We start from the raw sequence: 57,671 nt of genomic DNA, 5'->3' as shown, positions 1-57,671 counted from the left end.
TGAGTCGATCGACCGCCTACGCTGCCATCGAAAAGACAGCCAGACGGGTGTCACGCCCGGCAGCACCGCGTCGGAGCCAGCCACTGCCGCCGACCTGAATCGCGACGTACTGCTTCTCGGTTTCTGGATCGTACCAGCTCATCGGACTGCTGGCGATCGAGGCCTCGCCGAGATCGTACTCCCAGAGGCGCTCGCCGTCTTCGCCGTCGTAGGCGATGAAGTTGCCGTTCTGAGTACCGGTGAAGACAACGCCGGTTTCGGTTGTCATCATGCCGCCCCAGATGTAGGCATCCGATTCGATCCAATCACGCCAGACACGTTCGCCTGTCTCCGGATTGATCGCGATGATGGCGCTGATCTTTCCGTTGTAGTCGTCGGGGACAGCTTCGGTTTGGTCCTCTAAGATACCGCCCCAGTATTTTTTGCCCTCTTCGTACTCTTCGAATCGCCACCAGGCTTCCTGGGGCGAGTTGTTCATCTTGAAGTACGCGAGTCCGGTCTCGGGGTTGTAGGCTGGCGGCTGCCAGTCGTTGCCACCCATCGCACCGGGCATGAACGGCATACGGCGGCCTTCGTCGATGTGCGGGATCATCCGGTACATGTTCAGCTGCTGGACGCCGGGTTCGCTCCGCTCTAAGAGCTCACCAGTTTCGGCATCCATCGTGTAGACCCAGCCCGTCTTCCCCGCGGAAACGACAACGTCGGTCGTCTTGTTACGATGTTCGATTTCGAAGTCGCGGATGAGGATTCGCGGTGCCGCGGAGTCGTAGTCCCAGACGTCGTGTGCGACTTCTTGGTATGTCCACATCCGCTCACCAGTGTCCATATCGAGCGTGAGCGTCCCACAACTATTCCGGTTCGGACCCGGGCGAACCGAGCCGTCGAAGTCCGGACCTGGGTTGCCGATCGGCAGGTGTAGCCGTCGGTTCTCGACGTCGACCGTCGCGTTCATCCAGTTCGTTGCACAGGACTGATTAATGCTGTCGCCGACCCACTCTTCTTCGGGCGAGGTCCACGTGTGCCACAGCTCCTCGCCGGTTTCCGTGTCCAGAGCCGTGTGGAACCCACGAACGCCGTACTCACCACCGGCACTACCCGTAAAGAGCATCCCATCGAACACGATCGGTGCCCACGTTGCCGAGTACCCTTCTTCGTGATCTGCGGTGGACGTATACCACTCTTCTTCGCCCGTATAGCGGTCGAGTGCGACGACGCCCGAGTCGAGCGTCGTCATAAATACTTTGTCGCCGTGGACGGCGACGCCCCGGTTGTTGTCGTCACAGCACAGTACGACATCCGAGGGGACGGCATACGTGTAGCTCCAGAGGACCTCGCCCTCCCGAGCGTCGATGGCCTTCACGTGGTTCGGCCCGTTCGACTGGTACATAATCGGCGGATCGCCGGGGATGATCAGCGGTGTCCCCTCCATGCTCGAGCCAGCACCGACGTCGAGTATATACTCTACCTCGAGGTCAGCGACGTTGTCGGGCGTAATGACGTCCGCCGTCGTCCGTCGGTGCTGTTCGTAGTTCCCACCGTAGTTGAGCCACGCTTCGGGATTGTCGCCCGACTCGAGGATCATCTCGTCTGTGACATCGAACTCCTCGATTCGCTCGATGTCGTGCTGGTGGGTGACTGATTTGTCGGGCGACCCGAGTACCCGATATCCTTGATCCGTTTCTCGAACAACCGTATCCTTTGCGGCCTGTACGGCCCTGTCTTCTTCGATTGACATTGTGAATTACCTCGCTTTCGGTGGTGCTCGCATTTCTTCTGTGATCCAGAACATGTGCTTGCAGATCTCCTCTTGGTTGACGATCATGATCGCCGTACTCGCGGAGATTGCTGCTGTCAGTTGTGCGTCCGTCAGTTTGTCGCCTGCTGCGACCTCGAGTGCTGCTTTTGCCATCAGATACAGGCCACCGAGCATTGTTTTGATATCCCAGTAGCCGTTGTCCAGAATCTCGTCGGTAATGAGAATCCGATTGTGCCAGAGATGAATATCGAGTGCATTAATCCAGAGCAAGACCCCACCCGTCGCGCGCTTGTGGAGTGGTGGAACGTGCTCAACGCCGAACTCGACGCCATCCGGAATCTCCTTCGCTGGGACCCACCGAGCGAGTCGCGTGTCGTTGTTGACAACGTCCATAACGAGTGCGAGTCGTTCGCGCTCGTCGAAGCCGAGCGCATCGAGTTCCGTGGACAGTACGTCTGATCCGATCAGTTCGTGGGCTGTCCCCTCGATGTGCTCCGGTGTGAATCGCGGGAGGTTCGCTTCGAGGCTCTCGAAGAAGCCGACATCTACGAGATGATCGTAAACTTTCCACCCAGGCTCAACGAGCTCTCGATAGAGTGCTTCTGGCTCTTTATCGCCGTCTGGAATCCCTTGTTCGCGAACATCGGGCAGTCGCTCGAGTTGGGTTGAGAGGTTTTCTAACTCCGTTGTAAGCAACTCGGCATCGAGTTTCCCCGAAAGGTCACCCCGGATTGATTCGCCCATGGAGGCGAACTCGGGGTCGGTTGTCCCGTCGATTGACTCGCGTAATCGCTCGAATGTCAACCGATCTCCGTCACGTACTCGGTCGACACCGAGTGTGCGGGCCAGTTGCCGCTGTTCTTCGGTCGTAATCTGAGTGGTTGTCATGCGTGGATCCGGCGTGGCACATGTTCTCATCGGCCACCCCATGCGTGTGGCCAACGTTCCCGTGTATATTACTTATTATATTAATATTATATATACAGGACGGAAGCATTTGCCGTAAATTACGTTGACATGAATCGGCGGCTGGAATCGAGTTCTGAGTTGAGCACAACTCGAGAACAATCAATCGAATGAGATAAATGAACGACAAGTACGAGGCTTCGAACCGATGCTGACTCGCCCTCAGATTTCGATTCGATATCGACGACTGCACACCCTCAAGACCGTGATGTATCTCCCCAATCGGGTTGCTCCCAAGGGACTCGAGGTTGAGTTGGTCGAACGCGACCGACAGTCGGTGGATATCAAGTATGTTCTCACCGGAGAGACGCTGACCGGCGATTACGAGACCGATCCGTATCCTATCTGCAAGTGGGAGGGTCTGACGGACGTGAGGTAATAGTCGACGGTCGGCCGTCTCACCAACCAGACGTACCACCTCGAAGCGTCCGACTCCAGTCGAGGTATAAAGGTTAGTACGAATGATTTATATGTGGCTTTGTGGACAGTCGGTAACGGTGGTAGTGTGACACATACACATACGCGTCGCGGGGTACTCGCAATTGGTACCGGAATCGGTGTCTCGGGATGTCTCGGAATGATCGAAGACGACACCGACTCGACCGATGGGGTGCTAGAGTCTGTGACGTTGTTACTCAACTGGAACATGAGCGGTCTCCACGTTCCCTACGTCGCCGCTCGAGAGAACGGGTTTTACGAGGAGGAAGGGATCACGGATGTCGAACTCGAGAGCGGAGACGGCTCAGACTTCGCGGCAAACCAAGCTGGTCTTGGCAATGTCGAGTTCGCTATCTCGAGCACCGATCAGATCCTCACAGTCAACAGTGAGGAGCTATCGCCACTCGCTGTCGGTGTTATGATGCAACGAAATCCGAACGTTGTCTTTGCTGATCGCGATCAGTTCGGCGACCTTTCCGATCCGGAACAGCTTGAGGGCGCCACAGTCGGCAGCGGCCCGGGAATGGTACGGACGATGACCGAGGCGTACCTTGACCACCACGGCGTGCTCGACAGTGTTGACTACGTCGATGCAGGCTTCGACACCGTCCAGCAGCTGCTCAGCGGCGAGATCGACGCCGCTGGCGGCGTGTTCAGCGACGTCGTCGACGCAGAGTATCAGGGCGGAGCGATCGACGTTCTCGAGATCCAAGAGGCAGTCCCCTCCTATGGCCACCTCGTCGCAACCGACGAATCGTTTGCTGAAGAGCACCCAGACACAGTCCGCGCTTTCCTTCGGGCAACTGCCAGAGGGTCCGTCTGGGCAGCAGAGAACCCCGACGAGGCCGTGGATGCACTCATAGACGTCCAACCGGAACTCGACGAGGTGCGAGCAAATCAGGCCGACAAGTGGGAGCAGATGTACGAGCGCTACATGTACTCCGAAACGGTAGAGACCGAGGGTTGGGGAGCGAGCGCGTCGGAACCGTGGGAGGAAACGCACGAGACACTCGCTGCTGCCGACACCATCGAGAACGACGTTGATCCGAACGATGTGTGGACGAACGAGTACCTCGATACCGACAGTGAGTACGTCTCGGAGTACGCGGCGTTAACCGAGTCATACCGATGAGCAAGCAGCTCGCGCGTCTTCCGAGACGGATGCAGACGGAGCGACAAACGGAATCGAATCCCGATGTCTCGATCTGAACGATCGACGTTCGACGGGAGCGATGACCGACACGAGCGCCACGATCGCAGCCGCCGGCTCGAGGTGCAATCGATCGGCCGCGGATCCGTCGACAGTCCCACCGACGTCGCTCGATGGCTCGCTGGAGCAGTGGGTCCACCGGCGGTGGTGCTCGCGGCGTTGCTCTTGGTGTGGCAAGCTGCCGTCGTCTACTACGGGCTCCCGTCGATCATCCTTCCATCGCCGGGTGAAGTCGGCACGGCGCTCGTCGAAACGTACCCGACGTTGCTCAACGACGCCGCCATCACGGGCGTAACCGCTGCCATCGGACTCGTCGTCGGCAGCGTCATCGGTGCCGTCATCGCTTTCGCAATGATCCACTCTCGAACGGTGACGAACACCGTGCTACCGTACGTCGTCGCGCTTCGAATTGCCCCGCTAATCGCCATTGCACCGCTGCTGTTCCTCTGGTTTGGCCGCGGTATCCCCGCTCGCACCCTTGTAGTCGTCACACTGACCATCTTTCCGATCACAATCGCGACCCTCGACGGACTCCGACAAACCCCCGAGGCGTACCTCGAGTTGCTGAAGACGGTCGACGCCTCGAGAACCGCCGCGTTTCTTCACGTGCGTGTTCCAGCCGCCGCGCCGAGCGTCTTCGCCGGGCTGAAAATCGCCGCGACGTTGAGTGTCATCGGTGCCATCGTCGCCGAGTTTGTCACGCTCAACGCTGGCCTCGGCTACCGGATGTTCGAGACGTCCGCGTACCTCCGAACAGCCGAGACGTACGCTGCTCTCGTTGTCCTCTCGCTTCTTGGACTCATTTTCTACCTTGTTCCGGTCGCGATCGAACGCGCCTGCTGGCACTCTTAAAAGCAAAATACGACGGACGCAGGTGCGGAATCAGGATCCAGTCAACCGGAACCAACATCCTCGAGGTCGAGCCAGCCGTCGACGCCACGCTGCGTGAGGACAACTGCACCGTACAGCAACAATCCCTCGAGCAACAGTACGAGCAACGCGGCGAGCATGATGTCCGGACGGACGTTCTCTGATCCCATGAGGATGAGAAACCCCAACCCGTTATCCGCGACGACCCACTCCGCGACGACCGCGCCGACGACGGCGAGCGTCACCGACTGCTTGAGCCCCGCGAAAACGTCGGGAATCGCGTAGGGAACGTCCACGTACAGAATTCGCTCGATCGGGCCGGCGTTGACCGACTGCAGCAGTTCGTGGTGTGTCGCCGGCGCTCGATTGAGGCCTGCCGCCGTGTTCAACACGAGCGGAAAGAACGTGATGAGCGCGATGAAAACGATCGCCGTCGCCATTCCCGTACCGAGATAGATGAGCAACAGCGGCGCAATCGCGAGTTTCGGTAGTACTCGCACCGTGACGAGATACGGGTAGATGGCCCGCCGAAACCATGGCACGTAGGCGATGAAGACCGCGAGGATGATCCCGGACGCGATACCGATCGACCCACCGTAAATGACCTTCTCGAGCGTATACCAGGCGTTTGCGAGGTACAGTTGCGGGTTGCCGATCAATCGCGCGACGACAGCGTCGGGCGGGGGCAACATGAACGACGGCACGTCAGTCATAACCGTGATTGCCCACCAGCAGGCGACGCCGACACAGAGTGCGATCGCCGGGTAGATCGCGTCAGTCGCAGCGATGCGGATCCGTCTATTCATTCGTCGTAACTCTCGTGTAACGTCTGCCGAACGGTCGCAACCTGCTCTTGGAACGCTCGAGAGCCGAATACCTCGGTGTCGCGCGGGTCGGGTAAATCGATATCGAACGTCGCCTCGATCCGTCCAGGCTCGTCTCGCATCACGACGCACCGGTTTCCGAGAAAGACTGCCTCGGGAACGCTGTGGGTGACAAACACGATCGTCTTCTGCTCCCGCCGCCAGAGTGATCGGATTTCGACGCCGAGTTCGTCACGTGTAATCTCGTCTAGTTCCCCGAACGGTTCATCCATCAACAGCACGTCCGCGCCAAGGTGGAGTGCGCGAGCGATCGCGACCCGCTGTTTCATGCCGCCCGAAAGTGCGCTCGGCCGAGCATCTTCGAATCCCTCGAGTCCCATCGAGTCGAGCAACGCGCGTGCTTCTTTACGGTTCGGTGACTCGTTTGCCATCTTTCGGAGGAAGACGACGTTCTCAAGCGCGCTCTTCCATGGAAACAGTGTCTGTTGTTGAAAGACGAATCCGATATCCCCCGCCTTCTGTGCAGCTGCTGGTCGTTGATCGTCGATTTGGATACGACCGGCTGTCGGCTTCTGGAGTCCACCGACTGCGCGAAGTAAGGTCGTCTTCCCGCATCCGGACGGCCCGACGATCGTGACGAACTCGCCACGTTCGATATGCAGATTGATATCCGTAACCGCAGTGAAGTCATCGAACGTAACTGTGAGATTCTCGAGTTCAATCATCCTTCGTCCGTGAGTAGCTGTCCCTGTTCGAGTGCCGTGTGAAGTCGGGTCCACGTTCGCTCACGTTGCCACCCCCAGCCGTGTTCGCGCGTTTCGTCGCTGTCGCCGAACTCGGCCGTCGCCCGTTCGAACGTCTCTCGAACGCGTTCCGGATCGTCGCTTCCCAGTTCGGCTATTCGAGTCGCCGCCGGTTCTGGGTCGTGGCTCGCAGCTGCCCATCCACCGGTAGTGGCGGCGAGGAACGCGTTGAGTGCCGACCAACGCTCTCGAAGCATCCGTTCGTGAACGACGATTGTCGGCCCGTAGATCGGGAAATGATCCGTGACCAGTAGCGTATCGACTGTCTTCCCCAGCTGCTCGAGGTGGCGCGGATCGGTAATCGACCCCGTAACGACGTCGGCACTCCCCGTTAACAGAGCGTCTCGTTCTTCGCCGACCGTCTCGTCAATCTCGATGTCGTCTTCGAGGGTCGTCTGTGAGATGAACAGGCGACCGAGGATCCCCGTCTCGGAGTTCGGCGGCATACCGATCCGTCTGCCCCGGAGTTGATTGACGCTCTGAAGCTCCTCCTCAAATACGTCTCGCACGGAGTAGAGCACCGTCATCGCCCGCTGGTAGAGAACCGCGATCGGCACGATCGGCGCCCCTGATGCCCTGGCTCGAAGGACCGTCGCGGCTCCCGCAACTGCAACGTCCGCCTCGTCCGAACGCACTCTATTGAGCGCACGCAGGGACCCCTTGCAATGGTTGAGTTCGACGTCGACACCATACTCGTCGTCCCATGACGCTTCTATCGCCGTGTAAAGCGGCACATGGAGCCCGTTTGGGTGCCAGTTCAACGCGACCGTCAGATCGTACCCTTCTGTCTGCGCTGTGGCTGCGTCTAGGTCTGTCGATCCATCGGAAAAAATCTCTGCTGCCCGCTCGAGGAGCGTCGTCGCGTGGCTCTCGTAGACACGCCGGCGACTCGAGGCGAGGTCGCCTGTTGGATGCCACGCTGACGGTGGCCGTCCCTGTGTATCGGTGCTGACTGTCGTTCGCTCGACCAATCCGTTGTCCTCAAGTCGTGCAATCGCGTCGCTGATTGGCGACCGACTTAGCCCCGTTCCAACCTGCAGTTGGACCATCGTCGCGGGATCACGCTCGTCCTCGCGTTTGGCTCGTAAGAGGAGGTACGCGAGGACCTGCGCAGACGTTCGTCCCAGTCCGACGGCGAGATCTGCGACGACGGTCTGGTCATCGTCGTCGAGCACCCAGAACGTTCGCGAGTCCATTCATGCCAACACATAACGTAGCTCGATATAAGGATATCCCCGTTTCAGTCTCTGTTATACGCGGAGCAGGCGTAATACCACGTCCTTCAGGGGCATGGCGAGAGCGAAGCTCTCGCTGCAACCGAAAAGCTTCGCTTTTCGAGGACGTGGATACGCGCCGTCACTTGGAGATCCACGTAATGAACTAAATCCGAGATTTTACTGTGAACATTCAAGTAGGTAGGAAACATAGTAGATGGTGGAATCAGGCTGGAACAGAGCGATTCCCGCCGGTCCGACGATGGCGGCCTGCCCGCCCCAAGCAATCAGATCGTTCGAGAATCTTCGATTCTCGTGATGACGAAAATCTTCGATTTTCGAACCACAGTAATCGGAACCAGTCCGGTGAACAGTCGATTCCTATAATGAACCGATGCTGTGCCCGACTGCTTGAAAGCACCACAGAAAGTAACTCCAAGTCCGTCGATATCTGCCGGACTCCCCGTGGCAAAAACAACACCGGGAGTCCGAATACGACAGAGGATAGGAGTACCGGGGGCTTGGCACTCCCAGCAGTCCCACCCGCTCCAGTCCGTGGACCTCATACGGATTCTCACCGTCTCGAGGTCCGGTGGAACTGCAAACCTGAAATCTCCAACGCTCAGGATTCCTCCGTCTTCAGGCCGAGGAGGATGTCAAGCTGACGACCGCTGCGAGGAGCTTTATACGTTGAACAGGCGCAATACCACGGCCTTGTCCTCTTCGTGCGCGTGATCAGCGGTACTCGGTCGCTCCGTGATCGACTCGTGACGGGCGCACCTTCCCGTGTGCTTCGAGTTCGTGGGCATTGATCCGTCGCTGTAGGTCGGCACTCGAACCAACGACGAAATACGTTTCACAGACTGCACATTTGTCGACGAAGAGTTCTGGATCAGTCATAGTGATGAATGAGTAGGGACAGTGTTGGGCTAGTTGAACAGCGAAACGAGTACGATAGTGTTCGCCGTGATTGCAGATCTCAACAGCTGTACTCGATAGTCCCTGAGAAAAACACCTACTGCTGCACATGTGTCCCAGTTTTATACAGCAGGTAGCAAGCCCTTGTGAACGGGAAGGCCACAAAAGAGCGCGGAGAGGTGTCGTACGGTCTGCTGTACGTCATTCCCAGAGCGACCGCGAACCCGCGTTCGGTCGCTCCGGTACACAGTTACAGCAAACCGTATCATCGTGATTGTTGTCGTCTCATATCGGTGAGCAACGAAACGGGTGTGTTGCTCACCGGTACATAGTTACAACAGTCACTATCAGTCGTCGCCAGAGGCTGTGGCACCACTATCGCCGGCGGAAACGCCGGTCCCTGGTCCGACCTCGATATCGAGTGCCTCGAGTTTCTCGTCGGGAACGACACCGTCAACCCAGCCGCGGTGCTCGTAGTACTCGTCTTTCATTTCCTCGAGTTCGCAGTACTCGCCCTCGCTTGCGCCCTGACCGGGCGTTCCACCCTCCTCTAGGAAGACCTCGGGCAGCGAGTCGTCGTCGCCGTCGAAGCCCACGAGGTTGTTGTAGTATCGCTCTAAGTTGTAGACTCGTTCGCCCGCCTCGAGCAGTTCCTCTTCGGAGACGTCGAAGCCGGTCATGCCGTTGTACTGGAGGACATACTCCTCGATGCCTTCAGCGAAGGCGTTGAACTTGCAGATGTCGAAGCTGTCGCTGATCGCGTGGAGGTCCTGGAACTCGGCGGTAAGTTCGCCTTTGCCCTCCCACTCGTACGGATCGACTTTCTCGGGAATGCCCAGAATCTCGGCAGCAGGGGTATACCCGCGCAGGTGGCAGGCGCCGCGGTTCGAGGTGGCGTAGCCGATCCCCATGCCCTTCATACAGCGTGGGTCGTAGGCGGCGATCGCCTGTCCCTTCACGTCGAGGCGGCACTCGTGTGCGCCCACGGCGTCTGCGAACCGTGCCTGCCCGCGTGCAAGGAGGTCGGCAAACTCATCGTCACGGTGAGCAATTCGCTCGATCATCGAGATCATCTCGTCTGCGTCACCCCAGTCGATCCCAGCGTCTGACTCCGTCCCACGAGCAGACGGGTCTTGTCCACCGACATCGTCGATGTCATCGAGATATCCCTTCTCGGTCGCGTCCATCGCCATCGCCAGAATGTTGCCCGCTTCGATGGTGTCGATACCGACGTCGTTACACCGATCGATCATGACGGCGATCTTGTCACGATCGTCGTTCAGGGAGTTTGTTCCGAGTGCCCAGGCGGACTCGTACTCAAAGCTCTCCATGCGAACGTTCATTTCTTCGCCCTTGTGCATCACGTCGACTTCGACTTCCTTCTTGCACGCGACCGGGCAGGAGTGACAGGTTGGCTCGTCGACGAGGATATTCTCACGGACGTTCTCGCCGCTAATTCGCTCGGCATCAATCGCTGCCTCGCCACCTTCTTCTGCCTCGTTGTACGCATTACCAGAGGTGTAACGGCCGTTCTTTGTTGGGTGGCCGTCCATCTCCTCGGTGATGTTCATCAGGACGTTCGTCCCGTACATCGATAGCCCGCCCTCGTTGGGTGCGGTAACATCGGATTCCGTGATTGCCTTCATGGCCTGCTGGTGGCCCTCCTTGAACGTCTCTTGGTCCGCAGGCTGGGGCATCTTCGTCGAGGATTTGATGACGACGGCTTTGAGATTCTTCGACCCCATCACACACCCCGTCCCGCCACGACCCGACGCACGATCGTCCTCGTTAATGATGCAGGCGTACCGAACCTCGTTCTCGCCGCCTGGACCGATCGCCATCGTCGAAAGGTTCTTGCCGTAGGACCCGTCGACTTCCTCCTCGATCGTGTCTCGCGTCTCGTGGATGCCACTTCCCCAGAGATGGGAGGCGTCCCGGAGCTCGAGTTCTCCATCCTCGATATAGGCATAGACAGGGTCGTCGGCTTGCCCTTCGAAAGCGAGTCCATCGAAGCCAGCCCATTTGAGGCGGGCGCCCGACCAGCCGCCGTGGTGGCTGTCGGTGACGGTGCCGGTCAGCGGCGACTTCGTGCAGACAGCGATCCGGCCACTCATCGTGGTCTGTGTCCCGGTGAGCGGGCCGTTCATAAAGACCAGCGGGTTATCTGGTCCGAGCGGATCGACGTTCGGTCCGTTGTCGAAGACGTATTTTACGCCGAGTCCGCGCGCACCGATATACTTGCGCGCGTCGTCAGGATCGATACCCTCGTAGTGCACGTCTCCCTCGGAGAGGTCGACACGTGCGACGTGGTCGTGAAACCCACCGATATCGGTCATGGTAACACTCCGTCTCACGTTCTATGTGATTAGTGTTAACTCTTATCACGATTCAGACAGTGGTTATATATTTGACCATAGTGGTTTCCAACTCATACAACTGAGGGGCTAAACACGCCGTTTCGTACTACGACGAAGATTTTTGCCAGGGTATGTGGTACTAGTCATCAAATATCTATGAGACCACTCCGCACAGGAATGCTGTCTATCCGGCAGCCGGAATACACAGGTGACAATCGGTGTCTGCCGTGTACGGTTGTGAACGTCGGTATCGCGGCTGGTGTGGCAATCGGTATTAGTCTCATCACAGCCGGATGGATTGGTGTCGTTGCATTCCTCGGTTTTCTCGTGGTAATCACTCTCCGCGGGTATCTCGTTCCCGGAACGCCACGACTCACTGAACGGTATTTCCCGTCTTCGCTGCTCCGATTGTTCGGCAAAGAGCCCGTTTCGGATCACTCTCTCGAGATGCCAACAGACGATGATCCGTGGCACATTCTGGTGGCCGCCGGCGTTGCCGATCGATCACCCGAAGATGAACTCGTTATTACCGACGAGTTTCAGGAGGCACTCCATCGAGAGACGAACCGACGCTCGGGGACGCCGAGTGTCGACGATGTCGCAACAATTGTCGACACCACAGCGATCGATCCCCAGGGGACGCGGGCATTTTCGATCGACGGAAGCCGGCTTCTACGCTGGGACTCTAGTGCTGCACTTCTCGCCGATGTCGCAGCCGCATCGATTCTTCAGGAATGGGTTGAGTGGTCCACACTCGAGCGTGATGATCGACTGGATGCTCTCCAGCGCATTCGGCTGTTGCTCGAGCAATGCCCGTCCTGTGGTGGGGCCATCGACCGACATCATGATCGTGTCGATCCGTGCTGTCAACCTCCGCATATTTCGATGTGGACGAGTTGTCGGGAGTGTGGGGCCCCCATTGGAGATATAACGGTTCCTGAATCTAAAGCGGATCCGTGGACCGTACCGCTATCGCGTGATGAAGACGTGTCGACCATCTCTGACTCACACCAGTAGCGGAAGCGATAGTACCAATTGAAACGATTTGCACACCGGTCAAACTGTCCGCGGTTCTCGCTCGATCCCTCGCTCCCGTCGTGCGATCGAGTGTGCACTGACGGTCAGTGGATACTATACTTCGCGGACGTGCCACCCAGATCTGACTACTCGTTGCGTGTACGTTTGTTCAATGTATTCGTGTACATGAATCCATAGGATTATTTCCTCGACTATGGTCGATCCCGTGCATGTCCATAGGTAACAGGTCACGTCGAACATACCTTCGGACGGTTGGCTGTGTGATCGGTGGGGCAGTACTCAGCGGCTGTCTGGGTGACGAAGACGACGTCCTCGGCGACCCCGAATATGTCGAGGATCGACCGGATCCTGGCGGTGTGTCGATGGACGAACTGCCGGATCTGAGCGGCGAACTCACCGTTTACTCGAGTCGGAGTCAGACGCGGATCGGTGAACTGCTCGACTACATTGACGACGAGTACGACGAGCTGACACTCGAGGTTAGATACGACGATACGGCCGATCTGATCAGTACGATCGAGACGGAAGCCGAGACGCCGGCCGACGTGTTCTACGGGAGCGAGTCACAGTCGATGACACATCTCAAAGAGGAGGGATACACCATTGAACTCCCTGACGACGTCCTCGAAATGGTCGATACTGGGTCCGTCGATCCGGACGGCCACTGGACGGGCTTTACGCGACGGTTTCGGGCGGTTGCGTACAACGATAGCGTCTTCGACGAGGAAGACCTTCCAGACGACATTTTCGCATACGCCGAGGACGAGCGATTCGAGGACAACATCATGTGGCCGCCTGATCAGGGATCGTTTCAGGCGTTCGTAACTGCCATGCGGCTGTTTCACGGCGAAGACGAAACTCGAGAGTGGATCCGAGCGATGGTCGACGACCAGAACATCGAGACGTCACCCGGCGGCGATAGCGCGCTGGCACAGGCCGTCGGCGACGGCGAAGTCGGTGTCGGGCTGACGAACCATTACGTCGTGCGCGACCACGGCGGCGACGACCTCGAGTTGACCTTCACGAGCGACGATGCCGGGGCGATGTACAACGTCACTGGCGGCACGGTCATGGACGCAAGCGACGATCAGGAGACCGCTGCTGATTTCGTCGCCCACCTGCTTTCGGCGGAGGCCCAAGAGTACTTCGCGACGACGACGTGGGAGTACCCCACTACCGACGGCGTCGACCCGCTTGAGGGGCTCCCAGACACGGACGAGTTCGAACCGCCCGAAATCGATCTCAACAACCTCTCGGATCTCGATCCAACGCTCGAGTTGCTTCGGGAGGAAGAGATACTGTAGCGCGTGTGGAGATTCCGTACCCAATCCCGGCCGACAGTCGTCGGGCTTCAACGACTGATTCGCGCACGCTCCAATAGACACCCATGACGACGACAGATCCGTTCGACTTCGAGGGACACTCCAGCGGAGAGCTACGCTCATCGCCGGCGGACACCGAAACCAAGACGGATCGCCGCGATGGATCGACGCTGCCACTCGGACTGACGCTTCTGGCTGGTGCCATCGCCGCAATCGTCGTCGTCCCGATTCTGTGGATCGCCGTCGTGGCGTTTAGCGTGGATTTCGATCGACTCAACTCGATCCTGTTTCGATCGCGTACGCTCGAAATTCTGGCAAACACGATCGCGCTCGTTGGTGTCGTGACGACGCTCTCGGTACTGATCGGCGTCCCGCTTGCGGTTCTGACCACGCTCACGGATCTTCCGTTCAAGCGGTTCTGGATGGGAGCGCTTGCACTCCCGCTCGTCGTCCCAAGTTTCACCGGGGCCTTCGCTTTCATTTCGGTCTGGGGACCGCAGGGGCTTATCCAGTCAGTGCTCGAACCGTTTGGTGTCACCTCGCTTCCCGAACTGTACGGGTTCTGGGGAACCGTCTTCGTTCTCACACTGTACAACTATCCGTTCGTCTACATTACAACAATCGCCGGACTGCGGGCGTTCGATAAAACGTACCTCGACGCCGCTCGCTCTCTCGAGAATAATCTCCGTGGGGTGTTCACGCAGGTGGTCTTTCCGATGGCTAAGCCGGCGATTGCAGCTGGAGCGTTACTGACAGCGCTTGAAACCGCAGGCGACTTCGGCGTTCCAGCGATGTTACGGTTCGATGTCCTCACACGTCAGATCTACATCGAGTACAACGCGTTGGCACACGATTACGCCGCAATGTTGTCGCTGCAACTCGTGGCGATCACGCTGCTAATTCTCGCACTCGAGTCACAGGTGCGCAGCCACGAGCGAATCCATGGCGACGCACGCGGCGAGTCCCGATCGTACACGCTCCGACTCGGCCGGTGGAAATGGCCAGCGCTCACGGTGTGTTCCAGTGTTGTCCTCCTCAGTGTCGTGCTGCCCGTCGGCTTCCTGACGTGGTGGCTCGTTCGGGGTCCGGACGTCTACGTTGGCTCGCTCGCGTTCCAGTGGGAGTATGCAGTCAACTCGATGTACGCCTCGGCGCTGGCAGCCGCCATTGCCGCACTGTTTGCCCTTCCGGTCGCGTACCTTGCTGCTAGATATCGGTCGGCTATCTCTGGTCTCCTCGAGCGGGCAACCTACGTCGGCTTTGCGATTCCGGGCGTGGTCATCGGATTGAGCCTCGTCTTCTTCGGCTCGAGGTACGTTCCGTCGGTCTACCAGACCGTCCCGTTGCTCGTGTTCGCGTACGTCGTGCTCTACTTGCCGTTGGCCGTCGGCTCGGTACGAACGTCGATCCTATACGTTAATCCGCGAGTGATCGAGGCTGCTAGATCGCTCGGATCGACGCCAGTCGACGCGTTTCGACGAGTCACCTTCCCGTTGATGATTCCAGGAGTCGTTGCCGGCGCGGCGCTTGTGTTCTTACATGGTATGAAAGAACTGCCAGCGACGTTGCTTCTCCGTCCAGCTGATTTCGAGACGCTCGCGACGTTTATCTGGACTGCCGAACGGAACGCCTATTATGGATATGCGGCGATTCCAGCGCTCGTCCTCATTATTTTGTCCGGATTCACACTTGTTGCGGTACTCTCCGAGGATGATTACGAGTACTGGTCGAAATTTCACTCGATCATCTGGTCGCTTTTTCGAGCGGACGATGATAGCGGCGCGGACGATGAGACCGGTGGCGGGGCGACTGCCAACCTCCGAAGCGATGGGATTCGCTCGCTTGATCAATCACGAGATGACGAGTTTGCCGACGCTGAGACCGTGCTCACGCTCGAGCGCGTAACGAAGGCGTATGACGACGACGTCGCGATCGATGGGCTTTCACTCTCGGTCCAGCAGGGTGAACTGGTTACGCTTCTCGGTCCATCCGGCTGTGGAAAGACGACGACGTTGCGGTTGATCGCCGGCTTCGAGCGCCCCGACACAGGAACGGTTCGCATTCGTGGACAACCCGTCGCAGATGACAACGTGTTCGTCCCCTCCGAGGACCGAGATGTCGGGATCGTCTTTCAGGACTTCGCGCTGTTCCCGCACAAAACTGTCGAAGCGAATATCGCCTTCGGACTGGACGATTCGACAGCCGACGAGACAGAGGAGATCGTCACCGACTTGCTTGACCTCGTCGGACTGCGTCAGTATCGGGAGAGCTATCCCCACGAACTTTCCGGGGGGCAGAAACAACGCGTCGCACTCGCCCGCTCACTCGCGCCCGAACCCGACGTCTTACTGCTCGACGAACCGCTCTCGAACCTCGACGCCGGGCTACGAATCCGGATGCGGGAAACGATTACGTCCATCCTCAAGGCGGTCGATGTAACCGCTGTCTGGGTCACCCACGATCAGGCAGAAGCGCTTTCAGTCGGCGATCGAACGGCGATCCTGAACGCAGGGATGCTCGAGCAGGTCGATCAGCCACGACAGGTGTTCATGGAGCCCAACTCGAGAATGGTCGCGGAGTTTCTTGGTCGAACGAGCTACCTCACCGGCCACCTTGTCGATGGACACGTCGATACCCCAGTTGGACGACTCGATCGAGACCGGGTCTCGGGTCTGGATCGAATTCAGTCGGAAACCATCGACATCCTCGTGCGACCGGACGATATCACGACCACGCCGACAACGACCGCAAACGCCGCCGGTCGGATCGTGACCCGGCAGTTCACAGGAACGATGGTCCGGTACCGAATTGCACTCGAGAACGGCGACGTCATCTGGAGTAGACACGACCATGAGGAGTGGTACGAAGTCGACACACCAGTTTCAGTGTCAATTAATGCAACTCATTCTCTTCCCGTGTTCGATCACTCTAGGTCGGATGAAGGCTAGCGTTGACATCCTCCACGCCGTAAACGACGTGGGGAATATCAAAAACCTTTCAGTTCAGATCGTGACAGATAGAACTGTCAACTGACAGTAACGCCTGCAACACTCAGAGGATGAAGTCAGCAGACAGAAGTTCCAATCACTCGGCCGGCTCGGTCCCCGTCACGGGTTAGTGGAGAACGCGCCAAGTGTGGAATTGAGATAGTGTCGTACCTGCAGGCCTGTGCGGAACCGGGCAAGTATGTCTGACTGATGGGTTGGGCATGCGAGTATAGCCAGCCCACCGCCCCCAACTTGGATGATCGGCTGTTGTGGCTTGTGCGGTGCGTGGCGACAACTCGGACAGTGAATTCCGCCGGCCGGGCGGTGGTTGAGAAGTTCGGCACGACCTTCGGTAGCGAGGCCACAGAGAGAACAGAACTCTTCGAGGTGGTTGTCACACCCGACGAGTGGAATCGTAAATTGATCAAGGAGCAGAAATGAGATGCTTTCTCTTCCCGGTGACTGTAAAGCAGACTCACAAGCAGTGCATTGGATTGAGTGATCCCTGTTGGGGGAATCTGCCGGTGACTGGAGAGTATCTCCCTTGTCCATAATCAAGGCACACTTCCGATTGGTGGGCCAGGCCGGTAAGTTGCGGGGATGATGTTCATGTCATTCTGCTGAAAATGCCTCGCTCGAGCTCAGTTGACGTCGATGATTTTGACTTCGAACGTCAGCGTTTCGCCGGCGAGACGAGGTTGAAGATTGGCACAGATATTAGCGTCAATACGGCTTAGCGCCCTAAATCCAACGCTAAACAGTCTTCTTGGAAAGTAAGCTACTGATCGGTGGCCAACTCATACTGTGAGATCAGCCCGTCGCAGGAGTTGGGCGTTGATGGCGACGATGACCGTACTCGCCGACATCAGAACGGCCCCGAGCGCTGGCGAAAGTAGAACGCCGATCGGGGCCAACACGCCAGCTGCGAGCGGCAGCGCGAACACGTTGTAGCCGGCCGCCCACACGAGGTTCTCCTGCATCTTCCGGTAGCTCTTCCGGCTCAACTGCACGAGGTGTGTGACGTCTCGCGGATCGTTCTCCACGAGGACGACATCAGCGGATTCCACGGCGACGTCGGTACCCGAGCCGATGGCGATTCCGACGTCGGAACGCGTCAGTGCGGGCGCGTCGTTCACCCCGTCGCCAACCATCGCTACCAGTTTACCCTGGTCTTGGAGTTCGACGATTTTCTTGTCCTTGTCTTCTGGAAGGACTTCGGCGAAGTACGTGTCGATGTCGAGTTCCTCGGAGACGGCGCGGGCGACGTCTTCCGTATCGCCGGTGAGCATCGCAACCTCAACGTCCATCTCGTGGAGCGCATCGATCGCCTCGAAACTCTCGTCGCGGATCACGTCCGCGAGCGTGACTGCGCCCACGGCCTCGCCGTTTCGAAGCAGGTAGACGACTCCCTGGCCGCGTTCCCCAGCCTCGTCTGCGAACGCTTTGAGGTCGGCGTCCGGTTCAACATCAAGGTAGCGTAGCAGGTTGGGTCCACCGACGTGGACCGTCTCGCCGTCTCGCACGCTATCCCCGTCTACGCCGGGAGTCGCCGCCGCTTCGACTTCAACGGTCGCGCGGACCCCGCGGCCTTCGAGCGCCTCGAACTCTTGCACACCTGGTACGGAAAGCCCTCGTTCATCGGCCTCCTCACGGATCGCCTCCGCAATCATGTGTTCGGAGTCGCCTTCGGCAGCAGCCATCACTGCCAGTAACTCGTCTTCATCCCAGTCGTCAGTCGTGGCCACATCGACGACCCCCTGTTCCCCTTTCGTGAGGGTCCCCGTCTTGTCGAAGACGATCGTATCGAGGTTTCGCGCTTCCTCCATGGCGATCCGATCACGGATAAGCATCCCGTTGCGCGCTGCCATCGTCGTGTTGATGGCGACGACCAGTGGAACGGCAAGTCCCAGTGCGTGTGGACAGGCGATCACGAGTACGGTGACGACCCGTTCCACAACTGTCAATCCGAACCCGACAGCGACGGTCCACCCGACGGCAGTGACAGCCGCCACCGCAATCGCAGCGTAGAACAGCCAGCCCGCCGCTCGATCGGCAAGCACCTGCGTCCGTGATTTACTCTGCTGGGCCTCCTCGACCAGTCGCATGATGCCCGAAAGCGTCGTCTCCTCGCCCGTCGCGGTCACGCGCACCCGGAGGCTGCCGTCGCGGTTAGTCGTCCCGCCGATCACTTCGTCGCCAGGTTCCTTCTTGACTGGTCGGGACTCGCCGGTAATCATCGCCTCGGTGACGTTCGACTCGCCCTCCTTGACGACGCCATCGGCGGGAACGTTCGCACCCGGTCGCACGAGCACGAGGTCGTCTTCAGTGAGTTCGTCAACGCGGACTTCTTCGGTCTCACCGTTCTCGGTGATCCGTTCGGCTGTGTCCGGCATCAGTTCGGCTAACTCGTCGAGCGCGCCCGAGGCGCGCCGGACGCTGCGCATCTCGATCCAGTGGCCGAGTAAGAAGATGACGACCAACGTAACAAGTTCCCAGAAGAACGGTTCGCCGATCCCGAAAGCGACCGCAGCGACGCTGTAGACGAACGCGACGGTGATCGCCAGCGAGATCAACAGCATCATCCCTGGTTCGCGGTTCCGCGCCTCGACTGCGCCCATCCGGAGGAACGGAATTCCACCGTAGAGGAAGACGATCGTACCGAGAACTGGTCCGACGAACTCGCTGCCGGGGAACGTCACGGCCACGTAGCCGAACCAGTCCTGGAGCATCGGGCTGTAGTATAGTACCGGAAGAGAGAGCACGAGGCAGACGAAAAAGCGCTGCTTGAACATCTCTTCATGACCGGCGTGATCGACGTGCGCCTCGTGGTCAGCGTGATCTTCGTGTGCGTGATCGGACGGCTCGTGAGCGTGTTCTGTGTGCTCTCCCTCTTGGTGTTCGTGCCGATCCGGCGGCTCTTCGGGACTTTCGGTCCGTTCAGTGGTCAATCCACAGATTCGGCAGCAGGGACAATCACGGTCGGTGGGCTTTTCGTCCCGTGTTTGCTCTTCGTGGACGTGATGCGAATTAGGTGTATCCTCGGGATCGTATTGTGACATGGGTAATGCCTCCGTTGCAGCCGTTCCCCAGATTCGTCGAGTCTTTCACCGAAGAGACGCCCGTGAGGAACGAACGGCGGGATTCGGTGATGGCCGCTGTTCTTGTTGTTCGTCACACAGGATCCTAATTATCGGGTGTGTTATCCTCTTGAATGGTCAGAAATACCTCCGAACGAGACCAAGTTGGAGGTTACAAATCAACAATCCCAGTCGTCTCGCCACCCCTCCATCAGTTCAATCTCTTCCTGCTGGGCGTCGATAATATCATCCGCAAGGTCGGCAATGCGCTCGGATTCACCTTCGTCCAAGATGTGTTCGGACATTGCGACGGCACCTTCGTGGTGACGGATCATGTGTTCGGCGAACAGGCAGTCGAACTCCTCGTTTTCGGCGCGACGGAGTTCCCGCCTATCGTCGTGGGTCATCATGTGCTCTCGCGGCATCATCTCCTCCATCTCGTCGGGGTGCATTCCGTTGCCCATCTCATCATCGTGCATCCCGTCACCCATGTCATCGTCGTGCATCTCGTCATCGTTATCGTGCATCCCGTCACCCATCCCGTTGCCGCGCATCATCTCTCCCATCTCGTGGGGCATCATGCTCCCCACCTCATCACAACCGGCGACGCCGGCATCATCGAGCAATTCACACATGAGATCGATCTCGGCTTCTTGCTCCTCAATTATCTCGGTTCGGAGATCGAGTAATTCTTCTCGATCGGTTCGCGCCGGGATGAGTTCGGCCATCTGGATCGCCCCCTCGTGATGTGGAATCATCATCCGGACGAACATGATGTCCACGGCGTTGAATTCGGTGTCTTCGTCCTCATCCCCGTCATCCTGTCTCCCTGTGGCCACGTAGCCCGCGAATCCGGCCGTGCTCGCCGCTCCAGTCGCACAGAGCATCTGACGTCGTGTTGGATTAGCCGCCATAGTACTATGATCTCACCCATCTATCTGATAAAATGCGGACTGGAATACGCAACCTTTTGCCGTGCTTGGCTATTTTCGGTAGGTGAAACTACCGAAATTCGAGTCCACAGTACCTGAATTCGGACAAAACGCGAACAGCGGACCCAGTTCGACTGTCGAGCGGATTGGTCTTTGTACCCCGAGACTTCTGCGTGCAAGGAAACGAACGTACCGGAAGACACAGTGCTCTGTGACTACGTGAAGTACCACGGGTCGGGTGACCCGTGGCGTCCGTGTCTACCCTTGGACAGGACCAACGGTGTTTAATTCCTCTCGCGCTTGCCTTCCGGCTCGCGTCGACTTCCGCTGTCGATGAACACCCGAAGCCAATACGACTCCATGAGAGTCGGCCGCTTCACACAGGCTCGATACACGCCGGCTGATCGAGACGAGGCACTCGAGATTAGCCGCGAGGCGGCCACCGGTTACAGAACATCGACGTTCTTGTTTGGCAAAGAAACTGGTGCGTTCGCACCTCAAGAACAGGTCACGTCGTAAACCACAATATCCCAACGGCGGTCGGGAATCCCACGACGTCAGTCGTGTGGAGGATGTCAACGGCAGCAGAGCATCTCGTATGACTGGAGCCAGTTCAGTGAACAGACGAAAGTCACGCTTGAGGCTGCTGCACGGGGAATACTCTTGGAAGCCCAGGATTAGAGCCTCATCACCGATGTACTGCATCCACCACGACCCGGTGAGAACAACATCGGGAAAATCGAGAACTAGTCCGTACGCGACCATGGCAACAAGATCGGTCAACTCGGTCGTCGCCACGGCTTCGACCTCGCAAGGGGTCGTCCGAAGCTGTATTACAGATATCTGTAACAGATACTCGTTACAGATTCACTCAAACTTATCGATAATCAATATATTGGTCAGAAAGAGCCAGATGACAACTGTTCGACTAAGGTAGGCAGTACTGTTCAGTACTGATTTTGGACCTTATCGATCTTGCACTGGACACAGAGATCGTCAGCGAAGCACGAGACACTGTCGTACGGACAGTCGTATTCCTCTACGTGAACGGACTGTCGGCGTTTTTCCTGCCGCCAAACGCTTTCCCAATCGTCAATATTCATATCGGCAGACGTGAACACGACGTCACCATCTCGGTCCACGATTTTCGCTACCGTCACCGAGTATTGATTTTCTTTGACGACGTCAATCGCACCCTCGTATGAGTTACAACTGAGTTCCTCCGTTCCAGATTTGTCATTTAAAAGCCGAACTCGGATCGATCCGTCGTATTCTTCCGTTGGATCCAGCCCAGAAGTCATGGTGCATAGTCTCGGAATAGTGGTTAAAAATTTGGGATACGAACACACCTCTGGGTGATCTCGATGACGGCGTTACCTCTCGAGACGGCAGCATTCAATCGGCACTGCGCTGCTCCGGGTACCAGCCACTCTATTCCGACATATTGTGGAGAAACGACCGCAGACTTTCGAGGATTTCTGGCCGTTCGTCGACAATCGATTCCAGCTCTCGATGTACTTGGGTGTGACAATCTGTACAGAGTGTGATGAGATTGTCCGGATGGTCGGGACCGCCGGCTGCCCGTGGGATAATGTGGTGAACGTTGTAATTCGGTCCTGTTTCGTCCGTTGATGAGACGGCAGCTCCACACCGCTGGCACGTATACTCGTCGCGGTCGAGAACTGTTTGTCGAGTCGAATTCGTACGCTGTTGTGAGTCACCGAGTTTCTCTCCGTGGACGATGGTATGGTGTGCTCGCATCGCGACAGTGTTTGCAAAATCATCGCGGCCACACGATGGACACGCCGGTGCGTCGCCAGCAAACGCCGAAGCGTCAGAGCCAACGAGGCTTTCTCCGTGGGCAATCGTGTGATGAGCTTTCATATCGACCTCACGGTCGAAATCATCTCTCCCGCACGTCGGACACTCGTGTCCCCCCATACCTCGAACTGCGCCACACTCGCTCTTGATGATTTTCTCAGCGTTACTGATCAATTCCGAATACAGGCGTACGACGGATAACGAGTAGCGAGTTCCGCGGTAATCCAGCCGTCTGTCGATCACCCGTCGGACAGCGAATCCGGCGCGCATGGAAGATAGTGATGCTGGCACCACTGGCAGTGGTCGCCAGTAGCATACTCGGCAAACGAGAACTCGGCAATTTGATTCATCTCAGCCGTAACATCCTCTTTGACGGCTGTGAGTTCTGACTTGGTGAACGAGCGTGTTTCGACCTTCGGCCCAATATTGCCGACATACGCGTACCTTGCGTGCGTTACTGGCTTGTCGTACAGATCACGACACGCCAGCAGGTAGATCGGGAGTTGCTTGTCGTCCTCGAGGTCGCGGTGTCGCTCGGTTGCTTTGTAGTCGATAACGAATAATTCCTCGTCCGGCGTTCGATACACGGCATCAATGAAGCCAACGAGTTCGTGCTCGTCGATGGCGATCGGCTTGTACAGCTTATTAACGAGTACGACGCAAGGGATCTCGTCTCGAAATACGTGTCCGGTGTTCGGGGAGGGGGTTGGACCCATCCGTCACCGATGGCGGGGGACGCAGACTTCGAAAGCGATTACGAAAACGCAGAAAGGAGGGCGGATAAGAGGTGCGTTCCGGCGCGTTCGGGCCTTAGAATGGAATCAGTACGTGGCCTACGCCATCGTCGGTGTTATCATCTTATTTCTACTATCGGAATTCTCGCTGGTGTTTCGCTCCTCGATCCGATCGTGAATCTACTCGCAGTAGTATGGTTCCTCCTCCTTGTCACGATACCAATCGCATGGTATCTCGATATGCGCCGTATCCAGTCTCAGTCAGAGTGGGAACCGACGGCGTGGCTCTATCTCTTCGGGGGTGTCATACTCCCGTTTGTTGCATTTCCACTCTACTATTATCGACGGTGGAAACGAGTTGGATTGTGACTTCTCTTGCTGCTATTGAACTATTAGCCACTGTGTGGCTTCCTCTCATTTCTCGAGTGGCGTCTCGTTTCTATAGACCATCTGCATCGGAAGCCCGGTCGCATCGGTCGGTGGATCCGATGGTAACCGCCGGAACTCCTCATGCGAGGCGCATGCAGTGAGAGCGAGAGCGAACGCATCTAACACGTCGTCGAGACCGACCCTGTACTCCAAACTTCGAAGTTCTCGAGCGATCGTTCGCCAGTCACCGGTCTCGTATTCAGGAACGGACTCCAGTGTGGACAATCGTTCCTCAATGCCGGCAGCAGTATGTTTGCTGTGCTCAAGGGGGTTCCCGTTAAAAGCACGAAAGCAGACCTCGGGGTGGCCCTCAATGAGTATATCCGAATCACCGTCACTCTGGAGTAGGTCCGCGACGTCGACAATCCCCTCTGAGATGCTGGCTGCTTGTTGTGTCAACCCTTTTCCAGTGAGGGAGTTGTTCTTCGCACTCACCTCAGTATACTCCGCCCCTTCCGACGCTAACCTCGCGGCTTCACGTGCTGGTGCTGTGAACACTGAGGATGATCGAGATCCGATCACGGTTCTGGCAAGATCATCACACCGTCGAGAGATTTCCCCGTCCTCTTCGACACATGGACACGAATCCGATTCGAGAGATTCACAGAGTCCGATCGGGACATCAACGACAATACGCTGCGCCGATTCGCCATGCTGTTCCCAAATCTCACGGATCTCCTCGAACACGGCAACTGAAGGTGTATTCTTCCCCTCAGAATACACAATTGCGACCCACACACCGGACGACCAATCAACACCAACATACTGTGACTTCATCTTTGATACGTCATTCTCACTAGCTAACTTCTATCTATGGTCCATCGCTCCATATTATTACCGTGAGTTGATTTGGGTCTTCTACTGACCCCCTTTCGTATGACAGCGGGGCGTAAGGTCACCCATGATCTCCAGTAAAGCTCTGTCGACCTCACGGAAAGACACAAGAAGAAAGAGGAGATATTCTACTTCGCTTACACTAAATCCTCTTCGATCATTTCAGTTCATTTCCACGGGTTTGGGACGAGGTCGGCCTGCACCTCGGCGCCGACCTCGATTCGGCAGTCGGAGCGGGGTTTAGCTATGCAGAGGAGCACGTAGCCCGCCCGTCGGTGCCGGGGTTTCAGCCCGTTCGCTCGCTCGACGTGGACGAGGTCGCCATCCAGGAGACGCCCGGTGCAGGTGGCGCAGGCGCCGTACAGACAGCCGTAGGGGACGCCGAGGCCTTCGCGCTCGGTGGCGTCGATGACCGTCTCCCCCTCGGCCACCTCAACGGTCGCCTCCTGGCCGTCGCGCCACTCGAGGGTGACTCGATGCATCTATTGCCAGATGTCGCTGGTGCAGTCGCCGCCGGGCCAGCGAATCTCGTGGGCGCGGGCCGGGCCACCCGGGGCGTCGCCGAAGTCGACGAGGAAGTCCTCGTCGAGTTCCATCCGTCCCTCGTCGGGATAGACGTCCGCCTTCATCATCAGCGACCCCTTCTCACCGATTTCGGGGTAGAACTGGTTGTCCCACGAGGAGAACAGGGACGTCGTCCAGTAGATGCGCTTGCCGTCGCGGGAGAGCTGGAGCATCTGGGGCGCGCCACGGATTTCAGTGCCCTGAATCTCCTGTCGGTCGGCGAAGTTACCACCGGCCCAGATCTGATCGACCAGCCGAGGGTTGCCGAAGTCGCTCACATCGTACATCCGCATGTCGCCGTGCAGCCAGTTCGAGAAGAACAGGTACTGGTCGTCCAGCGAGAGGACGATGTCTGTCACGAGACCGGGGACGGGCATGTCCCAGTCGGGATGCTCGCGGGACTCGATGTCGATTACCTTCTCCCATTCCCACACGCCGTCGCTCTCCTCCCAGAAGCGGAGGATGTTCGAGGAGAGCCCTGCACCGACGTAGCCCTGGGTCTCCTCGGGATCGTGCGGCATGCGAATCTCCAGCGGAATCTGCCCCTCCTCGCCGAAGTTCAGGGCCTGCTGGTGTTCCTTGTTCTCCCAGTCCCAGATGTGGATACTGTCGCCGTACTTACCCTCCTCGACGTCGTCGAGATCGAAGCCGGGATAGTAAGTCTTCGGCGCGGCCCACTCTGTCGAGATCATCACGTTGTGACGGGGCTGGTACCAGTAGTCGTAGTTCATCTCCATGTCGCCGCGGTCGGCTTCCCATTGGCCGTCGATGGAGAAGTCGCTCTGGTCCAACTGGAGGAAGCCACCGGGAAGTTCGCCGTTTGCGTCCCCGAGCATACTGATGACGACCTTCCCACCGGGGACACAGTGAACCGTGTGCGGCGCAGACAGATCGTATTCGAAGATCTCCTCGGGTTCGATGACCTTCTCGATCTCCATATTACGCGGGTCCTCGGCGTCGAGGATGTGTATGCGAGAGGACCGCTGTCCGGGGACGATGAGGTGATCGCGCATCAGTCCCTCGGCGTGACACGATGACGAACAGGAGTTCCAGCCGAAGTGATGGAGTTCGTCGCCCTTGTTCGGCATCTCGACGGTGTCGACCAGTTCGCTGTACGTGTCCGATTCGGGGTCGAGGTCGACGACACCGATGAAGTCGGAGCCATCAACGTCCATCCCAACACGGAGCGCGACGACGAATGCCGTCTTCTCGCGCTCCGACTCGGTCCGCATCGCCGCGGGCGTCGGATAGCCCGGTCCCTCTACCTCGTGGTGTTCGTGTCCGTGCTTCTCGGCCGTGCTGCTGGGTTCGTCAGTGCTCATGCGAGACAGTGACACCCACATGACGACCATGAATAATAATTAAGTTGTCGAGCGACAACTCGTATCGGTTGCTCGACCTTAGGGAAACCTTATGCGCTGGCCGATGTACTCCCCGGGTGTGTTCGTGGTGTCCCACGACGACCAGGAGGGTGCCTGATGCGTGAGTTCACGTTCGATATCGTGTATGAGACGGGTTCCGATCCGGTGATGGACGTGTTCATCGAGCATCCGACACTCGTCGCCAAGGCGTTACACGGCTGTGTAACCGAGGACCGCTTCTGGCGCATCGAGCGGCTGATCGGTCCGACGGCGGCGCTCGATGCAGTCGAACGACTCCGTCTTGACGAGACGGTACAAACGGCGTCAGTGACCGAAGCGGACTGTTCGGCCGTGCGGTACCACGACGTGCTGGAACGCTCGGACGACGAGCGGGTGATCTACACCCACGTCGAGGACGCCGAGGACGGCGAATCCGTTCAGACGCTCGCCGGTCGGTATCTCCCCCACGGATCACTCTACTGCACCTCGCGTCGGGAGAACCGTCACAGCTGGCGCATCTTCATGAAGTCCGACGAGAATGTGGGCCTGTTGTACGACGCTCTCGACGCGAATCTGCGGGCGGGACTTGCTTTTCGTATGGGTCACCTCCGCAACGCCGAGGGGTGGGGACACAACTCCTTAGGGTCGGTAGTCCTCCCCCCGGACCAGCGGACAGCGATGCGCGCGGCCCTCGATCACGGCTACTACCGGACGCCGCGAGAGATCACGTTGGACGACCTGGCTGGAGAGCTCGACGTGCCACGGTCGACGCTCTCCTATCGATTGCGTCGGGCGGAAGAACGGCTCGTGTCGGGGTATCTCGGCGAGACCGACTAGCTACTCGTTTAGCCAGGGCTCGTCGATCCGCTCGTAATCCTGGAGTTCGTCCCCGAGAAAAAAGAGGTCGATCTCCCGTTCGTTTGCGCCCTCGCCCTCGTGGTCGGGTATGATGCCCTGCGCTACATCGCGGCAAAGTCTTCACCGGAGTCAGGAAGGTACTCAATGATACTCCGATGGGCACCGAATTCGCTAATAATCGTTTGTAGCGCGTCGATGACAGTCGCGATGTCGCGGTTGAGCTCATGTTCACGGTACGTTCCACCATCCTGGCCACGATGCTTCATATCCGAAAACGTTAGATTGAGAATCTCGAAGTCAGACAAGAAGCTACGCATTCGACGAGCGGTTCGGGGATCACGGCCCTGGAACTCACAGAACTCTTTGTAGCGCTGATAGACAACCCGCGAGCGAGCTGGTGTCGCATCTTCCGCAGCGAGCGTGGTCAGTGCATAGAGTGTGAGTTGCTCGTGTTCAGTGAGGTCGCGCATGATGTCCATGCTTTGCTGTGCTTCGAGTTTCTCCTGAGCACGTTCGACGTGGTCAGTCGTAACCGAATCTGCGTTCTCGGTGCGAGCGAGATCGCCAGCCTTCCGAAGGAGCGTTATGGCCCGTCGAGCGTCCCCACCATCCTGACGACCAAGAGCAGCACACAACGGAATCACTCCTTCCTCGAGGGCGCCCTGGTGGAACGCGATATCTGCCCGTTGCTCGAGAACTTTCTGGAGCTCTTTCGTGCCATAGGGTGGGAACGAAATCTCGGTTTCACACAAAGACGACTGAACCTTCGCGTCAAGTTGCTCTCGGAACGTCGAGTCGTTACTGATCCCGATGAGGCCTAACTGAATGTTGTCGATGTATCCGTTGTTATCGGCACGAGTGATCTGATAAAGGAATGTGTCGTCCGTGATGTGGTCGATCTCATCAAGAACGGTGATCACGGTCCCAGAGAGCTTATTGAGTTCATCCCAGAGAAGCCGATAGACCTTGGATTGCGGGTGACCGGTTTCAGCGATATGGTGTTCGGGTTCCCGGAGATTGTTCACTAGACTGATCGCGGCCTGATAGCTTGTACTGAGACCATCGCAGTTAAGCGAGATTACAGAGAGGTCGACGTCGAAATGGTCTGCCGATTCTTGGAGTTCGTTTAGCAAGAAATTCGTCACAGCGGTCTTCCCAACGCCAGTCTTGCCGTAAATGAAGATGTTGTCGGGGTATTCACCGTTGATGATCGGCTGCAGCGCCGCTTCATATTCCTCAATCTCGTTATCCCGTCCGACGATATCGTCCGGGACGTACTCAACTTTGAGCGTATTTCGACGTCTGTATAGGGTGTCGTCTGGCTGGAATCGAGGAGTCATATTATGATCGACTGACTCAGGCTAGAATTATAATTGTTTCCACCGCCATTTCCAGTATTTCCAGTATAACTACTCTAGGGCATTGCTTCCGCTATTCGATATTGACCCTACTGTTTCCAGTCTATAGAGTGAATACCTGTTATACGGAGGACTATCCTGACGAATTCGATACTCTGTGAAGAGCTTCACACCACTATTTCCAGTAAACGATCTTTTTTATAGGATACGGACACCACTGTTTCCAGTAAACTAGAATCGGAAGAGAGCGTGGGGATTTGGGCAAGAATGACGGAACACCCCCACCCCACTATTTCCAGTAAAACACCACGCAAGAGAACCACTCGCGAAATGAAAAACTCTAAATTAGAGAAAAGTTTATAATAGTGCCGTTTGAGCTAGTCCGTAGGAGAGCTATAGCACGGTTAGTGTTGGTGTTGAATCTAGTGAAACAAAAATCTGCCACACTTCGAGAGACCTTCGTCATTAGTTTTACTGGAAATAGTGGGGGGTGAGTGGGTAGCGTACATCCTCTTTCATGTAAGCGCGTTAGTGGAAATACTGGGGTGCTCGCTGCCGGATTCGGAGACGATGGGGTACAGTTCCTTTGCAGTCGCGAATGCGGCACAGATCCGTCTAGAGGAACGACTCGAAGTCTTCCGGGAAGACCGAGCGTTGTACAATGAAGTCAAATCGATCGTAACCGACCGCCAGGACGGTGCTGAGTGGCACCGCCGAATCTCAAAGGGGAAACTGTGGGCCAACCGCGCCCGGAGCGCAAATTCAGGACCGGGATTCGACCTCACTGACGTTTGGCTTGAGTAGGTCCGCTGTTTTCAGTTCCTCGTACACAGCTTCGGCCTATGCCCGCTTTCGGGCGACTCGAGCGCTAGTTAAGGTATCGTCGCACGGTTTGATTGGTTGGCTGTCGGGCTCGAGCAGATTGTATTTGGCGGAGAGGATATACCAGCTGTCGTGATGGCGCTCACAGTATCGACGTGCTTTGCTGAAGAGTGTTGACGGGCTGTATAGTCCACTAAGTGAAGCTGGTCGCTCGAGTTTCGTCTTCGTACAACTGATCAATCCAATTCCAGTCATTGCAGGTCAGTCGACTATCTCCCACGTGACGACGGCTCCTTGCTGGTGGGCAGGGTGTTGCAACCCATCGAAGTAAGCGATATTGCTCGTCTCGACCTGGAAATCGTACCAGTGACCGACGTCCATGCAAAACTTTTCTGCGACCGCTTCAGCTGTCATCTGTTCGTACTCTTCGTCGATTTTTTCATAGTAGAGGCCAAGCACTCCGCCGCTCGATTCGAACTCCGACTCGTAGAGTTTCTTCGTGTCGGTGAGAAGTGACGAAGAACTTCGCTCAGGGAAGGGCGTGAATATGCGTGCGAAGCTATTCGGATCGATGTTCCCGTTATCATAGCGGAACCGGAGTAGCTTAGCCTCTACTGGGAGTACTTTCTCATCATAGTCGAGAACCAGGTCACATCGCTGCTTTCCGTTCAAATATGGGACTTCTGTTTCTATCGTTCTCCGCAGGGGATGGCCCTCGAGTGCGTCGAGAATCACCTCAATCTGATTCTCTTCCTCAAACGGCCCGATTCCAGATTTCCACCGATCGTGTTCGGCGACGGAGTCAACGTCCGGAGTTGCAGATGTGAATGCAGTCGCCAGCTCAACGAGAGGGCCAGTCACGTTATTTTTCACTACTGTCACTTTTCCAGTCCTTCTACAAGTGACTCTTCCTTTGACTGTCTGTTCAGTGTACAGCTGATAGGCTTCGACGGTGTTTGTATCCAAACACTAGCTGAATGCCCTACGACTCGCAGTTGATCTGACTTATGCGTTGAGTGTATTGCGGATATGCTGTTGCATGTGGGAGTTGATCGGGATGTCTGCACATCGATCATCCAGCCCAATCGTTTGTAGTAGGAGACTCGAGTCGTCAAGCAGGGAGATCTGAAGGTATGTACCCTCCCGATATCCGTCACTTGTTCTTACCATGTCTATGATTTTTAGTGTCTCGTACTCACGAAGTTGATCGGTGATCCGCTTCTGTCCGAGAACATTCGTGTCAATCGCCTCAGCGAATGTTCGGTAGACCTGATACATCTCGGTCGCCTTGAACGATGACTGATTGGTGAATTCGTCCATTGCAGCCAGTGCTGCAATTGCGATCTTTGCTTGCGTAGGGCACCCACGAATTAGATCCTGTATTCGAGTTACCTCCGCATCATCGTTAGCGACACGAACGTGCTCTTCACGGACCATCTCGGCATCGTTGTCTCGAGCAACCTCACCGGCGAGTCGGAACAGATCGATCGCCCTCCGTGCATCACCATGTTCTTGGGCTGAAAACGCAGAGCAGAGTGGAACAACATCGTCGGTTAAGACTCCATCGCGATAGGCATCTCGTCGACGGTCCAGAATATCGCCGAGCTGGTTTGCATCGTATGCTGGAAACACGATTTCGTCGGGCGAGAAGGAACTCTCGACACGAGTGTCCAGACGATCTCCGTATTTGAGGTCGTTGCTGATGCCGACAACGGTGATACTGGCTTCTACATCGTTCTCTTCACCGGCCCGTGGGAGTTGCATGAGGAGTTTGCTGTCATCTGCTTCCTCCGGTGGAAGATTCTGGTCATCATCAGCCGGCGCAAGACGATCGATCTCATCGAGAACGACGATGACCGCGTCATAGAGTTCGTTGATGACAGCCCACAATCGATCGTAGTAGGCACCTGTAGCGATTCCGGAGCTCGGAATTGAAATTCCTGTTTGTTCTGGATCATTCAGACTCTTCGCAAGATGAATCACTGTCTGAACCTCTGACCGGCGTTGAGCACAGTCGATGACTGCACGGCCGATCTGGACTCCGTTCGAATCCCCCCGTTGTACCACCTCTCGACTCACGTATCGAGTTACAAGCGTTTTTCCGGATCCAGACTTACCAAGAAGAAGTGTCCCTTTCCCACCACCACCAGTGATCGTCGGCTTGAGTCGACGGGCAACGGTCTCAATTTGGTCGTTTCGTCCGACAATTTTGTCTTGGTCGGGGATGTGGTCAATGCGCAGAATATCCTCGTTAGCAAAAATGGGATCCTCTTCATGTGAACTACCCTACCCTACTCGCTCACGGCTGACGCCGTTCGCTCCTTGAGGGTAGGGCTTCCTGCTTCCACGACGCGCTTTGCAGATACCGAGGTATCCACAGGGAGCGCAGTCTCCACAGGCGTTGATTCGGAGTATCCCACTCCTACGTCTTCGAGGCCGCGAGAAAGGATGTTCCACGCCGCGTTCGCGTCCCTGTCCGCCTCGAACCCACAGGCAGGACAAGAGTGTTCACGGACCCACAACGGCTTCTCCGTCGAGACGCCGCACGACGCGCACTCCTTGGTCGTCCCTCTCGGGTTGACCGCGACGAAGTGCGCCCCCTCGCGCTCGCACTTGTATTCGAGCAACGAGAGGAACGTTCGCCACGCGGCAGACGCCGTGTTGCGGCTGTTCGACGGACTTTCCATCATCCCCTTCACGTTCAGGTCCTCGACCGCCACGAGGTCGTATTCCCGAGCGTAGTAGTTCGAGAGTTTGTGCAGGAAGTCGCGGCGCTTCCGTCGGAGGTCGGCGTGACACTCCGCAACCTGTCGCCGTTGCTTCTCGTAGTTGTTTGACCCGTGTTGTTTGCGCGAGAGTTTTCGTTGCCCGCGTTCCAAGCGTTCGCGTTCGTCCGAGAGGTCGAGGGACCCGACCGCCGTGCCGTCGGTGTCGTGGGCGTACTTGAGAATCCCCACGTCGATACCGACGCACTTCTCGGGATTCTCGGGGAGCTCAGGAGGTTCGCGGTCCATTTTGACGCCGAAGGTGGCGAACCACTCGCCCGTCGGTTCCTTCTTGACCGTGACCTGTTTGAGTGTCGCGTCGTCGGGGATGGCGCGGTGGAGCCGAATCGGTATGTCTCCGAGTTTCGAGAGTGATAGGACAGTCTGACCGCCCTTCTTGTCGAGCTTGAAGCCAGACTGACTGTACGTGAAACTGCGGAACTCCCGTGGTGGCTTCCATTTGAGTTGGCCAACGCCGTAGCCGTTCTCCTTGAGGTTGGAGAGGCCTTTGAGGTTGTCGAACAGGCGTTCGACGACGGTTTGGAGAACCTTCGAGTACACGTCCGAGAGGCCGTCCCACCACTTCTTGAGATCGGGTAGCTCCGACCGAAGCGTGGTCATGGACGGCAGCTCGCCGTGTTCGTCTTGGTACTCGTTGAGACGGTAGAGCGTGTGGTTGTAGAGTTGCCTACAAATGTCTCGGTGGCGGTCCAACTCCTCACGGTGGGCGCCGGACGGCTTGAGACGGTACTTGTAGGCGTAGTACATTCGTTACTCTCGTTCCTCAATCAGTTCGTCCAACTGCTCGCGGACGAACGACGAGAGGTTGAGGTGTTGGTCCTCAATCCACTCGTCTTGGTCCTCCCGAATCGTGATTGTCTTTCGTTTCACCGTAATGCACGGTATACACGTTACACGTATAATGGTTTTGGCGAGACGGTGGCCTGTGGGCCGAGCGCCGAACGTGTATGAAAACTGTGCGGCGCTGTATCCCCTCCCTGCTCGCGCCTTCCCTTCGGTCGGCGCTCGCTGAGGAAGGGGGCTTAGCGCCTCAATTCAGCTAAGACAGCAAGTGGATCATCACGTGTGGCAGATTGAGAATGAGCAACCGCGCCATGTTCTGCGGCATACTCTCCAAGGGTCTGGATCCCATCCGAGGTTGAGGTCATACACCGTGTTTCAAATGAATTTGTATTAGTTCTTTCTCTGAAAAATAGCCTTCTTGTATATTGGTGCTATTGAAGGGCTGAGTACAATGGATAGGTTGGGGCCTCCTAGTTAGTGACTCACTCGTGGCGAACACCACCTTTCAAATGAAAACGCTTGCACTGGCTGTGAAATAGTATTTGGCCGTTATACCCAATTTCAAATGAATTTGGCGAGGTGTATTTGATTTGATCTATGTGGGTCGATCCAAAGCACCCCCACACCACATTTCAAATGAAATCTCGTACTGACTCGGAGTGTACTCGAGGGACGAATTAGTAAAATTCCGCCCTGTAACGGCTCAAGAGGGGATATACTACCGAAATCAATTGAAAACCGGCGTCGACCTCGATAGTGGTTCGAGGTCGCTTGTTTGAGCGGAGTCTGATCGACTCGAGGTAGATTCTCTCGTTGTGCATATAAAACGGGATGTGGATACAAGACCAGTATCTGAATTGCAGGTTTTAGCCACCTATGATCTTCTTTTAGTCTCTACTCTACTACTAGATTACCTAGATAGGTATCTATATAATAGACGATCAAAATCTTTTCACTCCATTTGAAATATAATCACTCCAATTTGGGGATACAGCGTTGCTTCCAGCTGTTCACCGGTATATTCGACCGGTTCGATACAGTCGCTGGTCTGACTCCGGCCTTTCGTTTGGAGATGAAATCATCTGAAATCCGGTGTGGGGGTATACTTTGTACCCATCTTGAGAGTCAACGTGTCTCTAGTTGCACCGCTTTTTTCGAATAACCACCACGTGGTGTGATTCAAATACGAGAATGAACACCACAGCTTTTGTTATCACATTCGAAGTGGTGCCTTTCTAACACTCGGTTAGAAGGTCTCTCGAACTGTCTCTTCGCCACCTTCACTTGAAGAGGTGGTGTGTCACTGACCGCACCCCCCTCACTTACGCCTTAGATGTGGCAACACCCAGGGTTCCGAACTCCTGTCTAAGAGCACTCGACAACTGGTGTGCAAATGAGTCCAGAGCGGCTACCACCACCCTTGTTGGCAACTCTTGAAGATGCAACAGAAGTCGGCCATCGATTCGATATTCAGTTTTGATCGACCGATCCTGCGTGAGATAGACGAGTAAGCCGGGAACGTCATCCGCTAGCTGATAGGAGGTCATCTGATAGATGTCGGGTTGACTCAGCTGTCCTGTTTTCCACTTTGCGTCACCGACGAGTTCGAGATCACCATCTGGCTCTCTGATGACGAAGTTCGGATACATGTTTCTTGATGCGCTGCCACCAGTTACGAGCCCCTCGAGTCGGGACTTTGCTTTGACAGTCAGCGGCTGAACGTCCCATCCGTCGCAGGGACAAGTCCAGTGCGGATCTCGAGGTCGACACGCCGCAGATGCTTACAGCCGTTGTCTGGCTGGCGCTGCTCGAAATCAGGACAGGTACACGTTGTTGCCTCGATGTCGACCTCGTAGGTAGCACCGCTCTCACTCTCGACCTCGTAGATCGGGCCCACTGTCGCAAAGCGGACGTCCAACTTCTCGTTCAGTGCACGGCGCGTTCGTGGGTCGTCGATCGAGTAGCCACCTGCCTCGAGTGCAGTCGGTGGCTGTGGTTCCTCACAGGGGGTAGAGAATTCGTTGCGACGGTTGCGTTCTTGTCCGCACTTCCTGCAGCGCCAGTAACGTGTGCGGTATTCGTAGCCGCCGGTGAGATTGAGTTCGTACGGTGTTGGCTCCGCGCCTGGCAGCCACTCGTCGGTCGCGACGAGTTCGTGTCCGTTTAGTCGGGCAATGTCTCCTGGGTAGCTGCGATCGCGGTCGCTCGTGTACTCGTTTGTCGGTTGATCTCGATGCGGGTCGCTCTGGAGTGGTCGATTTGTACTCATTCGTGGCCTCGAAGCACACGAGTGTGCGCCTCACCCTTTCAGGCGCACAAAAACACCGCTTGGAATTTTATGTCTGCAAATTTTTAAATAAGATAGTGTGAGAAGATGCTATTGGTTGGCCCCGGTCCGCTGGAGACAGAATATTCAGTATCGGTGCCGAGCTTGACGTGATATCCTCAAGCTTGCCATAACTCGAGAATCATGACTGTGCCTCTTTGGTTTTGAATTGGACATGATCCTGGTGAGAAATATCATATGTTGGCGAGCAGTATATTTTCGACGTCGGGTTATCACACGTTGGGTTGAGACACGACTTTTTCGAGTATCTATAATTGTCAAATATTTATTGTTCCATTACAATTCACACAGGCGCGAAATTGGACGCACCTGAAGCCATCTATGGCGCATACAAACTGCGCCTACTGGAGAGGATGTCGTGGAGCCTTGAACCAAACCCTGTTTGGGATTGTTTCTGAACAAGGATAGTTTCACCTGCCTTTCATACTCACATTTCAAACACAGTGTCACTGTCTCCATCTAAATCAAAGAGTAGATCAAACGCTGGATGCTTGTAGAGAACCTCACCACAGGACTTGCATTGAGTGAATAGAGACTGTTTTGCACTCCAGTAATCTGTCCGCTCGATTATCGCTTTCCCCTGTTTTCCGTAGTGTCCACCAGTGACCTCAAAATGATCGAATTCGTCACTTCCGCATTCCGGACACGATTCGCTGAGTCCGTCCCAATCGTTTCGGTTAACTCCGGTTATTTCTGTTTCCTTACCGTCTTCATCTGTTACTCTAATTCGAGTTTCCATCAATAGATGCCTCCACCTATTGGTGGTGCAAAAAACACAGCCGTGCGCTCGAGACCGTAAAATCGTATAATTTCTCGATGGATAGTAAGAGATCTGCCCTTCGGGGCTATTATCAATAGTACTGTCAGCCGCTTCGAGTCACCTATGAGACCGATTCTCGCGTGGGTCGATCGTGATGCGCTCGACGATCAACTCGGGATGCACCTCGCCGCCAGCCCGCGTATTGCGTCCGCCGCTGTCGCCACTGATGGTGAACGTGATAACGAGTGTCCCGACGACTGCGAATGTCTCACCGACAATAGTCTCGTCTGCTGGCCGTGCTACCGCGCCGGCCACGAGGAAGACGATGACTGAGCCTCAAGTCCGTGACGACGGTTGCCCCCGGTGCGGTGCCGGTGTCTTCCCGGTCGAGATCGATGGACTACGAACTCAACACTGCTGCGGGCACTGCGGCATCGTTGCAATGGCCCAACAACGGTGCCCACGTGTGCCCACTGCAGGCGCGTGCTTTCGCTGGTGCCGGCTGACGACGTCGAACATTCAAGAGCCCCCTTGGGTTCGGACTGGCGAACGACCGCATGCGCCAGTTCTGTGGTGTGCGCTGTAAGGCGCTGCGGAAGACGTCGATCCGGGCCTTGAGCAGACAAGCGACGCTCGCCGCGTTCAATACTGGCACCCCTAAGATGCGCAGCCCCGACGCAATCGCGTGGTCTGTCGACTGACCGTACACTGGGCGCGACTCATTTCACTCAAAACTGCGTGCCCAGCCGCTGTGTTATCGATTGTGTGAAGTGAACTGCAAAAACGAGTTTCTGAACCAGTCAGATATTCAGTCATACATGACTAGACAAAAATAGGACTGAGGGTTATTTGAGCCAGACTGTGGGATCCATTCGTATGCGGGTCGGAGACACTCTTTCCCGGCGAAAAATACTAGCTGCCATCGGCACGGGAACCGCCGGCACGATCCCAACTGTACAGGCAGATAATCACAATCGTAGCGATAACTTCCCGGATGTCAGGCAAGGGCAAGGCTTCGAGATCACGCGACACGATTGCGCTCGCGTAACCGTCGATGCCGTCGAGCCGTCAACGGAGATGCTCGAGATTATAGTAATGTATATGGTCGGCGAATCGCAGGCGGAGACGGAGATGTTCTACGTCGACCAACCGGACTACCCCTACGAGTTCGTGGCGAACTGTCACCTTGACAGGCTGGATAACAGCCACGGCTCGGCAACCGTCTCGATGATATCGATTTGGGATGGCGATCGAATGCTATTACAGTCGACGCAACCCGAAGATAACGAGCATTGTGGTGACGTAATTGAGCAAGAGGTCGACCCGTACGTCTTCGAGAACTTCTGCGACTAACGCATCAGTCCCCTCGTTATTATTATAAAATCTCAAATCAGTAGAGACGCTTTCCATCGTATAGTGGCGGTTTCTTCACCGAGGGTTCCGTACGCCGACTGACCGCGTTTTTGCGAAGACATCGCGGTTCCTCGCCTGTCCGAGATACCGACGGGCCTCCATCGCGAAACGTATGACAATCGGTTTCCCCTTTTCCCCGGCCGCAGCAATGATGAAAATTTACTTCTTCGAGACACTCACGACTGTAAATCGCCGTACATCGGTCAATTGACCCAGTTGCCGCTTTCGAGACAATAGACTGATGATCTATGGTGATATGAGGCTCATTGCTCGCTTTCTCTTCCGATCGGCAGTGAACCCGTGTCGTAATAGAATGGGAAACCTGTGGCCAGCGAGGGCGGTCAGTAACTCAAGTGGCTGTTCAGAGAGTGCTGCCACTATCGACGAGGCCGATCGACGAGATCGTCGATCGGGCCGAGAACGCCATTGACGCCGGCGACAAGGCACACTTCGAGGGGGACTCTAATTTGGCGGGACAGCAGTACGAAGCAGCTGTCGACGCGCTCGCAGAGGCCAAGACATTAACGACAGAACTAGCTCCTGATCGAGTAGCAGAGATCGATCGACAGTTGCGCAGCGTCCGAGTGCGCCAACAGAGTCTCGAACTGTCTGGGCCCCACCAAACGGTCCGTGATCTCGTGGCCGCCGCTCGGGAGCACGCTGCTGCAGGAGACCGGGCCTTCCACGACTCTGAGTACGAGGTCGCATTGAAGGAGTACGAGAGCGCGAGGGATCGATACGAATCACTCGCGGACAGCCTTCATGAGTTCTCGTTCGACGAGTGCACAACTGATCCGATGGTCTGTGATGTTTGTCGCCAGCGCTTCGACGCGGCACTCGACTTCTGGCGGATCAATCTCGGTGTCTCATTGCAGGTGTGTCTGGCATGTACGCGGTTCGGTTCCGACGGGAACATACCCAATCCACGGGCCGTAGCGACTGAACAGCGGGCTGTCGTCGAAAACATCGAAAGTATTCGAGACGGTAACGTTGGGTTGGACTGGACATCTGACGCTCCTCCGCAGTCCGATGAATCGGAAGATGTCGGCACTACTGGCGATAGTCGAGATACACGCCAGATCCTCATGCAGTTGGTTGGACTCTACCAGCAACTCGGCGAACCACCTACTGCGGCAGACTTGGATGAACATACAGACTTCGGGTACCTCGCATACCGCGACGAATTTGGGAGCCTTTCAGAGGCGCTTCAGGCTGCTGGATTCGAGAGTTGATAGTAATATTTGACGAGTCTTTGGTTCCCATCTGAAAACAGCTCTCGGTACGTAGAACTGGTCAACCGATAGGACTATATTTTACAAAGGTATTCTTCCAATATGCTCTGGAGAATACCAGAAGATGTTGAGGATAGTATCGGTCTATTGAATAGTAAGCTGGTAGTCCAGATTGGGACGGTGGGTCAGCATGCAAATTGAGGATACTCGAGCGATATTCACTGCTCTCTTCGCTGGATCCGTCGTTCTTGCGAACGTGCTGGCGGCGAAATTGACGTGGGTTGAGCTACCTGGAATCGGTGGCGTCGCCGTCCCAGCTGGGTTCGTTGCGTTCGGTGTTGCGTACCTCGCATCTGACTTGCTTGTTGAGTACCACGGACGTGAGTACGCGGCATCAGTTGTCAACGGGACCGTGTTCACGCTTGCTGTGTCGTATCTGCTGGTCTTCGCGGCAATCTGGATGCCGACAGCACCTTTCTATGACGGGCAAGCGGCGTTCGTGGCCACGTTGGGCGACTCGGCGTCGATTATTCTTGCGTCAGTCGTGGCATTGGCAGTTGCTCAGCACATGGACGTGAGGTTGTTCTCGAAGCTCAAGGCTCGAACAGCCGGTCGCCACCGATGGATACGGAACTGCGGGTCGACAGCTGTTAGTCAGGGCGCTGATACAGTCGTGTTCATCACACTCGGATTCGCAATCTTCCCAGCTCTCGGACTTGGTGGTGATCCAACATGGGGATGGGCGCTAGTCTCGATCGTCGTTGGTCAGTACTTGGTCAAGTTACTGGTTGCGCTTGTTGACACAGTCCCGTTCTATGCAGTGACGGAACTCGTCGAGCAGAAGGCCTGACACTGTTCACTGGAGTACCGTTAGCGCATTTTTCAAAATCACGGTTCGTGCAGTAGCTCTCGGCCACGTTACCTGCTCACGCACTTTGCCACAGAAGAGAGTGTCATAGACTGATTGGCATGGCGTTTCTTTTTCCCAACCGAACTGAACAGTCCGTTCACTACACCTGCTTATCTATCGATCTGATACACGTAAGCTGGTTGACGACTGTAGGATGCTGGGAGAGGTTCTCCGTTAACAAGTTTCCTAAGCTCTGTAAAGGGGAAACGGTCCTCTGGTTCCAGTTCCCGGCAGTCACTGAGAAGGTACAGAGTATCTGCACCGTCAAAGTACTCACTCCAAGTGTCTTGATCTGCTACGTATTCACGTAATCGGTCGGCTTTATCAGGGGTGTCCGTTGGATTAACGATAATATCTTCAATGGTTCCAACATGAGTGACGACATTCTCTTCCACTCCACGCGATTTGATATACGCTGGAAGTTCGCCGTGACGTTCAACACCGATCTGAGCGGACCGCCATGGTTTGTTTGCACGGTGTGTTACTTTTGAGAGTTGTACAGCGTCTTCCAACCGTGACGGAAAATTACGTGTGAACACTGCTGGATTACTGGCGTTTCGCATCGCCACCTGTGCTGAACTATATTCTTGCTGAGACATGTTCCCATCGTGATAGGGATCAAGATGACATGTCTGTTTTCCATCCGGTAATTCCTTCGTCTGCACTTACCGTTCGTGGGTAGTCATAGAGAGAGTATGCGAACTGTACCATGACACCATCACAGAACTGAATACTTCCGAACCATTGCCTCTACTCATATATTTAATGTTTATTGTTTCCATATAACATACTCAAGTGGCAATCCGTTGTATGTTGGACTATGACTGATGCGCTTGCAAGGCACCTCGATATCGAGAGTGAAGACGATCTGACCCGTATCGTCTTCGGCCTCTTGGACTTGCTCGGACCGACGGTTCTTTCACAGGTGTTGGAACTATCCGATGACGAACTCTCGAGAGAGGTCCAGGTCGATTTTCATACGCGAATCGATCCACGAGCTGAACGGGTCCCAGACGTGGTGATCTCAGATGCGGATACAATGGTGATGATAGAGGCGAAGCGAGGGACCGATTTTGATCCAGAACAACTTCAGGACGAGCACGAGGACTTGCGGCAGTTCGGAAACGAGCGCAAGCAGCTTTTGCTCGTTACTGGACACAAGGCTAGACCCTCTCAACTGGATAGCCTCGATCTCGAATACGTAGAGTGGCTCAGTTGGCGAGATATCGCGCTTCGAGTATCAAAGTGTGACAGGTCGACGCTTTCGGAAACGAAGACCCAACTCATCACCCTTCTCCGAACGAAACTTGAAGAGGAAGGGTATATGCCGTTCACCGGATTCTCAGAGCAGTTACTCGACGAATTTTCGCAGATTCGCAGACTCTCGGAACGCTATTACAAGAACGTCGCCCGCTTTCATAGGGACATCGAGGGCCGACTCGGAGAACGAGGACTCAAGGCGAAAAACATGTGGCGCGATGGGGTCTCCCAGGATTTCAACAGATTTCCTGCCGATTTGCGGTTCGTCTCGTCTAACCTGTGGATCGCGTATGGAGAACCTGACTTCGCCATCAATAATAAAAATCAACACTACCTCTTTGTCGCGTTCTGCATCGATACGGGAGAGACACCACTCATTCGAGTGGGATATTCGATGAGCCCAAAACAAAATACCGCGAATAGAGAAGCCCTCATCAATAATGCCGACGAAATAGTTCAGTTTGTGGTCGAAACCGATTCACAGCTTTTACAGACTGATCGAAATTTCCATATAGTCGAGCAGTTCAGTGACGAGTCAGAAGCAAACTCTATATTAAATTCAGCAGATAGGTTGAGTTACATGGATCGTGTCCAGATCGTTATCGAATACGACTCGTCTCGACTCTCGGATCCGGAGTTGACCGAACTCGTAGCCGACGACCTCGTTATGCTCCACGAATTCACTCATCCGCGTCTCTATCCCTGATTGCTGTGTAAACCTGATCTGTACCCGACAAGAAGACAGACAAGTTCAAGACTTTCAAGTTGGTCTCACTGTGATCCGTGATACTCTGGTCGTGCGGGACAGTTCCACCTTATATCACATTCAGAGCATGTCTGATCCGACGGTTTTTCATCGGGTGTAATGGTGAACCAGTCGCGTTTTTCCCGATCCGATTCAATGGACTCGACTGTTTTCTCGAATTCGTCGATCGAGCCTTCGACGGCGCCGTCAGCGAACTGGATTTCCAACATTGCCTCGTCCCTCGATTCCTCTCCGAGGAAGTAAATAACGCCCCGGTCAGGATACTCGCTCTGCTGGTACCGGTAGAGTTCGGCGTACGTGTACAACTGCGCGCGGTAGTCGTCTAGTTCCTGCTCATTATTTGGGCGCTGGCCGGCCTTGTAGTCCCAGATTTCGTGGCTTTCCCTGTCGGCCCCAACGAGTACGTCCACGACGCCTTCCAGTACGAACTCCTCTCGATTGCTCTGCAGTCGGTGCTCCGTATCGACGACTCGCGGATAGAGTCGCTCGCCTTCTCGGCGGTTGAACCGCTGGAGGTACTTGAGCGCCGCATCTTCGGCCTCTTCACTCATCGGGTAGATGTTCCGAGATTTCAGGGCCTCGGCAACTTCGGTGAAGTACCGCTCAATATCCGCTTCTGTTGGTATCTCGCCACCGCCGATACCCTCGAGTTCGCCGGCATAATGCCGGTGAGCGCGGTCGAGGGTCTCGTGGACCACGCGCCCGAAGAACAGCTGAGTTACGTGGTTCGGCGCGAACCCGAGTTCTTTGTAGTAGCCGTACTGGCGCTTACAGCGCCTATATGCCAAGACGTCCCCGGTGATACTGTATCGACGTTTGAGACTTGTCTCGTCGAGAGGGCCCACGTCATCTTCGACGGTCGCTAGGAAATCGTCTGCAGTTGTGATCCGTCGCTCCTCCGAAAACCACTCGTCGTCCAGCGGCTGACCAGCCGAGTTGTATCCCAGCGAGAGGTCGGTCGGTGTCCCTTCGGAGCCGACCAATACGAGATCTGCTTCGGCCCTGGAATACGAGACGTAAAAGCGTCTGATTTCGTCTCGTCCTGCCCTATGTTCCACCCCACCGGCAGGTTCGATGTCAGCATACGGTTCCAACTCATCTTCAAGCCAATACGTCCCGCTGGTCCAGGGTTCGGCATCGAGGTTACACACGAACACGACCGGAAACTCCAACCCTTTGGCTTGGTGCGTTGTCATCATCTGGACGAACCCTTCAGGAACCTGGTCGTGCTGATCCTCGGGTTCATCGAAATCCGAGGACTGCAGGTAGCCGCAGAACGTCCAGTAGAATGAGCCGAGGAAGCTCGTCGAAACGGATCTCGTGTTGGAAGACCGCTGCATGTACTCGGGTCCAGTCACGCTTGCAAAGGAATCGAAGAGTTTCGTAAGACGACCGAGGCGCATACCCCGGTCCGGCCGCTCTTCACCCTCAATCCAGTCCTGAAACGGATCGAAAGACAGAATCAGGTAGAGGAGTTCGAGCGGCGTATAGCCTAGCGACTCTCCACCCTCAGCATCCGTAACTGTCTGTTGGCTTTGCTGAACAAACTCTGCCAAGTCGCCCGCATCGTACGTCTCAACGTAGTCATCGAATCTGGTAGCCCACGTCTCAACCTGTTCACGAACACCGCCCTGGAGATTGACCCACGGGGCGTCCGCACCCTCGAATTTTGGATCGAGAATTTGAATGATTGCCCCGAGCGCGAATCTGATCTCTGGCCTGTCGAGAAAGGCCTTGTTTCGCGGATTATAGACTGGGATACCCCTCTCTCGGAGCGCTTCGACGTAGTGACCGGCCCATCTCTCGCTCTCTTTCGTGCTCTTGAACAGGAACGCGACTTGGCTGTAATCGTCGATATAATCTTGATTGATGAGTTCTGCGACGATGTCTGCCGCATGTGCAGCCGGATCGCGGGTATCGTCGCCGACCAACAGCGATCGAACGCTTAGTCGATCGGCAGTCTCGCTTCGGCCGACCAGCATCGGTTCTTTCCCCGGAGCTCGAGCCCCCTCTCGTTGCATCAATGGATGCTGGCCGACGTATCGGTTACACCAGGTGACGATGTCGCTCGTCGACCGGTAGTTCGTTTTAAGTTGGACCTGCGTAACCGAACTGTCAAATCGGGCATTCGTCCGGTCCGGGAACCGGATAAGGCACTCGACCGTTCCGCCGCGGAACCGGTACAACGCCTGATCGTCGTCACCGACGACCGTAATATTCGGGGCGCTGAGTTCCTCGACTAACCGGAAGTACAGTTCCTGCTGAAGCGGGTTCGTATCTTGATACTCATCGACGAGAACGTGTTCGACCGGGGGCCGATCACGACTCGGTTCGCCTTCCACGAATCGTCTCCCACTGGGGCTGTCGATGAATTCGATGAATTGTTCTAGCAGTCGCGCGAAGTCACAGCGTTTGCTCTCCCGGAGTGTCGCGCGATACCGATCGAGCCCTTCCGCGCAGACTTGCCACGCGGGAGCGGCACCCTCCTGTAGTTTCTCAGTGTCTGTCCGATACTGCGAGATCCGGTTGAACAACTCCGCAGCGATAGCCGTCGATTGCCACTTGTTTGGTGGGTAGCTACGCTTCCACTGCGGACGCAACCGATTGAAATGACGCCAGACGTCGTCGAGTTCGTCCGCTGAGACGGTATCCCACTCGTCTGCCTCCGCCTGTCCGCGGAGCACGTCGACGAAGTCACAGTTACTGTACATAAACAGCTGCTGGCCGTCTTCGTCCAGCAACTCGACGTGAGCGTACTCTTCGTACCGGTACTCCTGCATAATATCCTTGCAGAGGGAGTGGATTGTCCCGATTCGAAGTTCGTTCGCGTCGACAGCGTCTTCGTAGCCGAGTCGGTTGAGCCGATCGACAATTCGTTCCTCGAGGTTTTGAGCTGCCTTCTCAGTGAACGTCGTCAAGACAATGCTCTGCGGCCGGACCTCGTCGACAAGGAGGAGTTTCAAAGCACGACATATCAGCACCTCCGTCTTTCCGCTCCCCGGACCCGCCGTGACGTGCAACGGACCGTCCGCGTGGAGGATAGCGCGTCGTTGCGGATCGGTAAACTCCCACTCCGACTCCCCGTATTGCTCCCTGTTTGCCAACTCTAACTCGTCAATGAACTCCTCAGCAGCAAGTGGCAACTCCCCTGGCATATAGCCATACCAATCACCCAGTAGTGTGAAAAAGCCCCACACCAGTCGCAGTAGCTCTCGAGAGACATGGACGAGTCGTTGCCTTGGACCATACTCTTGAAAGTACTAAACAAGCCTTTCCGTGATATTTCAAATCGACTCTTGGATGAACTCTGCCGTGATCTCAGATCGCTGTTCTTGAACCGCAGCATCCAGCACTCGACTACAGACGGTGAGCACCTGCCGGATATTCCCTTGTGAACGCTGAAGAATCAAGTCCAACCCATCCGTAGTAAATGGCTGAATACCAGTCCTACCATTGGTCCGTTCACGATTCAGGTATTCTTCAACGAGTTCATATAAGTGCTCATCCGTGAGCGGTCGAAGTGCGACCTCCTGACCAATTCGTTCGCTGAACGCGTGATACTCGCTCATCACGTCTTGCCACACTTCCGGTGCACAGCCAAATAGGAGACAGAGCCCCTCGCTGTTCTGGTCCATCAAGTGACGAATGCTGTTCAACGTCGCCTGCTCGTCTTTCGACGAAAGTCGGGAAATGCTCTCGAATTCGTCAATAAAGACGAACACCGCGGTATACCCCAACTCGAGCAGCATGTTTTTGAACGCTGTAAACGCCCGTACACCCATCGTATCGTCGTCGAGAGCGGTGTGTATCTCCATTTCCTTTCGCTGTTCGTATCGAATCCCTTCTGCAGTGAGCCACTGCCAAGCGTAGAGATTCGTGTCTTCGTACACCATGTGGACGATCGCTCGGGCGAAATCAGCGAAGCGTGTTACGTCGCTCAATCGCTTGATAGCCTCTGGAACTATCTCTGAGAGGAGCACATCCCCCTCGTCGATCAGTGACCGCATCGCGCTCCCACTGATCGGATTCGCCTCTGTAACGTCTCGGGCGACCAAGGCGAGGTACTTGTACGCAATGTTTTGCACCTCGTCGAATCCAAGGTCGTACATGAATTCGTGGTATATATCGACGAACCCCTCTCCCGGCTGGGCAACGTAGCCAACGATGACATCATCTCGGTCTCGGAGAAGCGATCGCGTATATTTGAGCGTGTGCGACTTCCCATTGCCGTATTTACCGGTAATCACCAGGTGTTTCGACTTCCCGGTCGAGAGCGTCTTCGAGACGGTCGAACTGATCGTCGACGTCGCGTGTTCCTGACCACAGTATGTCTCCGGATTTTCGGATGGAACTGGACTGTACGGAAATGGATTGCCGTTAAGGCCGAACTGATCGTAATCCTGTGCTTGGTCGCTGATGTCGAAGGCTTCGCTCATGGGTTTTGAGTGAACGTGATATCGCGGTCGTACACCGCGAGGTAGTAGTATTGTTTATCGAACTGTTCGAGACCTGCCATTACCTGCTGCGTTGATTGGGAAGTCGAGACGAGCGTCTCACCGTCGGCGAGCTCGATTTCTTTGATTCCCAGCGCCGAATCCTTCGCAGCGGTATCCAACGGGGCACCGGAGAGTTCGAGTTTCCCGACGTTCTGTTTGCACAGTTCAGAGAGGGCCCGGTCAAACGCACCGCGCGGACAACCGAGTCGTTCACAGGTCCGTTCGCGCAACCGGGGTATCGAGAGATATCGCTGCCGGAGGTCGACGCCGGCTGTTTCCTCGAGGTCATCATAAACATCCAGTAGCACGTACTGGAAGTTCACCGGAACGTCTGCGCGGTCGACGATGTAGTAGTCACCAGTGAACGCGTTCCGCTGGATCCCACCGAGTCGTTCCGCCCAGTTCCCGACAACCTCGATCCCGGTTTGGTTGAACGAGTACGGAGAGAACTCGTGCTCCTTTTCCAGATACTCGAGCAACTCGTCAGGATGAACAGGGCCGATCTCAGAGAGTGCCTCGAGCATTGCACCGTAGTGAGGGCTTCGAACGGCGAGGAGTTCATCAGCCGTATCCCACTCCTCGTTACGGATTGCCGTCAGAAACCGTTCACCGACAGGTGTCGTGCGGTAGACGTCCTCTCCATCGTTCTCACTGCTCTCTCGTTCTTCGAGTAACCCGATTCGCGTCGCTTCGAGAATTGCTTCCCGAGCCCGGCGCGTCGTGACGTCAAGTCCCTCCTCAACGTCTGATGTCGATTGGGGAGCGCTCTCACAGAGATGAGTGAGTTCCGTAAGGCGTCCTAACGTAACTGGACGGACCGTTGCTCGCTCAGACGTCATGATAACCTCCGTACCTGCTGCTTTGCAGTCCGATACGCTCTCTGTGTGACCTCGTTACCCTGAAACCGCAGATCGAGGTAGTCCTCGATATCTTTGCCAGCAGAAGCAACGTATCGGAATCGACGTAACTCAGCAGTCAGCGCCCAAAGATTGTGCCTGACCAACGCGTCGCGATCCTCCCGAATATCATCGAGCGTTCGTGATCCACAAACGGGACACGGACAGGGGAGGTACTCGAGATCATCGATATTCCACAACTCTTCGCCGCCGAATCCGGGAAGCAGGTAGTTCCTGTTTCCTGCGCTTCGGATGAACGCGGACGAGTCGAAGCTATCGACGCCGAGATACAAGAGAAGCGGTTGGTAGACGAGGCCTCCAAGTCCGTAGACGTGAAGGTGTTTGTCAGTTGCCGTCCGCGCAGCTAGTACAAGTTTCGTGACTTTCTTGTAATCCGTACGGACGGGGACGAGACTTCCGAGGGCATACCCGTCGAACTCACCCCGACGTTCCAGGTATCGAATCCCATTTCGGATCGTCTCGGGATCATACCCGTGGATGCTCGCTAACAGAAGTTCGTCTCCGTCGTGGTGCTGACTCGCTTCTAATGCGAGGTCAATACTTCGGTCGATCCGGCGCTGATTCTCCGCTGCTCGATTCTCTCTGGATAACGGGATATCGACCGTACCGAAGATATCTGCCTCGAGCAGACGTTGGGTTTCGAGCGTTTCTTGGGGTGTAGTGTCGGGGTCCTTCTCGCTGAAATCGTACCCACCACTGTCGGCATAGACAATCGTATCGTCGGGTACCTCCATCTCTTCTCTGAGGGATACCCCATTCGTCAAGCGATCCCACATCGGGTCCCGTTCCCTGATCGCCCGGGCGTTTATCATCGCCGTGGGAAGATCAGGGATGGAACTAACGTACGCTGGTGTATTGTCACTCGATCGCTTCCCAAGGTTGCGAACGGGAAACAGCACCGGTGTCTGTAACTCCCCGTGGGGAAGATCAAGCGATCGTTGCCGATACAGCATGCGGTCTTAGCTCAGCTGCCCAAATGAAGGTAATGACCAGCCTAGCTCGCGAAAACCACATCTTAGACCTAAACGAACTGCCTAAAAATCAGCCAAGTCTTTCTGTGAAGTCGGCTCGGTAAGGCAGGCTGCGCTTACATCCTCAACAGACGTTGGCTCACTACCATGCGCGAGGTTATCAGCGAAGTTCTTCAGATATGTTCCCTTGAGCGCAACGACGATCGTCCTGTGTTCCTTCGCCTGTTCAGTCCGCGCCGGGACTGAGGTGACGTTGTCATACTGGTCGGCCAGTTCTTCTTGATTGAACGTCACACCGATTGTCTCCTCGCGGACCGCAGAGAGCGTCTCTGGTAGATTTAGCGCTCGGTAGTAGTCTCTCCCGAGTGCGAAAAAGACGATATCGTACGCTTCAGCTGAAATCACATCTTGAGTTTGCTCCGTCAGCCCAAGGACTTCGGCTCGAGAGTCAATCTCGGACGCGGTCATATCCGCGAACGTAACGTTGTATGGCGGGAGTTCTTCGTTCTCCGCGACGAGTCCGAACCCCGCACTAATGAAGTACCGACCGACTGTGTGGCCGTTAGCGCGGAGCGAATCAACTGCATCACCGACGTATTTCTGCTGTCGACCAGTGTAGAGTTTGCGTGCTGGAATGCTGGCTGCATCTTCTCGACGGCGGAGCGTAGCAAGGCCGGTGTCGTCAATTTCAGACGCGTCGAAAGCGACGCTATCTTCAGGGTAAGACTTACTGTTCGAACATTGATCAATGATGAGTATCCTCATCGTTAGAACTCCATCAGCCCTTTCTGAACCATAAATTCAGGCAGGAACTCGCTCTCGTACCCGAGTCGATCAAGGACGGCAGCTCGAAGCTCCGATGAATCCCGATACGAATCGACGACACATCCTTTCTCTTCGATCGCCTCGATAACTTCCTGATCAATGGCCTCATCGGGATCGTACAGAAACAGATTCTGATACCGTGCACAGAATTTGCCGACCGATGCCGCCATCTCAGTCGCGTCGAGTGACACTGACACAGGGGTTTCCGACCACCACTCGTGGACACCGTCAGCACTCATGGTGCCGATCTCTGCCACGGGTAGATCGTGAACGTCAGACCAGAAATCGTTCTGCTCTGTAAGGAGGTGTCCCTCTACCGTACTCCACGATGTGAGGGTCTCTGAGGCGGGTGTAGCGACGAGCGTCTTCGGGAGCGCTTCGCGGAACTGGTCGTAGAACCGTTTCGTGTTGTGGAATCCACGGCGGCGGTTGCGATTGTTCGCACGGAAGATTGCGACTTCGATTCCGTGTTCCTCACAGATTCGGCAATCACAGTCCTCCCACGGCTTCTCTCGAAGTAGTGTCTTGTACTCCTCGAGTAATCGTTCGTCGCCGATCCACGGAGCGTAATCTTCCACGAGGAGCCAGACTTGGTCGAAAGTTGCAGTGTTCTCCGAAAACTCCTCGCGCTGTTCGATTGTCTCGGCCATCCTGGGAAACGCCTCGAACTCCTCTCGAACGGTATCGATCAACGTCTGATACTTGTCGAACTCGATCGGCGATTCGGGGTCGTCATCCCGTAGTAATTTGATAATCCGCTTACGCAGCGTACGACTGAAAGACGCTCGGAGTTCACGTCCATGCTCGTAGTGATCTCTGAAGTGTTCTTCAACGTCGCGTAAGAGTCGACAATCGTACTCATCGTCGTGCCTGTGCTCCTCTAGATAAGGAGCCAATTTATTGAGTGCCTGCGTTGCTTCGGCGTGCCACTCCCTGATCGCCTCCGAAATCGACGATCCCTCGTCGAACGCTCGAAGCGAGTGCAGCAGTTCTTGACCGCGCAGAGCAGTTTGTATCTGTTTCTCGAGCGAGTCTCTGTTCGAACCGAACCGAACGCGCAGTGCATCGTAGCGCCGTTCGCTGTCTAGATGATAGTTGTCACCGCCGGTCCAGGCCGACCGAAGCATACTCGCACTATCGAAACTCGACATTCCGGTCTTCCCGATCGCATCGAACGCGTCCGTCTTCGCAAACCCGAAGACGTGTGTATCCACTCTCGTCTTACGTTTCCGTTCGTGTTCCTTGACCGCGTTTCCGACACCGGTAACGATATCCCGAATCCGTGCGGCATTGCTCCCCGCGACGCCGCCGATCCCTACGTACTGATATCCGTGGTCCAGGACCTGCTCGGCTGCTCGTGTATAGGACACCGGATCCCAACCCTGGATCGCGACCATGAGACGGAAGGAATAGTCGTTTGCATCGTACAAATCCTTCATCTCCGCGGCGTTGTGGAGCGTCAACTGGTAGCGGAACTCCGTGTCGTCCTCTCGGTAGACGGCTCGAGCATCGTCTTGTAGCCGCTCAAGCACAGCGACCGGATCGCCTTCAAAGTCTTCCTGCTCAAACGGAGTGATAGACGAGACATCAAAGATCGTCGGGTCATACTCAGCGACGTACTCCGGCCATTCAGTCGGCCATTCGTCGACCATGATGTCAACTTCGTCGGTTAGCTCTTCGGGTAGGTCACTTGGGGTAAGAGATGAATCAGCAAATGCACGCTTATCGAGATAGAGTCGGGTCTCGTGTCCCGATCCGAGTACGAGGTGGTCGATCGTTACGCCGACCGTAACATCAAGCTCTTCATAGAATGCCAGCATCTCGTCATTGCCATAGGGAGGGAACGGGAGCGATTTGTAGCCCCATGCGCCGCAGTCGCTGATAGTCGGAAGCCAATCGGGTACATTGAGCCCCGATTGTTCGTCGTAGACGCCGTGCGATGTGAGTTGGTCGAACTTCGTTGCGCTTTCTTCAACCTGTTCGCGCGAAATGAGGACGCCGTCTATCGGGGTTGTTTCGTAGTCAAAGATGTCCCAAATATACTGTAACTCTCGCTCGTCCTTTCCGAGTTCAGAATGCTCGTCGTGCTCGAAATCGTAGTGAGCGTCGACGTTGTCATCCCATTCAGGGACGTAGAACCTCACAGATAGTGTTCACCATCACGACTTTGCTCGTTCTTCTATATGAATCTCCCCACTTCAGTCCCACTTCTTGAACACAATATAACAAGTCAATACATTGCAGTTCCGCGAATCGTCTTCTCCAGTTTCCAATTTAAGTATGATAGCTGATGTTTAGTACTTGTATGAAGACACACATCACTTTCGTGCTTGACTCGTCCGGTTCGATGGAAGCGATCAAAGACGACACAAAAGACGGATTTAATAGTTTCCTCGAAGAGCAAAAAACCGAAGATGGAACTGCTACTGTCTCGCTATACAATTTTGATACAAGCGTTGAACAGGTATACAAGACCGAGTTAATTGAGGACGCATCAAAACTCACCGACGGCAATTATACACCGAGCGGAAGGACGGCTCTTCACGACGCTCTTACAACCGCGGTTAACGAAACCACAGACCATATTGCGTCGTTGGAAAAAGCAACTCGGCCAGATAACGTAATCATCGTCGTGCTCACGGATGGAAAGGAGAACGCATCGGAGACGCCACAAGATACAGTTCGCGAACTCGTCGAACAGCGACGTGAAAAACACGGTTGGGAATTCTTGTTTATTGGGGCCAACCAAGATGCTGCTCTAACCGCTTCGGGTATGGGGATGAGTGCGGATCACTCATTAGATATGGATCACAGCGGTGAAGGCGCTCGTAACGCGTACCAATCCACGTCGAAGCGTATCAGCGAGGCGCGGCGAGAGGGTCGAACTGGTGGATATAGCGATGAAGATCGGCGCAAACAGGACGAGACTGACAACTTGTAGGTGATACGTCCCCAGCTTAGACAGTAGACGTCGAACCTAATTCACGGTATTTCTGGTTAATATATCTATGATTGATATAATTGAGGCAGAACAGATCCGTCGTGCAACTTCAGGATGCGAACGCAGCAAAGGAACTTTATTTATTACTTGAATTTCTTCTCTGAAACCACAGAGAGACGACACACACAACCACGCCGAGATTCGCGCAGTCACACCCAAGCGGCGTTCTATTCGGTTCATACATGTGTGCTTCACCATCCAGAACTTGACACGCCCTCATTCCGATGATCAGTTCCCCCGACTTCGGTTGAAGTCCCGCTCGCTCATCAGTTCCCAGTGTGGTTTTCCTGGCTGGTCAACCCTGTACCATGCAGTTTCCTTTGCATCTCGAATATCGCCGGCAGAAACACCGGCTGCGTTGACGAACGCAGCACTCAATTCGAGCGCTTTCCAGACTGGTGAACAATACGCAGTAAGTAACACTGGATGATAAAAATACTCGAGGAGAACGCCAGCGATGAGCAGGAAATCTTGTTGGAACGGGCCGTGTTCGGGCCACCTCGCATATCGTGTATCGACGGAGTGTTTGAGGATTCTAGTTCCCCGAGTCCACCGTATTCGATCTTCGACTGAGTCGACGACTTTCACATTCCGGGGATAGGTGAAAAACCAGTATTCGTCGTCGTCGGGTGCATACCGTTCTCGCCACTTTCGGTCGAACAGCGACAGCGCATCGCCATCACAAACGACACTCGATAAGGCCCATCTCGACAACGTCCCTGCTCGAGAGCGGGCAGAACCAACGAGTCCAGCTAAATGTGGGTCGTGCGTACTCTCCTCGAGAAGTTCGGCTACGAGAAGCCACTCTTGATCCGTTAACTGTTTGAGTCCGCCTTTGGCCCATGTCGGATCCACATACCATCGATAGGGGTTATCTTTGACATGTGTTGGCTCAGCCGTTCGCTCTGGATGATCTACTGCGGTTGCAATCTCTTCTAAGTGAGCACGAAACTCGTCGACAGAGTCGATTTGCTGAAATACGTTTGACATTGATTAGGAATTCAGGTTTCGAGGCTGATTTACAGTGTACTGCTAAACAGGGTCAACACCTGTTTTGACGGCTATTTCGATATCTATCTCCCCGGTTGATCGTTTCTCTGTGCGCTCGAGATCATCTGGTTGAATCTGCAATCGGTCGTCGTCCTTGTCGAGAAAGTCCGTTATAATTGGAACCTGAGCGAGAGTGGCAACTGAGTGCTGAAAGAGGATGGACGTTACCTCTTCAATACACTGCTGTCGATATTTTGTGTCAGGCGCCACATCGTAATACGAGAGCGCATTCAGGATGGTCTGCGCTTCTGAATCGTCGGTAACGGTCAAAGTCGAACCAGCTCCAAGAGAGTGTGTTTTTCGAAGACGGTTGTGAAGTCGTCGCGTGCGGCGTTCTTCCTCTGAGTCCGGGTTTAGTTCCATGATTTCGTCGTCCCGGTACACGGTGAATGCTGCTTCTAAGACGATGCTGGCATAGTCATCAAGCAACAGTGCAAATGGGTCATCCATCGGCTCTGGATCTCGGATTGAATTGTCCATAGTAGGTATCGTGGTAAACTGGTGTTCGTTCAATTGACACGCTCGCGTACCGGAGTCGTTCCCCGAGTCGGTGGCACTCCACGAGCCGTTCTCAGTCAGCAATCGACTCGAGAGCAACTGTATGGTCTACGCACAGACGAGCAGCAAATGCCGTGCATCTGCCGGCTAATGAACTATGAATTTGTGATAACGACAGTCGATGCAAATGACTTCGTATGCCGCTAGTTCTTGGGGCGCATCCTGGAGCCAGTTTTCACTTTCGTCTGTGAACTCAAAGCCAACCATGTACGAGGGTCAGAGAATCCATTCCGAGTATCCTACTTAAAATACAAATCAGCTCTGAAAGCTGGTCCAGATACCTTAGTTTCTGATATCTGTTTGGTCGTCAACTTCGCCAAGTCATATCAGAGATAAATAGAACTCCGAGCAGGGGAAAGAGATTCGAACTGGCATCTTGCCAGACGGTTGTTAATTTGGTCCAGGGCCAGAACCAGAGAGTATTGAAATAGTAACTCCGACGATTTCTCCCGAGGTTCTCCCGTTCCCGTATGGTTCCTCTGCTGCAACTACACAGGAGCATTGGATATTGCCTCTGTGGCTTTGGCCAGTATATTAATATATCATCTTTGACTGCATTGTATTATGAGCGAAATCTCAGAGATATCAAAAGTTTACAATGAGTACAACTTGGGTATTGGAAAAGACTTATTTGAAGATATTGTGGGTAAAAAGCTAGGTTTGGCTGCTGGGATGGGGTATGACGAAGAGACTGCAAGAATGGTTGCTAATGAAATTCAGTTATATAATAAGTCGGACTTTGGTATCCCATTTGATGCATTTATTGATGAAGTGAAAAGTAAATCAGTTCCCGATATAATAGAAAATGATGGAGAAATCATATCATCTAGTATACCAGTAGTGGCTGAGAATTATCAATCAATGGAAAAAATGTTGGTTGGTAGTCAAGTAACACCAATTAACTCAGCTCGTAAAAGAAACAACCTCGTGGCGGTCTGTGGGGAGGTTGTTGAGTACAAATCACCGAGTTCCCCATCTGATGATCGGGACACTTGGGTCATAGCCGAGATAGAGGATGAAAGTGGTTCTGTTGATTTAATGTTGCACCATTGGATCGGAGAGAGGTTCTTAGAAGACGTAGATACCGGAACAACAGTTAGAGCTTGTGGTAAAACCCATACTGATGAACGGGTAGGGAATATGCGAGTGAGTTACTTTAAGATAGATAAAGAATCTAATATTAATACTGACCTGTCAAAGCGAATTTCAATTGAAAACCTGGAAACCGGTTATACAGCCGTTCCGGTCGCCGGAGAAGTCATTTCTATTGGTAAAGAACGAGCGGTTTCAACAGATATTAGAACCAATGTAATGACATCTAATATCCTTATCGGCGATGAATCAGGTTTCATTGAGGTTGTGTTTTGGGATGATAAATCAGACATAATAAATGGATTGGAGGTCGGGAGTGAGATTAGACTAACCGATGCTTCTGTTAAATCGACAGAGAATGGCATAAGGCTGGACGTTAGCCCTGGGTGTCAAGTTACGAAGATAGATGACGAAGTTGAATTTAAGACCGATATCGAGTCAATTGATCAATCACTTGCAAAAGAGAATATGAATTTCTATAATGAATATAATTAGTTACTTTGACCCAAATAATTCGAAAGAATGATACTGAACTATTCGAGTTCTTGTTTACTCATAGCGTGTCATAGAATACGACTCACACCCTCTACCTGACGATTATACAGCTCTCAATTTGCGTATGAGCCTGTAGTTTCGCCAGTCATTGGCTTTGTTCAATGAATATTCGGTGGATGATATCTGTTGAGAACTATTGTATGACACGCTCTTACTCAAGCAAGCCACTAGATCGGCCTGACCTCGGTCGGTGAGCGTGTAATAACCACGACTGTCGTTATCTCTCTGGAAGTCCATGATCAACCAATCGTGGCAGGCGACGCTTTTCGCTAAATCAGTACGCACGCGCACCAAGTGTTGATCCAGCGGTCACCGGGAATTAGGTGGAAGTCACGTGCTGTATACTTTCTCTATAATGGGACTGGCAACTACTGGGGCCGCCGTATAACCCAGAGTACTCGCAGGGCATCGGCAAGTCCGCCAAGTACGATACTCCAGTCAAAATTCTCACACCCAGACCAGTCATCCTCTGCGACACTAACCTTTTTGAGTAGTATCATGATTAACTTATCTACACTTCCGCTCGAGTACCAGTCCATTTGACGTGACAGACTGGAAGCCATTGAGAAGGAAGTCACCCTCCGAATGATGGTTAAATATGGCTGGGAAAACATTCGAGGTGGACCATGGACCCAGACCACCTTCTTGGCACCTCCGACCGCGCTTAATGAATGAGCATGAAAGCCGCTGACTTTTTGTACCGATACGATCAGGAATAACTCAATGGGCACAGACTCGAGGACGGATACAGACTCAGCCACATCTCTTGAAGCCCATCAGGACACACTCGAGACAGAGAACATCGCGTTCGTGGACACCCTCAACGACGAAATCGCGACACTCCTCAAAGAGACAACCAATCTGCAATACGACTACGTGCTTGGGGAGGTATCCGACTATGGGGTCTCCGGCAACGGCCACGCCCATTTCGACCTCGGTCATGATAACGCCACGATCCATTGCGTGATCTTCAGCTACCGGCTGCAATCGCTGGACGTCTCAATCAATGACGGAACACAGATCGCCGTGAAAGGCGACCTCTCGTTTTACGAGGCGAAGGGGAGCGTCTCGCTCATCGTCGAGGACTTCGTCGAAGTAGGCGAAGGAGCCTACCACCAGACGTATCAAGAGAACAAAGAGATCCTCAAGGAGGATGGCCTCTTAGCCGAGGATGCGAAACAACCGCTCCCGGAGTTTCCACACCAAGTCGGGATTGTCACGAGCGCAGATAGCGACGCGCGCAAGGATGCCGTCACGAGTATCCATAGCCGGCACCCCGACGTCGACATCCGCATCCAGCATACGACCGTGCAGGGCGCCGACGCGATGTTGTCGCTAATGCAGGCGATCAGCGAACTCGACGATAACGCTCAGATCGACGTGATCGTGGTCACTCGCGGCGGAGGTGCTGACACGGATCTGCGCGTCTTCAACGAGACGCCGCTTTGCCGCGTTATCCATAATACGGCCACGCCGATCGTCGTCGGAATCGGCCACGAGGACGACCGGACGCTCGCCGAGGAGGTCGCAGACAGACGCGTCATGACGCCCACTCACGTCGGCGAGATTGTTCCGAAGAAGGAAGACCTCGAGGCCACCGTTCAGGACGCCAGTGAGCGATTGAACGACGCGTACGGACGTCTGGTTCGAGGTCGACTCGCGACCACGCGGAAAGAACTGGACAGCGCCTACAACCAGCATGTGAGCTCTGTGCTTGCGACTCGCTCGATGGAACTCGATCACGCCTTCGAGACCGTCACCGCTGAACGACTCACTACACTCGAGAATCAACTTGATTACGCACTCGACTCGTTCGAACAGCAGAAAGCCCACGAAGAGGAGAAAACCGAGGTTGCAAGCGAGTACGAACAGTCCCAGCGGTTACAGCGCATCATCATCGTGATGCTTGTCATCCTGCTGGTGGTGTTGCTCGGCTACATCCTCCTTTGAGACAGTGATGGAAATACTATGAGTGACAGTTCAGAGATACCGGCCGATGCATCGATTTCAGACAAGACGAACCGACTCGAGGAGATTATCGCCCAACTCGAGGACGGTGAACTCTCCCTCGAGCGAGCAAACGAGCTTCACACCGAAGGAACGCGCCTTCTTGCAGAACTGGAAAAGGAACTGGATATTGGCGATGGAGAGATCATTGAATGGACGGCTGACGAGTCACTCGAGAGTGAGGACTAGATCACGGAATTGACAGCGTCGAAGTAGAGGCCGCGGAGATCTTATGTTCATTTCGGCTGTTTCCGTAACCCGGTTTCTCTATTCAATCCACCACCTTTGACAAGTTCTGTGGAGCACGGGGACTTCGAGCAGGTCGACGGCTTCGATCACGCTCACCTTGAGGAGTATCCAAATCACAATCTCTTCTCTGGTTTTCGGTGTCCTGCGACCCGATATACTCGCCAATGTACGGGTCGAGGTTCTCGATGTTTCAATCCTTT

Annotated in this window: 45 protein-coding genes and 2 pseudogenes; 17 read left to right on the top strand and 30 right to left on the bottom strand. The window is 55.1% G+C overall.

Going from position 1 to position 57,671, the window contains the following annotated elements:
* Positions 1-16 precede the first annotated feature (16 nt).
* The gene (locus ACERJA_RS12800) at positions 17-1,735 is read right to left on the bottom strand and encodes a pyrroloquinoline quinone-dependent dehydrogenase (RefSeq protein ID WP_373608641.1); all 1,719 of its coding nucleotides are present in this window, start codon (positions 1,733-1,735) and stop codon (positions 17-19) included.
* Positions 1,736-1,741: 6 nt separating this feature from the next.
* A complete protein-coding gene (locus tag ACERJA_RS12795) occupies positions 1,742-2,644 on the bottom strand; it encodes a hypothetical protein (RefSeq protein WP_373608640.1) in 903 nt (300 codons plus the stop codon).
* A 286-nt stretch (positions 2,645-2,930) separates the two neighbouring features.
* Between ACERJA_RS12795 and ACERJA_RS12790 the strand changes: the two genes are divergently transcribed.
* The 3 genes from ACERJA_RS12790 (at position 2,931) to ACERJA_RS12780 (ending at position 5,222) form a co-directional block, all read left to right on the top strand.
* Positions 2,931-3,101 carry a hypothetical protein gene (locus ACERJA_RS12790; RefSeq protein WP_373608639.1) on the top strand — a complete coding sequence of 57 codons (171 nt, stop codon included), beginning with the start codon at positions 2,931-2,933 and terminating at the stop codon, positions 3,099-3,101.
* 198 nt (positions 3,102-3,299) lie between these two features.
* Complete coding sequence (locus ACERJA_RS12785; protein ID WP_373608868.1) at positions 3,300-4,292, top strand: ABC transporter substrate-binding protein; 993 nt, start codon at positions 3,300-3,302, stop codon at positions 4,290-4,292.
* Between the two features lie 63 nt (positions 4,293-4,355).
* Positions 4,356-5,222 (top strand): ABC transporter permease, encoded by an 867-nt coding sequence (locus tag ACERJA_RS12780; protein WP_373608638.1) that lies wholly within the window; start codon positions 4,356-4,358, stop codon positions 5,220-5,222.
* Positions 5,223-5,263: 41 nt separating this feature from the next.
* Here the strand turns inward: ACERJA_RS12780 and ACERJA_RS12775 are convergent, their stop codons facing one another.
* The 5 genes from ACERJA_RS12775 to ACERJA_RS12755 all read right to left on the bottom strand — a co-directional run bounded on the left by ACERJA_RS12775 (position 5,264) and on the right by ACERJA_RS12755 (position 11,335).
* Positions 5,264-6,046 (bottom strand): ABC transporter permease, encoded by a 783-nt coding sequence (locus ACERJA_RS12775; protein ID WP_373608637.1) that lies wholly within the window; start codon positions 6,044-6,046, stop codon positions 5,264-5,266.
* On the bottom strand, positions 6,043-6,789 hold the full coding sequence (locus ACERJA_RS12770) for an ABC transporter ATP-binding protein (protein WP_373608636.1): 747 nt from the start codon (positions 6,787-6,789) through the stop codon (positions 6,043-6,045). The genes ACERJA_RS12775 and ACERJA_RS12770 overlap by 4 nt, the downstream gene beginning before the upstream one ends.
* Positions 6,786-8,063, bottom strand: coding sequence for an ABC transporter substrate-binding protein (locus ACERJA_RS12765; RefSeq protein WP_373608635.1), 1,278 nt, complete (start codon positions 8,061-8,063; stop codon positions 6,786-6,788). The genes ACERJA_RS12770 and ACERJA_RS12765 overlap by 4 nt, the downstream gene beginning before the upstream one ends.
* A 753-nt stretch (positions 8,064-8,816) precedes the next feature.
* Entirely contained in the window at positions 8,817-8,981 is a 165-nt protein-coding gene (locus ACERJA_RS12760; protein WP_373608634.1) for a hypothetical protein, read from the bottom strand.
* Positions 8,982-9,346: 365 nt separating this feature from the next.
* Positions 9,347-11,335, bottom strand: coding sequence for an aldehyde ferredoxin oxidoreductase family protein (locus ACERJA_RS12755; RefSeq protein ID WP_373608633.1), 1,989 nt, complete (start codon positions 11,333-11,335; stop codon positions 9,347-9,349).
* A 348-nt stretch (positions 11,336-11,683) separates the two neighbouring features.
* On the opposite strand from ACERJA_RS12755, the gene ACERJA_RS12750 reads away from it, so the two are divergent.
* From ACERJA_RS12750 to ACERJA_RS12740, 3 genes are all read left to right on the top strand, one after another.
* Positions 11,684-12,373 carry a hypothetical protein gene (locus tag ACERJA_RS12750; protein ID WP_373608632.1) on the top strand — a complete coding sequence of 230 codons (690 nt, stop codon included), beginning with the start codon at positions 11,684-11,686 and terminating at the stop codon, positions 12,371-12,373.
* A 230-nt stretch (positions 12,374-12,603) separates the two neighbouring features.
* Positions 12,604-13,698, top strand: a complete 1,095-nt coding sequence (locus ACERJA_RS12745) for an extracellular solute-binding protein (protein ID WP_373608630.1) — start codon at positions 12,604-12,606, stop codon at positions 13,696-13,698.
* Positions 13,699-13,781: 83 nt separating this feature from the next.
* Positions 13,782-16,664, top strand: coding sequence for an ATP-binding cassette domain-containing protein (locus tag ACERJA_RS12740; RefSeq protein WP_373608629.1), 2,883 nt, complete (start codon positions 13,782-13,784; stop codon positions 16,662-16,664).
* Between the two features lie 836 nt (positions 16,665-17,500).
* On the opposite strand, the gene ACERJA_RS12735 is transcribed toward ACERJA_RS12740, so the two are convergent.
* Both ACERJA_RS12735 and ACERJA_RS12730 read right to left on the bottom strand, forming a co-directional pair.
* Positions 17,501-19,762 carry a heavy metal translocating P-type ATPase gene (locus tag ACERJA_RS12735; protein ID WP_373608628.1) on the bottom strand — a complete coding sequence of 754 codons (2,262 nt, stop codon included), beginning with the start codon at positions 19,760-19,762 and terminating at the stop codon, positions 17,501-17,503.
* Positions 19,763-19,959: 197 nt separating this feature from the next.
* Positions 19,960-20,667 (bottom strand): DUF305 domain-containing protein, encoded by a 708-nt coding sequence (locus tag ACERJA_RS12730; protein ID WP_373608627.1) that lies wholly within the window; start codon positions 20,665-20,667, stop codon positions 19,960-19,962.
* Positions 20,668-21,072: 405 nt separating this feature from the next.
* On the opposite strand from ACERJA_RS12730, the gene ACERJA_RS12725 reads away from it, so the two are divergent.
* Positions 21,073-21,231 carry a hypothetical protein gene (locus tag ACERJA_RS12725; RefSeq protein ID WP_373608626.1) on the top strand — a complete coding sequence of 53 codons (159 nt, stop codon included), beginning with the start codon at positions 21,073-21,075 and terminating at the stop codon, positions 21,229-21,231.
* 428 nt (positions 21,232-21,659) lie between these two features.
* On the opposite strand, the gene ACERJA_RS12720 is transcribed toward ACERJA_RS12725, so the two are convergent.
* The 6 genes and pseudogenes from ACERJA_RS12720 to ACERJA_RS12695 all read right to left on the bottom strand — a co-directional run bounded on the left by ACERJA_RS12720 (position 21,660) and on the right by ACERJA_RS12695 (position 26,416).
* Positions 21,660-22,013: a hypothetical protein gene (locus tag ACERJA_RS12720; protein WP_373608625.1), complete on the bottom strand. Its 354-nt coding sequence runs from the start codon at positions 22,011-22,013 to the stop codon at positions 21,660-21,662.
* Positions 22,014-22,143: 130 nt separating this feature from the next.
* Positions 22,144-22,473: an HNH endonuclease gene (locus ACERJA_RS12715; RefSeq protein WP_373608867.1), complete on the bottom strand. Its 330-nt coding sequence runs from the start codon at positions 22,471-22,473 to the stop codon at positions 22,144-22,146.
* Between the two features lie 299 nt (positions 22,474-22,772).
* Positions 22,773-23,156 (bottom strand): annotated as a pseudogene (locus ACERJA_RS12710) (PD-(D/E)XK nuclease family protein); the annotation flags it as partial.
* Positions 23,157-23,681: 525 nt separating this feature from the next.
* Positions 23,682-24,473, bottom strand: coding sequence for a DUF429 domain-containing protein (locus tag ACERJA_RS12705; protein WP_373608624.1), 792 nt, complete (start codon positions 24,471-24,473; stop codon positions 23,682-23,684).
* A 224-nt stretch (positions 24,474-24,697) separates the two neighbouring features.
* Positions 24,698-25,012 carry a 2Fe-2S iron-sulfur cluster-binding protein gene (locus ACERJA_RS12700; protein ID WP_373608622.1) on the bottom strand — a complete coding sequence of 105 codons (315 nt, stop codon included), beginning with the start codon at positions 25,010-25,012 and terminating at the stop codon, positions 24,698-24,700.
* The gene (locus ACERJA_RS12695) at positions 25,013-26,416 is read right to left on the bottom strand and encodes a selenium-binding protein SBP56-related protein (protein ID WP_373608621.1); all 1,404 of its coding nucleotides are present in this window, start codon (positions 26,414-26,416) and stop codon (positions 25,013-25,015) included.
* A gap of 156 nt (positions 26,417-26,572) precedes the next feature.
* On the opposite strand from ACERJA_RS12695, the gene ACERJA_RS12690 reads away from it, so the two are divergent.
* Positions 26,573-27,292: a helix-turn-helix domain-containing protein gene (locus tag ACERJA_RS12690; RefSeq protein ID WP_373608620.1), complete on the top strand. Its 720-nt coding sequence runs from the start codon at positions 26,573-26,575 to the stop codon at positions 27,290-27,292.
* Between the two features lie 122 nt (positions 27,293-27,414).
* On the opposite strand, the gene ACERJA_RS12685 is transcribed toward ACERJA_RS12690, so the two are convergent.
* The 7 genes and pseudogenes from ACERJA_RS12685 to ACERJA_RS12655 form a co-directional block, all read right to left on the bottom strand.
* Positions 27,415-28,653, bottom strand: coding sequence for an orc1/cdc6 family replication initiation protein (locus tag ACERJA_RS12685; protein WP_373608619.1), 1,239 nt, complete (start codon positions 28,651-28,653; stop codon positions 27,415-27,417).
* 858 nt (positions 28,654-29,511) lie between these two features.
* Positions 29,512-29,748 carry a DUF6884 domain-containing protein gene (locus ACERJA_RS12680; RefSeq protein WP_373608617.1) on the bottom strand — a complete coding sequence of 79 codons (237 nt, stop codon included), beginning with the start codon at positions 29,746-29,748 and terminating at the stop codon, positions 29,512-29,514.
* A gap of 6 nt (positions 29,749-29,754) precedes the next feature.
* Positions 29,755-30,459: a transcriptional regulator gene (locus ACERJA_RS12675; RefSeq protein ID WP_373608616.1), complete on the bottom strand. Its 705-nt coding sequence runs from the start codon at positions 30,457-30,459 to the stop codon at positions 29,755-29,757.
* A gap of 39 nt (positions 30,460-30,498) precedes the next feature.
* A pseudogene (locus ACERJA_RS12670) lies at positions 30,499-31,767 on the bottom strand (AAA family ATPase); the annotation flags it as partial.
* Positions 31,768-31,784: 17 nt separating this feature from the next.
* Positions 31,785-33,026 carry an RNA-guided endonuclease InsQ/TnpB family protein gene (locus ACERJA_RS12665; RefSeq protein WP_373608614.1) on the bottom strand — a complete coding sequence of 414 codons (1,242 nt, stop codon included), beginning with the start codon at positions 33,024-33,026 and terminating at the stop codon, positions 31,785-31,787.
* A 1,744-nt stretch (positions 33,027-34,770) separates the two neighbouring features.
* Positions 34,771-35,331, bottom strand: a complete 561-nt coding sequence (locus ACERJA_RS12660; RefSeq protein WP_373608612.1) for a hypothetical protein — start codon at positions 35,329-35,331, stop codon at positions 34,771-34,773.
* Positions 35,332-35,836: 505 nt separating this feature from the next.
* The gene (locus tag ACERJA_RS12655) at positions 35,837-36,148 is read right to left on the bottom strand and encodes a hypothetical protein (RefSeq protein ID WP_373608610.1); all 312 of its coding nucleotides are present in this window, start codon (positions 36,146-36,148) and stop codon (positions 35,837-35,839) included.
* 144 nt (positions 36,149-36,292) lie between these two features.
* Between ACERJA_RS12655 and ACERJA_RS12650 the strand changes: the two genes are divergently transcribed.
* The 4 genes from ACERJA_RS12650 (at position 36,293) to ACERJA_RS12635 (ending at position 39,664) form a co-directional block, all read left to right on the top strand.
* The gene (locus tag ACERJA_RS12650) at positions 36,293-36,502 is read left to right on the top strand and encodes a hypothetical protein (RefSeq protein WP_373608609.1); all 210 of its coding nucleotides are present in this window, start codon (positions 36,293-36,295) and stop codon (positions 36,500-36,502) included.
* A gap of 543 nt (positions 36,503-37,045) precedes the next feature.
* Positions 37,046-37,522 (top strand): hypothetical protein, encoded by a 477-nt coding sequence (locus tag ACERJA_RS12645; protein ID WP_373608608.1) that lies wholly within the window; start codon positions 37,046-37,048, stop codon positions 37,520-37,522.
* Positions 37,523-37,950: 428 nt separating this feature from the next.
* Entirely contained in the window at positions 37,951-38,814 is an 864-nt protein-coding gene (locus ACERJA_RS12640) for a homing endonuclease associated repeat-containing protein (protein WP_373608606.1), read from the top strand.
* A 190-nt stretch (positions 38,815-39,004) separates the two neighbouring features.
* Positions 39,005-39,664, top strand: a complete 660-nt coding sequence (locus ACERJA_RS12635) for a queuosine precursor transporter (protein ID WP_373608605.1) — start codon at positions 39,005-39,007, stop codon at positions 39,662-39,664.
* 170 nt (positions 39,665-39,834) lie between these two features.
* On the opposite strand, the gene ACERJA_RS12630 is transcribed toward ACERJA_RS12635, so the two are convergent.
* The gene (locus ACERJA_RS12630; RefSeq protein ID WP_373608604.1) at positions 39,835-40,323 is read right to left on the bottom strand and encodes a hypothetical protein; all 489 of its coding nucleotides are present in this window, start codon (positions 40,321-40,323) and stop codon (positions 39,835-39,837) included.
* A 221-nt stretch (positions 40,324-40,544) separates the two neighbouring features.
* Between ACERJA_RS12630 and ACERJA_RS12625 the strand changes: the two genes are divergently transcribed.
* Positions 40,545-41,690: a hypothetical protein gene (locus ACERJA_RS12625; RefSeq protein ID WP_373608603.1), complete on the top strand. Its 1,146-nt coding sequence runs from the start codon at positions 40,545-40,547 to the stop codon at positions 41,688-41,690.
* A 65-nt stretch (positions 41,691-41,755) separates the two neighbouring features.
* On the opposite strand, the gene ACERJA_RS12620 is transcribed toward ACERJA_RS12625, so the two are convergent.
* The 6 genes from ACERJA_RS12620 to ACERJA_RS12595 form a co-directional block, all read right to left on the bottom strand.
* The gene (locus tag ACERJA_RS12620; protein ID WP_373608601.1) at positions 41,756-44,905 is read right to left on the bottom strand and encodes an ATP-dependent DNA helicase; all 3,150 of its coding nucleotides are present in this window, start codon (positions 44,903-44,905) and stop codon (positions 41,756-41,758) included.
* 129 nt (positions 44,906-45,034) lie between these two features.
* Positions 45,035-46,186 (bottom strand): BREX system ATP-binding domain-containing protein, encoded by a 1,152-nt coding sequence (locus ACERJA_RS12615; protein ID WP_373608600.1) that lies wholly within the window; start codon positions 46,184-46,186, stop codon positions 45,035-45,037.
* Entirely contained in the window at positions 46,183-47,085 is a 903-nt protein-coding gene (locus tag ACERJA_RS12610) for a hypothetical protein (protein WP_373608599.1), read from the bottom strand. Before ACERJA_RS12610 ends, ACERJA_RS12615 begins: the two co-directional genes overlap by 4 nt.
* Positions 47,082-48,116 carry a tRNA-guanine transglycosylase gene (locus tag ACERJA_RS12605; RefSeq protein ID WP_373608597.1) on the bottom strand — a complete coding sequence of 345 codons (1,035 nt, stop codon included), beginning with the start codon at positions 48,114-48,116 and terminating at the stop codon, positions 47,082-47,084. Before ACERJA_RS12605 ends, ACERJA_RS12610 begins: the two co-directional genes overlap by 4 nt.
* A gap of 81 nt (positions 48,117-48,197) precedes the next feature.
* A complete protein-coding gene (locus ACERJA_RS12600) occupies positions 48,198-48,899 on the bottom strand; it encodes a DUF6884 domain-containing protein (protein ID WP_373608596.1) in 702 nt (233 codons plus the stop codon).
* Positions 48,900-48,901: 2 nt separating this feature from the next.
* Entirely contained in the window at positions 48,902-51,103 is a 2,202-nt protein-coding gene (locus tag ACERJA_RS12595; protein ID WP_373608595.1) for a queuine tRNA-ribosyltransferase tRNA-guanine transglycosylase, read from the bottom strand.
* 161 nt (positions 51,104-51,264) lie between these two features.
* On the opposite strand from ACERJA_RS12595, the gene ACERJA_RS12590 reads away from it, so the two are divergent.
* Positions 51,265-51,900 (top strand): VWA domain-containing protein, encoded by a 636-nt coding sequence (locus ACERJA_RS12590; RefSeq protein ID WP_373608594.1) that lies wholly within the window; start codon positions 51,265-51,267, stop codon positions 51,898-51,900.
* Between the two features lie 1,092 nt (positions 51,901-52,992).
* Here the strand turns inward: ACERJA_RS12590 and ACERJA_RS12585 are convergent.
* A complete protein-coding gene (locus ACERJA_RS12585; protein ID WP_373608593.1) occupies positions 52,993-53,460 on the bottom strand; it encodes a hypothetical protein in 468 nt (155 codons plus the stop codon).
* Between the two features lie 672 nt (positions 53,461-54,132).
* On the opposite strand from ACERJA_RS12585, the gene ACERJA_RS12580 reads away from it, so the two are divergent.
* From ACERJA_RS12580 to xseB, 3 genes are all read left to right on the top strand, one after another.
* Positions 54,133-55,155, top strand: coding sequence for a hypothetical protein (locus ACERJA_RS12580; RefSeq protein ID WP_373608592.1), 1,023 nt, complete (start codon positions 54,133-54,135; stop codon positions 55,153-55,155).
* Positions 55,156-55,938: 783 nt separating this feature from the next.
* On the top strand, positions 55,939-57,165 hold the full coding sequence (gene xseA / locus ACERJA_RS12575) for an exodeoxyribonuclease VII large subunit (protein ID WP_373608591.1): 1,227 nt from the start codon (positions 55,939-55,941) through the stop codon (positions 57,163-57,165).
* 18 nt (positions 57,166-57,183) lie between these two features.
* Positions 57,184-57,411, top strand: coding sequence for an exodeoxyribonuclease VII small subunit (gene xseB / locus ACERJA_RS12570; protein WP_373608590.1), 228 nt, complete (start codon positions 57,184-57,186; stop codon positions 57,409-57,411).
* Positions 57,412-57,671: the final 260 nt, after the last annotated feature.

This window comes from Natronorubrum sp. A-ect3 (assembly GCF_041821125.1).
GTDB lineage: Archaea > Halobacteriota > Halobacteria > Halobacteriales > Natrialbaceae > Natronorubrum > Natronorubrum bangense.
This window is presented reverse-complemented; position numbering and strand designations above follow the sequence as displayed.

Coding starts and splice junctions, on each gene's coding strand:
- ACERJA_RS12785 (WP_373608868.1), top strand. CDS start 3,300: ATGATCGAAGACGACACCGACTCGACCGATGGGGTGCTAGAGTCTGTG.
- ACERJA_RS12615 (WP_373608600.1), bottom strand. CDS start 46,186: ATGAGCGAAGCCTTCGACATCAGCGACCAAGCACAGGATTACGATCAG.
- ACERJA_RS12745 (WP_373608630.1), top strand. CDS start 12,604: ATGTCCATAGGTAACAGGTCACGTCGAACATACCTTCGGACGGTTGGC.
- ACERJA_RS12630 (WP_373608604.1), bottom strand. CDS start 40,323: ATGTCTCAGCAAGAATATAGTTCAGCACAGGTGGCGATGCGAAACGCC.
- ACERJA_RS12660 (WP_373608612.1), bottom strand. CDS start 35,331: ATGAGTACAAATCGACCACTCCAGAGCGACCCGCATCGAGATCAACCG.
- ACERJA_RS12700 (WP_373608622.1), bottom strand. CDS start 25,012: ATGCATCGAGTCACCCTCGAGTGGCGCGACGGCCAGGAGGCGACCGTT.
- xseB (WP_373608590.1), top strand. CDS start 57,184: ATGAGTGACAGTTCAGAGATACCGGCCGATGCATCGATTTCAGACAAG.
- ACERJA_RS12645 (WP_373608608.1), top strand. CDS start 37,046: ATGCGGGTCGGAGACACTCTTTCCCGGCGAAAAATACTAGCTGCCATC.
- ACERJA_RS12800 (WP_373608641.1), bottom strand. CDS start 1,735: ATGTCAATCGAAGAAGACAGGGCCGTACAGGCCGCAAAGGATACGGTT.
- ACERJA_RS12610 (WP_373608599.1), bottom strand. CDS start 47,085: ATGACGTCTGAGCGAGCAACGGTCCGTCCAGTTACGTTAGGACGCCTT.
- ACERJA_RS12650 (WP_373608609.1), top strand. CDS start 36,293: ATGAGACCGATTCTCGCGTGGGTCGATCGTGATGCGCTCGACGATCAA.
- ACERJA_RS12690 (WP_373608620.1), top strand. CDS start 26,573: ATGCGTGAGTTCACGTTCGATATCGTGTATGAGACGGGTTCCGATCCG.
- ACERJA_RS12625 (WP_373608603.1), top strand. CDS start 40,545: ATGACTGATGCGCTTGCAAGGCACCTCGATATCGAGAGTGAAGACGAT.
- ACERJA_RS12620 (WP_373608601.1), bottom strand. CDS start 44,905: ATGCCAGGGGAGTTGCCACTTGCTGCTGAGGAGTTCATTGACGAGTTA.
- ACERJA_RS12680 (WP_373608617.1), bottom strand. CDS start 29,748: ATGACTGGAATTGGATTGATCAGTTGTACGAAGACGAAACTCGAGCGA.
- ACERJA_RS12775 (WP_373608637.1), bottom strand. CDS start 6,046: ATGAATAGACGGATCCGCATCGCTGCGACTGACGCGATCTACCCGGCG.
- ACERJA_RS12770 (WP_373608636.1), bottom strand. CDS start 6,789: ATGATTGAACTCGAGAATCTCACAGTTACGTTCGATGACTTCACTGCG.
- ACERJA_RS12585 (WP_373608593.1), bottom strand. CDS start 53,460: ATGGATGACCCATTTGCACTGTTGCTTGATGACTATGCCAGCATCGTC.
- ACERJA_RS12695 (WP_373608621.1), bottom strand. CDS start 26,416: ATGAGCACTGACGAACCCAGCAGCACGGCCGAGAAGCACGGACACGAA.
- ACERJA_RS12720 (WP_373608625.1), bottom strand. CDS start 22,013: ATGACTTCTGGGCTGGATCCAACGGAAGAATACGACGGATCGATCCGA.
- ACERJA_RS12580 (WP_373608592.1), top strand. CDS start 54,133: ATGAGCGAAATCTCAGAGATATCAAAAGTTTACAATGAGTACAACTTG.
- ACERJA_RS12715 (WP_373608867.1), bottom strand. CDS start 22,473: ATGCGAGCACACCATACCATCGTCCACGGAGAGAAACTCGGTGACTCA.
- ACERJA_RS12655 (WP_373608610.1), bottom strand. CDS start 36,148: ATGGAAACTCGAATTAGAGTAACAGATGAAGACGGTAAGGAAACAGAA.
- ACERJA_RS12740 (WP_373608629.1), top strand. CDS start 13,782: ATGACGACGACAGATCCGTTCGACTTCGAGGGACACTCCAGCGGAGAG.
- ACERJA_RS12665 (WP_373608614.1), bottom strand. CDS start 33,026: ATGTACTACGCCTACAAGTACCGTCTCAAGCCGTCCGGCGCCCACCGT.
- ACERJA_RS12735 (WP_373608628.1), bottom strand. CDS start 19,762: ATGTCACAATACGATCCCGAGGATACACCTAATTCGCATCACGTCCAC.
- ACERJA_RS12605 (WP_373608597.1), bottom strand. CDS start 48,116: ATGCTGTATCGGCAACGATCGCTTGATCTTCCCCACGGGGAGTTACAG.
- ACERJA_RS12760 (WP_373608634.1), bottom strand. CDS start 8,981: ATGACTGATCCAGAACTCTTCGTCGACAAATGTGCAGTCTGTGAAACG.
- ACERJA_RS12795 (WP_373608640.1), bottom strand. CDS start 2,644: ATGACAACCACTCAGATTACGACCGAAGAACAGCGGCAACTGGCCCGC.
- ACERJA_RS12730 (WP_373608627.1), bottom strand. CDS start 20,667: ATGCTCTGTGCGACTGGAGCGGCGAGCACGGCCGGATTCGCGGGCTAC.
- ACERJA_RS12705 (WP_373608624.1), bottom strand. CDS start 24,473: ATGAAGTCACAGTATGTTGGTGTTGATTGGTCGTCCGGTGTGTGGGTC.
- ACERJA_RS12590 (WP_373608594.1), top strand. CDS start 51,265: ATGAAGACACACATCACTTTCGTGCTTGACTCGTCCGGTTCGATGGAA.
- ACERJA_RS12725 (WP_373608626.1), top strand. CDS start 21,073: ATGAGAGTCGGCCGCTTCACACAGGCTCGATACACGCCGGCTGATCGA.
- ACERJA_RS12780 (WP_373608638.1), top strand. CDS start 4,356: ATGTCTCGATCTGAACGATCGACGTTCGACGGGAGCGATGACCGACAC.
- ACERJA_RS12765 (WP_373608635.1), bottom strand. CDS start 8,063: ATGGACTCGCGAACGTTCTGGGTGCTCGACGACGATGACCAGACCGTC.
- ACERJA_RS12755 (WP_373608633.1), bottom strand. CDS start 11,335: ATGACCGATATCGGTGGGTTTCACGACCACGTCGCACGTGTCGACCTC.
- ACERJA_RS12600 (WP_373608596.1), bottom strand. CDS start 48,899: ATGAGGATACTCATCATTGATCAATGTTCGAACAGTAAGTCTTACCCT.
- ACERJA_RS12635 (WP_373608605.1), top strand. CDS start 39,005: ATGCAAATTGAGGATACTCGAGCGATATTCACTGCTCTCTTCGCTGGA.
- ACERJA_RS12685 (WP_373608619.1), bottom strand. CDS start 28,653: ATGACTCCTCGATTCCAGCCAGACGACACCCTATACAGACGTCGAAAT.
- xseA (WP_373608591.1), top strand. CDS start 55,939: ATGGGCACAGACTCGAGGACGGATACAGACTCAGCCACATCTCTTGAA.
- ACERJA_RS12790 (WP_373608639.1), top strand. CDS start 2,931: ATGTATCTCCCCAATCGGGTTGCTCCCAAGGGACTCGAGGTTGAGTTG.